The organism is Methanobacterium sp. BAmetb5, from assembly GCF_003491305.1.
Classification (GTDB): domain Archaea; phylum Methanobacteriota; class Methanobacteria; order Methanobacteriales; family Methanobacteriaceae; genus Methanobacterium.
Genome location: NZ_CP022706.1, coordinates 1677501 through 1722500, shown reverse-complemented (window position 1 = coordinate 1722500; position 45000 = coordinate 1677501). Strand labels below are relative to the sequence as shown.

49 protein-coding genes (2 of these 49 running past the window's edge) are annotated in these 45000 nt (G+C 41.8%); 21 read left to right on the top strand and 28 right to left on the bottom strand.

From position 1 onward, the window contains the following. From CIT02_RS08395 to CIT02_RS08355, 9 genes are all read right to left on the bottom strand, one after another. On the bottom strand, positions 1-840 hold the 5' portion of the coding sequence (locus tag CIT02_RS08395) for an FtsX-like permease family protein (RefSeq protein WP_292611505.1). Its footprint begins 213 nt before the window's first position; only the first 840 of its 1053 coding nucleotides appear in the window; the start codon lies at positions 838-840; the stop codon falls past the left edge of the window. A 90-nt stretch (positions 841-930) separates the two neighbouring features. Further along, positions 931-1599, bottom strand: coding sequence for an ABC transporter ATP-binding protein (locus CIT02_RS08390; RefSeq protein WP_292611503.1), 669 nt, complete (start codon positions 1597-1599; stop codon positions 931-933). Then, positions 1592-2713, bottom strand: a complete 1122-nt coding sequence (locus CIT02_RS08385) for an ABC transporter permease (protein WP_363123637.1) — start codon at positions 2711-2713, stop codon at positions 1592-1594. Before CIT02_RS08385 ends, CIT02_RS08390 begins: the two co-directional genes overlap by 8 nt. Positions 2714-3340: 627 nt before the next feature. Continuing rightward, positions 3341-3679, bottom strand: coding sequence for a winged helix-turn-helix domain-containing protein (locus CIT02_RS08380; RefSeq protein WP_292611499.1), 339 nt, complete (start codon positions 3677-3679; stop codon positions 3341-3343). 19 nt (positions 3680-3698) lie between these two features. Continuing rightward, positions 3699-4310: an HAAS signaling domain-containing protein gene (locus CIT02_RS08375; RefSeq protein WP_292611497.1), complete on the bottom strand. Its 612-nt coding sequence runs from the start codon at positions 4308-4310 to the stop codon at positions 3699-3701. Further along, positions 4303-4647, bottom strand: a complete 345-nt coding sequence (locus CIT02_RS08370) for a PadR family transcriptional regulator (RefSeq protein WP_292611495.1) — start codon at positions 4645-4647, stop codon at positions 4303-4305. Before CIT02_RS08370 ends, CIT02_RS08375 begins: the two co-directional genes overlap by 8 nt. A gap of 236 nt (positions 4648-4883) precedes the next feature. After that, positions 4884-5603: a hypothetical protein gene (locus CIT02_RS08365; protein WP_292611493.1), complete on the bottom strand. Its 720-nt coding sequence runs from the start codon at positions 5601-5603 to the stop codon at positions 4884-4886. 75 nt (positions 5604-5678) lie between these two features. Next, positions 5679-6452 (bottom strand): class I SAM-dependent methyltransferase, encoded by a 774-nt coding sequence (locus CIT02_RS08360; RefSeq protein ID WP_292611491.1) that lies wholly within the window; start codon positions 6450-6452, stop codon positions 5679-5681. 385 nt (positions 6453-6837) lie between these two features. Then, positions 6838-7140, bottom strand: coding sequence for a DUF6506 family protein (locus tag CIT02_RS08355; RefSeq protein WP_292611488.1), 303 nt, complete (start codon positions 7138-7140; stop codon positions 6838-6840). A gap of 156 nt (positions 7141-7296) precedes the next feature. On the opposite strand from CIT02_RS08355, the gene CIT02_RS08350 reads away from it, so the two are divergent. From CIT02_RS08350 to CIT02_RS08330, 5 genes are all read left to right on the top strand, one after another. Beyond that, positions 7297-8319 (top strand): prenyltransferase/squalene oxidase repeat-containing protein, encoded by a 1023-nt coding sequence (locus CIT02_RS08350; RefSeq protein WP_292611486.1) that lies wholly within the window; start codon positions 7297-7299, stop codon positions 8317-8319. A gap of 141 nt (positions 8320-8460) precedes the next feature. Next, complete coding sequence (locus CIT02_RS08345; protein WP_292611484.1) at positions 8461-9624, top strand: aldo/keto reductase; 1164 nt, start codon at positions 8461-8463, stop codon at positions 9622-9624. A 371-nt stretch (positions 9625-9995) separates the two neighbouring features. Further along, a complete protein-coding gene (ectA, locus tag CIT02_RS08340) occupies positions 9996-10505 on the top strand; it encodes a diaminobutyrate acetyltransferase (RefSeq protein WP_292611482.1) in 510 nt (169 codons plus the stop codon). A gap of 43 nt (positions 10506-10548) precedes the next feature. Next, on the top strand, positions 10549-11847 hold the full coding sequence (gene ectB, locus CIT02_RS08335) for a diaminobutyrate--2-oxoglutarate transaminase (protein ID WP_292611480.1): 1299 nt from the start codon (positions 10549-10551) through the stop codon (positions 11845-11847). Then, positions 11825-12205 carry an ectoine synthase gene (locus tag CIT02_RS08330; protein ID WP_292611477.1) on the top strand — a complete coding sequence of 127 codons (381 nt, stop codon included), beginning with the start codon at positions 11825-11827 and terminating at the stop codon, positions 12203-12205. The genes ectB and CIT02_RS08330 overlap by 23 nt, the downstream gene beginning before the upstream one ends. Before the next feature lie 86 nt (positions 12206-12291). Here the strand turns inward: CIT02_RS08330 and CIT02_RS08325 are convergent, their stop codons facing one another. The 16 genes from CIT02_RS08325 to CIT02_RS08250 all read right to left on the bottom strand — a co-directional run bounded on the left by CIT02_RS08325 (position 12292) and on the right by CIT02_RS08250 (position 25683). Then, positions 12292-12795 carry a flavodoxin family protein gene (locus tag CIT02_RS08325; protein WP_292611475.1) on the bottom strand — a complete coding sequence of 168 codons (504 nt, stop codon included), beginning with the start codon at positions 12793-12795 and terminating at the stop codon, positions 12292-12294. A gap of 85 nt (positions 12796-12880) precedes the next feature. Then, entirely contained in the window at positions 12881-13774 is an 894-nt protein-coding gene (locus CIT02_RS08320) for a hypothetical protein (protein WP_292611473.1), read from the bottom strand. Positions 13775-14054: 280 nt separating this feature from the next. Next, the gene (locus CIT02_RS08315) at positions 14055-14387 is read right to left on the bottom strand and encodes a hypothetical protein (RefSeq protein ID WP_292611471.1); all 333 of its coding nucleotides are present in this window, start codon (positions 14385-14387) and stop codon (positions 14055-14057) included. 38 nt (positions 14388-14425) lie between these two features. Next, positions 14426-14710, bottom strand: coding sequence for a winged helix-turn-helix domain-containing protein (locus CIT02_RS08310; RefSeq protein ID WP_048072686.1), 285 nt, complete (start codon positions 14708-14710; stop codon positions 14426-14428). A 109-nt stretch (positions 14711-14819) separates the two neighbouring features. After that, the gene (locus tag CIT02_RS08305; RefSeq protein ID WP_292611467.1) at positions 14820-15638 is read right to left on the bottom strand and encodes an EFR1 family ferrodoxin; all 819 of its coding nucleotides are present in this window, start codon (positions 15636-15638) and stop codon (positions 14820-14822) included. Between the two features lie 34 nt (positions 15639-15672). Continuing rightward, positions 15673-16137: a flavodoxin domain-containing protein gene (locus CIT02_RS08300; protein WP_292611464.1), complete on the bottom strand. Its 465-nt coding sequence runs from the start codon at positions 16135-16137 to the stop codon at positions 15673-15675. Positions 16138-16668: 531 nt separating this feature from the next. After that, positions 16669-18432 carry an MFS transporter gene (locus CIT02_RS08295; RefSeq protein WP_292611462.1) on the bottom strand — a complete coding sequence of 588 codons (1764 nt, stop codon included), beginning with the start codon at positions 18430-18432 and terminating at the stop codon, positions 16669-16671. Further along, complete coding sequence (locus CIT02_RS08290) at positions 18425-18910, bottom strand: MarR family winged helix-turn-helix transcriptional regulator (RefSeq protein ID WP_292611460.1); 486 nt, start codon at positions 18908-18910, stop codon at positions 18425-18427. The genes CIT02_RS08295 and CIT02_RS08290 overlap by 8 nt, the downstream gene beginning before the upstream one ends. Positions 18911-19144: 234 nt before the next feature. Further along, positions 19145-19735, bottom strand: a complete 591-nt coding sequence (locus tag CIT02_RS08285; protein WP_292611458.1) for a GNAT family N-acetyltransferase — start codon at positions 19733-19735, stop codon at positions 19145-19147. A gap of 60 nt (positions 19736-19795) precedes the next feature. Further along, the gene (locus tag CIT02_RS08280) at positions 19796-20365 is read right to left on the bottom strand and encodes a class I SAM-dependent methyltransferase (protein WP_292611456.1); all 570 of its coding nucleotides are present in this window, start codon (positions 20363-20365) and stop codon (positions 19796-19798) included. 61 nt (positions 20366-20426) lie between these two features. Next, positions 20427-20876, bottom strand: coding sequence for a 4Fe-4S ferredoxin (locus CIT02_RS08275; RefSeq protein WP_292611454.1), 450 nt, complete (start codon positions 20874-20876; stop codon positions 20427-20429). 148 nt (positions 20877-21024) lie between these two features. Next, positions 21025-22209, bottom strand: coding sequence for an ABC transporter permease (locus CIT02_RS08270; RefSeq protein WP_292611452.1), 1185 nt, complete (start codon positions 22207-22209; stop codon positions 21025-21027). 4 nt (positions 22210-22213) lie between these two features. Next, positions 22214-23230 (bottom strand): ABC transporter ATP-binding protein, encoded by a 1017-nt coding sequence (locus CIT02_RS08265; RefSeq protein WP_292611450.1) that lies wholly within the window; start codon positions 23228-23230, stop codon positions 22214-22216. Between the two features lie 212 nt (positions 23231-23442). Continuing rightward, positions 23443-23964 (bottom strand): helix-turn-helix transcriptional regulator, encoded by a 522-nt coding sequence (locus CIT02_RS08260; protein ID WP_292611448.1) that lies wholly within the window; start codon positions 23962-23964, stop codon positions 23443-23445. Between the two features lie 282 nt (positions 23965-24246). Beyond that, a complete protein-coding gene (locus tag CIT02_RS08255) occupies positions 24247-25050 on the bottom strand; it encodes an alpha/beta fold hydrolase (RefSeq protein WP_292611446.1) in 804 nt (267 codons plus the stop codon). Positions 25051-25080: 30 nt separating this feature from the next. Beyond that, positions 25081-25683, bottom strand: a complete 603-nt coding sequence (locus CIT02_RS08250; RefSeq protein ID WP_292611444.1) for an N-acetyltransferase — start codon at positions 25681-25683, stop codon at positions 25081-25083. 382 nt (positions 25684-26065) lie between these two features. On the opposite strand from CIT02_RS08250, the gene CIT02_RS08245 reads away from it, so the two are divergent. The 9 genes from CIT02_RS08245 (at position 26066) to CIT02_RS08205 (ending at position 34184) form a co-directional block, all read left to right on the top strand. Then, positions 26066-27850, top strand: coding sequence for a DNA-directed DNA polymerase (locus tag CIT02_RS08245; protein WP_292611442.1), 1785 nt, complete (start codon positions 26066-26068; stop codon positions 27848-27850). Positions 27851-27939: 89 nt separating this feature from the next. Continuing rightward, on the top strand, positions 27940-29109 hold the full coding sequence (locus CIT02_RS08240; RefSeq protein WP_292611440.1) for a nicotinate phosphoribosyltransferase: 1170 nt from the start codon (positions 27940-27942) through the stop codon (positions 29107-29109). 73 nt (positions 29110-29182) lie between these two features. After that, on the top strand, positions 29183-29731 hold the full coding sequence (locus CIT02_RS08235) for a cysteine hydrolase family protein (protein ID WP_292611438.1): 549 nt from the start codon (positions 29183-29185) through the stop codon (positions 29729-29731). Positions 29732-29882: 151 nt separating this feature from the next. Continuing rightward, positions 29883-30347: a hypothetical protein gene (locus CIT02_RS08230; protein WP_292611436.1), complete on the top strand. Its 465-nt coding sequence runs from the start codon at positions 29883-29885 to the stop codon at positions 30345-30347. 13 nt (positions 30348-30360) lie between these two features. Continuing rightward, positions 30361-31329: a hypothetical protein gene (locus tag CIT02_RS08225; protein WP_292611434.1), complete on the top strand. Its 969-nt coding sequence runs from the start codon at positions 30361-30363 to the stop codon at positions 31327-31329. Between the two features lie 42 nt (positions 31330-31371). Continuing rightward, on the top strand, positions 31372-32058 hold the full coding sequence (locus CIT02_RS08220) for an epoxyqueuosine reductase (RefSeq protein WP_292611432.1): 687 nt from the start codon (positions 31372-31374) through the stop codon (positions 32056-32058). 72 nt (positions 32059-32130) lie between these two features. Next, the gene (locus CIT02_RS08215) at positions 32131-32607 is read left to right on the top strand and encodes an N-acetyltransferase (protein WP_292611430.1); all 477 of its coding nucleotides are present in this window, start codon (positions 32131-32133) and stop codon (positions 32605-32607) included. Positions 32608-32678: 71 nt separating this feature from the next. Then, a complete protein-coding gene (locus CIT02_RS08210) occupies positions 32679-33368 on the top strand; it encodes a methyltransferase domain-containing protein (protein ID WP_292611428.1) in 690 nt (229 codons plus the stop codon). A gap of 72 nt (positions 33369-33440) precedes the next feature. Next, positions 33441-34184 carry a 4Fe-4S double cluster binding domain-containing protein gene (locus tag CIT02_RS08205; RefSeq protein ID WP_292611426.1) on the top strand — a complete coding sequence of 248 codons (744 nt, stop codon included), beginning with the start codon at positions 33441-33443 and terminating at the stop codon, positions 34182-34184. 111 nt (positions 34185-34295) lie between these two features. Here the strand turns inward: CIT02_RS08205 and CIT02_RS08200 are convergent, their stop codons facing one another. Then, positions 34296-34808: a nitroreductase family protein gene (locus CIT02_RS08200; protein WP_292611424.1), complete on the bottom strand. Its 513-nt coding sequence runs from the start codon at positions 34806-34808 to the stop codon at positions 34296-34298. A 404-nt stretch (positions 34809-35212) separates the two neighbouring features. Here CIT02_RS08200 and CIT02_RS08195 point away from each other — a divergent pair, with 404 nt between their 5' ends. Then, entirely contained in the window at positions 35213-35548 is a 336-nt protein-coding gene (locus CIT02_RS08195) for a helix-turn-helix domain-containing protein (RefSeq protein ID WP_292611422.1), read from the top strand. Between the two features lie 56 nt (positions 35549-35604). Beyond that, positions 35605-36384 (top strand): phosphatase PAP2 family protein, encoded by a 780-nt coding sequence (locus CIT02_RS08190; protein WP_292611420.1) that lies wholly within the window; start codon positions 35605-35607, stop codon positions 36382-36384. Between the two features lie 57 nt (positions 36385-36441). Here the strand turns inward: CIT02_RS08190 and larB are convergent, their stop codons facing one another. Then, positions 36442-37215 (bottom strand): nickel pincer cofactor biosynthesis protein LarB, encoded by a 774-nt coding sequence (gene larB, locus CIT02_RS08185; protein WP_292611418.1) that lies wholly within the window; start codon positions 37213-37215, stop codon positions 36442-36444. Positions 37216-37378: 163 nt separating this feature from the next. Here larB and hypF point away from each other — a divergent pair, with 163 nt between their 5' ends. Then, positions 37379-39688, top strand: a complete 2310-nt coding sequence (hypF, locus tag CIT02_RS08180; RefSeq protein WP_292611416.1) for a carbamoyltransferase HypF — start codon at positions 37379-37381, stop codon at positions 39686-39688. Between the two features lie 145 nt (positions 39689-39833). Here the strand turns inward: hypF and CIT02_RS08175 are convergent, their stop codons facing one another. Next, a complete protein-coding gene (locus tag CIT02_RS08175; protein WP_292611413.1) occupies positions 39834-40334 on the bottom strand; it encodes an ArsR family transcriptional regulator in 501 nt (166 codons plus the stop codon). A 361-nt stretch (positions 40335-40695) separates the two neighbouring features. On the opposite strand from CIT02_RS08175, the gene grpE reads away from it, so the two are divergent. The 4 genes from grpE to CIT02_RS08155 form a co-directional block, all read left to right on the top strand. Beyond that, positions 40696-41229, top strand: coding sequence for a nucleotide exchange factor GrpE (grpE, locus tag CIT02_RS08170; protein WP_292611411.1), 534 nt, complete (start codon positions 40696-40698; stop codon positions 41227-41229). A gap of 22 nt (positions 41230-41251) precedes the next feature. After that, positions 41252-43123 carry a molecular chaperone DnaK gene (gene dnaK, locus CIT02_RS08165; RefSeq protein ID WP_292611409.1) on the top strand — a complete coding sequence of 624 codons (1872 nt, stop codon included), beginning with the start codon at positions 41252-41254 and terminating at the stop codon, positions 43121-43123. A 192-nt stretch (positions 43124-43315) separates the two neighbouring features. Beyond that, the gene (dnaJ, locus tag CIT02_RS08160) at positions 43316-44479 is read left to right on the top strand and encodes a molecular chaperone DnaJ (protein WP_292611407.1); all 1164 of its coding nucleotides are present in this window, start codon (positions 43316-43318) and stop codon (positions 44477-44479) included. Positions 44480-44740: 261 nt separating this feature from the next. Then, on the top strand, positions 44741-45000 hold the 5' portion of the coding sequence (locus CIT02_RS08155; protein ID WP_292611405.1) for a carboxymuconolactone decarboxylase family protein. The gene runs 115 nt beyond the window's last position; only the first 260 of its 375 coding nucleotides appear in the window; it begins with the start codon at positions 44741-44743; its stop codon lies off the right edge, out of view.

Sequence of the window (45000 nt, the reverse complement as noted above, 5' to 3'; positions counted from 1 at the left end):
AAATCCCAGAATACCTGATTCAAATAGGATGCTTCCCTTTATTTCCCAGTTAGTGAATCCTATTGCCTTTAGAACCCCTAGTTCCCTGGTTCGTTCCATAACACTGATGAGCATGGTGTTGATCACACTGATGATTCCCACCAGGAGGGCCATGCTGGCTATGATTCCCATGAATATCAGGGCTTGGTTGGTCATTTCTTGAACTTCTTCCACTTTATCTGATTTGGTTACTGCGGAAACTCCAGTTACCTGTTTTTCCACCTCGTCAGCTACGGTTTTAGGGTCTCCATTGGTCTGGGCGTAGATGGCACCCACCCGGTTACCGGCGATCTGTTTGGCCCGGTCCTGGTTTATGTGAACGTAGAGGGCTGTAACTTCTTTAGATACCCCGGTCACTGTTAATTCTTGATCTTTAACCTTTATTTTACTCCCAATACCATAACCAAATTTATCAGCCACTGCCTGGTTGATTACTACTCCTTCAGTACCGTTTATGATCTTAACATCTTTCCAGTTGTTGGTTCCTTCGAAGAATAATCGAGTGCCATTTATTTCCTCGGATAAGAGGGTTACCTCCCGGAAGTCATACAGTTGGGGCATATTTCGGATCTTGGATATCGTGTCTGTATCCATTAATAAGGTTCCCGTGGTTGATTCAGGAGAAATAGCTATATCATACATATAAGAATTGGTTTCATCCTTAATAGCCGTGGTTGTACCTGCAGTTACTCCCAGAAGCACCATGAGAGTGGCCGCGCCAATGATTATTCCCAGCATGGTCAGGGCACTTCTGAGTTTTCTTCTTCTAATATTGTTAAATGCCAGTTTGTATAGGTCCATTTTCTTTTCACTCCATTTCATCTAATAATAATTTTAAACCAGGGGGAGGAGGATTAAACCCCCCTCGTATTCATCGGGTAAATTTTAAAATCAGGTCTGAATTTCTCCGTCCAGGACCTCAATGGTTCTCTCGGCCATGGAGGCCACCTTCATGTCGTGGGTTACCATGATCAGGGTTACTTTTTCCTTTTCATGGAGTTCTTTAAGGCGTTGAAGGATCATTTCCCCGTTTTTTGAGTCCAGAGAACCGGTTGGCTCATCAGCCAGTATAATGGAAGGTTGGTTAGCCAGGGCACGGGCAATGGCCACTCTTTGCCTTTCTCCCCCGGATAGTTCCGTGGGTTTTCTGGAAACTTTATCCTGTAATTTCACGTATTTTAGAACCTCCATGGCCCGATCAATCATCTGATTGTTCTTGCGTCCCGTTCCGTACATGGGGATGAGTACATTCTCCAGTACAGTGAGGTTGGGGATGAGGTTGTGTAACTGGAAGATGAAGCCCATCTTCTGGGAACGGAAGGCACTTAGATCCTTCATTTTTCTCAGATCATTCCCGGCAACATTTATGGAACCAGCATCGGCGGTGTCCAGTGCACCGATCATGTTGAGCAGAGTGGATTTACCTGAACCTGAGGGGCCAATGATGGATACAAATTCTCCCTTTCCTATTTCCAGGTCAATTCCATTCAAAGCCTTTATCCTACCTTTATCGTAACTTTTTTCCAGATTTTTTATTTCCACAATGTTTCCATTATTCATAGCGCAAGGCCTCCGTTGGTGGTAGTCTACTGGCCCTTATAGCAGGATATAATCCTCCAATTACTCCAACAAATATGGCGATGCCCAGTGCCTTTAAAGCCAGGGCAGGAGTGAATATTAGTTCTAAAGGAGTTGCTGAAAGGTTTATAATGACTTCAATTCCAATAACTCCCAGAATTATTCCTACAATAGCAGCTAGTATGGTCAGTACGATGGATTCTCCCAGTATCATGGAAAGAATTCTCTTGCTCTTCCATCCCACGGCTTTAAGGACTCCTATCTCCCTGGTTCTCTCGAATACAGACATGATCATGGTGTTTATAATACCTATTCCACCAATTACGATAGCCAGGAGGGAAATTGCCATTGATGCGGTTTCTACCATTTGTAAACTGTCATCAGCTTTTTGGAAATCCTCAATTGATGATATGGTGGTTAACTCCCCAGGATATGCTTTTTCCACTGATTGAGAGACTGTTTTTAAATCAGCACCACTGTTGATCTTCACGTAGATCATGTCCACTTTTCCTTCATTTTCATCCAGGGCCTGGAGTTTTTCCAGGGACAATCCACCCACAGAATCCAGATCCTTATTTCCGGTTTCAAATATTCCAGTTATGGTGTATTTATTGCCGTTAAAGGTCAATGTGTCTCCTACTCTCTTGTTTAACTTCTCAGCAGCCAGTTTACCCAGTACTACTTCATTTTTATCATCTGAATACGCAGTTCCCCCTATCATTTTAGCCCCCAACATGTTCAGATCTTGGGATCTGATTCCCGCCAAACCCAGTTGAGTACCATCTATGGTTCTGCTACTAATATAAACGCCTGCTGCCTGTTTAACTCCATTTATTTTACTTATTTCATCTACTCGACTGTTTTTTATGGAGTAAGTTCCTGATGATGATTCTGAAGTGGTGTTTTTCATAACCACGAAGTCGGCCCCACCAGTTTTCAACTGTTCTTCAATACTTACCTTGAGTCCTTCCGTAACCATTCCCAAAGCCACGATAGTTGCTATCCCAATAGCAATCCCTATAACTGCCAGTGCCAGGCGAGCTTTATTCCTGAAGGGATTTTTGGCCATGAGTTTAATAAATGACAAATTAATCACCCGTTCTATACGATAAATTTCATTTTATACAAATAATTAAATCAATTTAGCAAAATAATCCATTTTAATCTTTATTTTTTCATATTAATTGAATTTAAGCCTGCAATCTCTATGTTTATTATTAATAAAATGTCCCTCCAGTTGGAATAGTGAGGCGGCATAATCGGAGTTGATTTTTTTCACTTATTTTTAACCAACTTTCATCAGGACATCTGATCTTTAAACTCACTGTTTAACCATTAACTTTTCAAACTACCTCCTTTTAGATAACTTCATGCTATTTGTAATATAACAGTAGTTTAAACCTTTAAAAATAGTTATTCCAGAATTTAACCTCATTTCCCCCGTTTTTTATTCCACTTCTCCCGGAGTTCCCTAAAAATTACACCCAAATTCACTCCTAATGTAGATAAAAAAAATGCAGAAAAATAGCCTAAATAAAATAGATTACCTAAAATGATCAATCCTAATTTATAATCCGTTTAAAAACACCATTAATAATGATTTAAGTAATCAAATGCAGAAAAACACATAAAAATAAAAAAAAAGAATTAAAAAAAATAAACCAGGCTGAATGGAAAGATATGTGAGTTTAACCCCTCAAACCACCATAAAACATCTCTAATTTCAGTGATGAGCTGCTTCTACCGGGACATTATTCGCCAGGTAATAAACGTTGCTGCTGCTGGATACTCTAAATTCGTCCCAGATCTCCAGGAAAATATCGAAGTTTTTTTCCATCTTGTCCGATAGGAAATACAATGCCCCGTATCCTTTTCCGGTTGAGGTCACTATGCTGTTTTTCTCTAAAACCTCAATGTGGTATTTTATTGTTTTGTAGTTTAGAGACAGTCTTTCTGCCAGCTGATTTGCATTGTAAGGACGGTTTTTTAGTTCATCTATTATTCTGGCACGGTTTAATCCGCCCTTGGTACCGGCCAGTAATTTCCATAGGAATTTTCTCAACTTACAAACCCCCTATATATTAAATATCTTTTTTACGTCCTTCTATAATTCTTAAATTTAATTTCAGGTATCTGATCATTAATTCGTAGAACCATTTAGACACGAACACCATGGCCACCACCAGAAGAATTCCCCCGATGGTTACCGCAAATCCACCCAGCATGGTGAATAGACTATCCATCAATACACTAGTGTTTGGACCAATCGACGGTGCCAAAAGCAATTTTGGGAAAATGAAGCTCAACAACGGTAACAGAACCCAGTAAATTCCTCCAAATATCATTACAAAACCAATCACGAACAGAGTAATTATGATAGCTACAACCACCAGAACGGGCACAGCCACAAATATCAGATTAAAAAGACCTAATCCCATTATTGCCAGTATTGCTTCTATTATGCTACCCACTGAGGGTTTATCCTCCGCCTTTTTGACCATATGATCGGCTTTGATCTGCTTGGCCACGTTTTTGGGATTTCCCAGGGCCTTTGAGATTTCTTCTTCAGTTCTGCCCTTTTCCATACCAATTGTAAAGTGCTCTTCGTAGTCAGAAATTATGTCTTCCCTGTCCTCCTTTGGAAGTTTTCTCAGGAGTTTTCTAAGTTCCTTTAGATATTCATCCTTATTCATCCTTAATGGCCCCCGAATCATTCGTAATTTCAGAGTATAATAAATTATTAACACCTACGGAGAAACTCCGCCATTCTTTAACTAATTCTTCTTTTTTAACCTTACCCAACGTAGTCAACTGGTAATATTTTCGAGGAGGGCCCCCCTGGGATTCTTTCAAATATGAATCCAGGAATCCCTCCTTTTTCAACCTTTTAAGAAGTGGGTAAATGGTTCCTTCAGAAATGGAGATATTTTTGGAGATTTCATCCACCATTTCATAACCATAACAGTCTTTTCTGTCAAGAAGGACCAGAACACAGAGTTCTAGTACCCCCTTTTTAAATTGAGTGTTCATGATCATCACTGCATCTTACAAGGTACTGTATAATGCAAGGTACTATTTATAGTTTAGGACCAGGTGTTGATCACACCACTCCCGATATTAAAAAACCACAACCTATTTGAAAAAACCATATAAATTGATAATGTGATAAAATAAAGAATTTATGGATATTTTATCTTTTAAAAAATGATTTTAATTCATATTTTATAAAAATCACTGCCTAAAAAATATAAAAAAAGAAAATAAGATCAGTGCTTCAAGTAATCTGACGTGGAAGACAGTGATTTTACTGTTACCTCTGAATTTTTCCGGATTACGAATTCACTGAGCCCTACCTTTGACTCCGGGTTTTCCCAGTGATAAGTGTACCCCAATCTTGTCCAGGGTAATCTTTTGGTAAAATAGGAGTAGCGGGTATTGTTCAGGAACCATATTTTGTAGGAGATATCTGTGTTATCCGGGAAGTATAACTGGGCCACTGTATCATTTATCTCATTATCAGCCGAAGGTCGGAATAAATCAACGGGTTTAACCCATAACTCCACAAAATAGGAGTTATTTGTATCCGGGGGTAGGCCTAAAAGCTGGGCAACCTCTAATCTAGGATCCCCACCAGAAGGGGGATGAGCGGTAAAATAATTTTTCACCTCGGGATAGGCCGTCACCCAGGTATCACCCCAAGAGGTTTTGATACTTTGCCCTATCGGATAGCTAGACGGATACTTAGTCCATGCAACCATTAGAACCCTTTTATCCGCACCCTCCACCTGCCAGGATAGATTATTATTGGATTCAACAATGGGAGTGAGATTATTATAAATATCATCCCCATCGGGAAACATGGCATTAAATACCGCCCCTCGATAGAAAAAATCATAACCAGGGCAGTTACTAGTAGTGTATACACCAGCAGTTAATATCAAAACCGATAACAACACCAAGAACAGTGCAGATCTTCTTATTTTCATTAAAAAGCCCCATTATCTTAAATTCATTTTAAATAGATTTACAATCCATTATTTACATTTTTTAAGCCCTAATCATTAATCACTTTCATTTATTAAATACTCAGCTACAACCAGCATTTCATAGTCTTCCGTGGTTAAAGGATCGTTTCTACTGAATTTGCCGAGTTTACATCCGTAAATATCTACAGGGTTGAAGTTCAAAGATTTTAACAACCAGGTTATTTCGGAGGGAACGTAGTATCGTTCATTACAGTTTAAATTAAGGACCTTACCTTCATCATCTTCTATTTCCATCTGGTACTCATCCCGGAAGGTCATTAAATTAAATGAGTTCTCCCTATTGGTTTGAGATTCAGAATTAGAGTTTATGAAATCTTTAACTGAATGGAATAAGGGGAAAAGCCCATTTAAGGTGGTGAATATTAGTTTACCTCCCTTCTTTAATGATCGGCTGGCACTTTCCAGTATCTGGAAGTTCATTTCATCGGTTTCCATGAGGGGGAATCCACCCTCACACAGCATGACCACCAGGTCAAACTCTCCCTGGAAGGGAAGTTTTCGAGCATCGGCCTCTATAAAATCAATTACCACTCCCGATTCTGCTGCCTTTTCTCTGGCCTTTTTGAGCATTTTTGCAGATAAATCAACACCTGTAACCTGGTAACCTCGTTTAGTGAGTTCAATGGCATGTCGACCTGTTCCACAACCCACGTCTAATATTTTACAGCTTTTATTATGGTTTATTTCTGATTCGAGAAAATCGACTTCTCCAACTGTTCCTTGGGTGAATGATTCATCTTCATATTTATCTACGAAATTTTTGAAAAGTTTTTGGTACCATTGTTCCATAATATCATCCTTAAATAAGATTTAACTGTAATATAGAATTTAGATCTCCTTTTGTATTAATTTTAACTTTACCCTGTTTTAAAATGGACATAGTTTACCATACGAATAGAAAAGTTTAAATAATTAAACTTTTACATTTACTATTAACAGTGTAAAGTGAATTGCTAAAATAAGTAAAGTAATAGTGAAAAGACGGAAAACCTTAACATGTATTTTTATTGGAAGATCTACGGCCTAAACAGGTGATCCTCATAAGATACAAACACAACACACACCTTTAATGGCTACTAAACCACACCTTAACTGTAGATCTTCCATTACCCCTATATTTTTAGTTTTTTTATAAAGAAAGGTTAAGAACTAATTTTGTGATTATAATCAACTCTTAAAACAGTTCATCACCACTACGGTGGTCAAAAGCAGGGTGCAGATCAAAACGTACTGCTCCTACCACTGCTTTTCCCTTCACTGCCCGGGCAATAAGAGCAGTTCCTTCACTCCCAAACCCGGCACATAGTTCAATGGCAGTCACACCATCAGCAACCAATTTTTGGGCAGTTTCTTCTGCTTCCTGATAATTTTTAACACCAACCACCGAAAGTTCAATTACTGGTGATTCAATTACTGCACAGTGCTTTTGCGGATCAGCTTCCGGAGCAACAAATATAAATGCGGCTTTAGTTGTCATGTTTTTTATTTAATGCCCTAACCTGTTATTTAATACTATCATACGCTAATAATTAGATCCTGATTACGTTTTAATTAAGGAAAGGGTATCTGCATCAGGAAGAACTAACTAAGCATGATAAATATTGTGTTATCCGCAAGTATTTGAGGTTATTTTATGACCCATCTGATGACTAAATTTAAATACAACCCATTAAAACCACTTTTAGAATCAGATGACCCGGCAGTTGCATATTTTACCCGAAGAGACATTCTGGAAGAATGGGTGGATCCAGTCACTAAATTGTGGAATTTGCCCCCGATCCAGAAACTCCTAATAAAACAGCTTGATGACGGTTCATGGCCAGCCAAAGGCAAAACTAAACATACCGGCGTTAAATATTCATTAATTGAAACCTGGAAAGCTTTGAGATTCTTAATCCAACAGTACCAGATGAACAACACCCATCCTGCCATCAGGAAAGCTTCGGAGTATGTATTTTCCTGTCAAACTGATGAAGGAGACATCCGGGGAATTTTAGCCAACCAGTATGCCCCCTATTACACCGGGGCATTGATGTACCTACTTATCCTGGCAGGCTACGCAGATGACCCCCGTATTGAAAAAGGGTTCAGATGGCTCCTCAAAATGAGGCAGGGTGATGGGGGCTGGGTAATTGGCAGCCCGGGTATCACTGGTATTACCCATCTTAACCGCCAGGAACTTTACGATTTAACTTCCAATGAAAATAGGGAAACTGCCCGGGCCTTGGATAAATCCCAGCCTTTCTCCGCAGCAGGTACAGGGATGGTTCTCCGGGCATTTTCTGTTCATCCTTCTTACAAAAAATCCAAGGCAGCCCGGACTGCTGCCCTGCTTTTAAAGTCAAAATTCTTTAAAAAAGACAACTGGACCTCTTATCAACATCCAGATAACTGGTTAAGATTCCAGTATCCATTCTGGTGGACCAATCTGGTCACGGCCCTGGATTCACTTTCCCTGATGGGTTTTTCCCCCGAAGATTCAGACATTGAAAATGCATTGAACTGGTTAGTTAACCATCAGGAATCGGACGGTTTATGGAAGGTGTCCTATTCCCGAATTCACAAAGAACCGGATAAAAAGAGAACGTTAACATCCCGATTATGGGTTACTCTATCCATCTGTAGAATTTTTAAAAGGTTTTACTCGGATTTTTAATCACTCTTAATTAAAGATGGGAAGGGTAACCACGGAGAAACTGGTTGATTAATATTTCCGAACTTACAAAAAGAAATGTTCAGAATAGATTGAATAACTTGATAAATCGAATATCTTACGTTTACTGGAGGATTATCTCAAATGTTATACAGAAACTTTGGAAAAACTGGCAAGAAAGTTTCCATACTTGGTTTTGGATGCATGCGCCTTCCCATACTGGATGGGAACCCGGAAAGGATAAATGAACCCCTGGCAACAGAGATGCTGCACCACGCCATAGACCAGGGTGTGAATTATGTGGACACTGCTTATCCCTATCATGGCCTCGATGCCACCCAGGGTGGTCAGAGCGAGATCCTACTGGGAAATGCACTGAAAGATGGATACCGTGATGAGGTGTACTTATCCACTAAATTACCCAGCTGGTTGATAAACAAAAAGGAGGATCTGGACTATTATCTTAACGAACAGCTCCGGAGGCTTCAAACTGACCGTATTGACTTTTACCTCCTCCACGGCCTGGGACAGAGAACCTGGGAAACTTTGACCAGTCTGGATGTTTTCCAGTTTCTGGACTCAGCCCGGGAAGATGGTCGGATAGGATACGCTGGTTTTTCATTCCATGATGAACTTAAACTATTCAAAGAGATAGTGGACTCTTATCCCTGGAGCTTTTCCCAGATACAATACAACTACATGGACCAGGACTTCCAGGCCGGGAAAGTCGGCCTGGAATACGCTGCATCCCAAGGTTTGGGAACCGTGGTTATGGAACCACTGCGTGGTGGTTGCCTGGTGAGAAATATTCCCTCTGATATTCAGGCTATATGGGACAGTGCCCCGGTTAAAAGAACACCAGCAGAATGGGCCTTAAGGTTCCTCTGGGACCAAAGTAAAGTGAACATTGTTCTAAGCGGCATGAGTACCCTGGAAGATGTTAAAGAGAATCTAAGGATTGCTAATGATGGACAAACCCACAGTTTGACTGAAAGTGAGAGAGATTTGATAGAAAAAGTTCGGAAGACTTATAAGGCCCGGACACACGTTGGTTGTACTGCCTGTGGTTACTGCATGCCCTGTCCCGAAGGAGTGGACATTCCCCTGAATCTAAACCTGTTAAATGATGTTTATCTATATCAGAACCTGGAAAAACCCTCGGGAAATTACAAGTTCCTAAAAGCTAAGGGAGGCAGTGCATCATTCTGCACCCAATGCGGTGAGTGTGAGGAAAAATGCACCCAGAACATAGCAATAAGCAAATATCTCCAGGAAACTGTGGAAACCTTTGAACAAAATAATGAATAAATTGGCAATGGTTGAATCTAAAGTTTTAAGTTCTTTAACATTGTTAATAATTGAAATCCCTTAAATCAGGGATTTTATTTAAAAACCAGATTCAACTGAGAATTAAAAAAAATAAATTCCCATAAATTAACCACGAAACGTATGTTAATACGAAGATATCCCTCTAAAGTAATAAAAAACTAAAAAAAATAAATAAATTTTTAATTTTCAAACTTTAATTGATTCCGCCATCGCAAACCATGTTAAAAATAGTTGAATTGGACTTACTAAAAAGTTAATCCATTAATTAATCACCGGAATACCGTTTGAAACCGCTTAAAATTAACTTTTTACCGAACATTTTTTAAGGTATGCCCAAGAAAAATTTACCCATGCACCCAGAAAATGATGAAAATCAACCAGTAACAATCCGAACCCCCCAAATAAAAGACGGAAATCAAATTTATCATTTGGTAAAAAAAAGCAGACCATTAGAGATCAACTCTGTATACAGTTACCTCTTGATATGTACTCATTTTGACCATACCAGTGCAGTAGCAGAGTGGAATGATAAAATAATAGGTTTCATATCCGCTTACATTAATCCGCACCAGGAAAACAACCTTTTTATATGGCAGGTGGCGGTGCTCCCCACCATGCGTGGTCAAGGCCTGGCCACCCAGATGATAGAAAATATCCTCCACCGAAAAGAAACCCAATCCATTGAATTTATTGAAACCACAGTGACCCCCACCAATGATGCTTCCATGGCTTTATTTGAGAATATCGCATCTAATCTGGATACAAATTTAGAGAAAACATCTTTTTTTACCCCAGAAATCTTTGGCAATCCACCTCATGAAGAAGAGTTACTTCTCCAAATAGGACCCTTAAATAGGTAGATAATGAAGGAAATTAAATAAAATAGATTGAAATCAGCGTGATATGATGAAAACATTCAAGGAACACGAATCACAAGTACGTAGTTATATAAGAAGTTTCCCTGCCATATTCCAGAAAGCCAGAGGTGCCACATTGATTGATGAACAGGGAAAAGAATATATTGATTTTTTTGCAGGTGCCGGGACATTGAACTATGGACATAATAATCCACTGGTTTCAGAAGCCCTGATTAACTATTTAAAAGAGGACTACATTATCCACGGCCTGGATCAGGCCACCACCGCCAAAAAAGTATTCTTAGAAAAATTCTACGACACCATCCTGCAACCAAGACACATGGAGTATAAAATACAGTTTACAGGGCCAACTGGTACCAATGCCGTTGAATCAGCATTGAAATTAGTTAGAATGGTTAAAGGAAGATCCAATATCATTGCCTTTACCAATGCCTTTCACGGTCTGACCATGGGTTCCATGGCAGTAACTGCCAATGAATTCTATAGGGACGAAGCATTCATCAACCGGGCCAATGTGAGTTTCATGCCCTTTGATGGATACCTAGGAGAAGATGTTAACACCGCACACTACCTCCGGAAGTTTCTGGAAGATCAAAGTAGTGGTGTGGACCTGCCGGCAGCGGTACTACTGGAGACCATCCAGGCAGAGGGTGGTATAAATGTAGCCAGTGATGAATGGCTGAGAGAAATCGAGCAGATATGTAAAGATTTTGATATACTGCTAATTGTGGATGATATCCAGGTAGGAAACGGTCGAACCGGGACTTTCTTCAGTTTTGAAAATGCCGGGATCAACCCGGACATTATCACCCTTTCCAAATCAATTGGAGGGGGCTTACCCTTATCCATGGTGCTGATGAAAGGAGAACTAGACCAGTGGAAACCCGGAGAACACACCGGAACATTCCGGGGAAACAACCTTGCTTTTGTGGCAGCCACAGAGCTTTTAAGCTACTGGGAAAATGATAATCTCTCTAATGCTGTTTATAACAAGGAAAAAATTATTAAGGAAAAATTAACGGGAATAAAAAACCAATACCCTGAAATACAGGCAGAGGTGCGTGGTCGTGGCATGATATACGGACTTAAGGTTCCTTTAATGGGTTTCTGTAGCAATGTGTCTGAAGAAGCATTTTCACAATATCTGCTCATTGAACTGGCTGGTGCCAACGATGATGTGCTTAAACTCCTACCACCCCTAACCATTGAAAATGATCTTCTCCAGGAAGGACTGCAGATAATAGAAGATTCTGTACAGGCAGTTATGGAAAGAAGGGAAGCTATACTTGAGGGTTTAAACCATGATAGTCAGAACCATGGATGAAGTTGAAGGCACTCCCCGGGAAGTTTTCGCTGAAAACGGGAACTGGGTTAGCAAACGTTTCCTGCGGGAAGAAGACAATATGGGCTTTTCCCTCAATGAAACCATAATCTACGCCAACACTGAAACTTTGATATGGTACAAAAACCATTTAGAGGCGGTTTACTGTGTGGATGGTGAGGGAGAGATAGAAACCACCGAAGATGGCACGGTATATCCCATCAAACCCGGCACAATGTACGCCCTTGATAAAAACGACCGGCACTACCTCCGGGCTTACAACAAGGATCTGCGGCTTTTATGTGTTTTTAACCCCCCACTGGTGGGGGATGAAGTCCATGACGAGGATGGTTCTTACTGATGCCCCAAAAAATGCCCCCCTAGTGATTTTATCTTACTTACCCGATGATAAACCACATTTTTTAAACAACCCTTAAAGAATGATAACTATAATTCTGGTGTTCTTTTCAAATTCCCCGCAAAGTCCTCGGCGTCTTTAAGATCCCTGGCATTGGGTCGGCCCTTATTCATTCCCCCAAACAGTTTCAAAAAACTATTGGTGTTAAAACCCTTACACTGGAATTCATCAACGATCACGTACCCCTTTGATTCTAGTTTTTCCCGGAGTGCAGCGTGATCCTGGTATGCCTTGGATTTCCCAGTTATTCCACTAGTTGAAAAGAGAAATGCTTTCTCATCCATCACCAGATGTAGTTTATCCGCCAGTTCTAGCAGATATTCATGGTGTTTGGCACTGTAAATCCCGGAGCCGAAACCTACCAAGTCATACTCCAGAAGCGTATCTGGATCAATTTCATTTGGTTCTTTTATCGGTGCATTAAGAACTTTAGAAAAAACTTTAGCTATTTTCAGTGTATTTTGATGATGATATGAATATAAAACCAGTAAATTTTTCTGTGGCAACTGATCCATCTTTCCTTCTTTTTCCATTCTTTTCCACCCCTTACTTCATTCCCCTTTTAAGGTCTTATCCACATCCCCGGAAATTATACAAAAAAATAAAAAAAATCTGGATTTATTCCAGATTTAATTTGATTGAACCAATTTTAGGTGCCAGGTAGTTGTATAGAATGGCAATTAACGCGGTTTCTATGAAGTAGGTGATGAAATTGGTTATAAATTCACCATAGTTTCCAGACAATATGCCTGATATGAGACCTAACAATGTGAAAACAAGGGCTACTGCTAGGGCTGTTGGTAGTACGGGTATGTGTCTAAGTTCATGTAGGCTTCCAGTAATTTGACCGAAGTCCAACTGGATTTTAGCTACTCTGGTGACTATGTAGTTGTAGAACAGTGCGAATAAAGCGTTCCAGATGAATCCAAATACAAACATCAGTATGGGCAGGCCGATTATTAAAACCAGGGCCACGATTATCCCCGCAGCTCCAACTTCTGCCCCACCAGGTAACGCTGCACCCGAAACATTGGTTATGTTGGCGGTTATGTTAGCTGCTGCCGGCATGGTGCTGACTGCACTGATAAAGGATAAAAGAGGTGAAATCACCGCTGCTAATACCAATCCAACTATAAAGGCCCATATAGCCCCAATGGCAGACTGGATCAGGGAAAATGAGATCACTGGAATTTTTTCCACTTCATTACCCTCTAATTCCAACTTAACTCCACCTAATTTAGGCACTAACAGGTTGTAAAGCAGCACTGAGAAAAAGCTTACCACTATAGTACTGAAAAATGCCCCGATGGGTAGGAGAACAATTAAAGGTATCCCCAGTCCAGTCACTAGATTAAACTGCCCTATTTGAGGGATTAATCCTGTGGCCTGTACAATAATCAGGGCAATTAACATCACCACTGCACCAATAAAACCCAAAATTCCGTATATTGAAGCTGACATCCGGGTAAAGGGTGTCAGTTTAATAGATTTAATTTCTTTTACATCTACCATTTCTTAATCTCCTTTTTTTATTTTTAACTCAAAGGTGGTTCAAACCATACCTCCCCTACGGGGAATCCTTTGAATTTTTTTGAGTTCTTACCGTTACTTAATTTTAGTTTAAACACTTAAAAGAACTTTTTCCAAAATTTACTCAGCATTTATTCTTCTTTCCCTCCAAATTCGATCCGAATTAAGGCATCCCTGGATTTTCCAATGATAAAAAATCAGGACACAGACTTCCAGAAAAAATAGGTTTTAATAGTTGGATATCTGAAATAACAAAAAAATATTATTCCCTGGTAATCATTAAAAGTAGTGCCAGGGCCGTGAATTCCAGTCCTAAAAATATTAAAGGTAACAGAGCATTGATGATGGTTGCCGGAGGATTGAATACGAAATAGACTGAGAATAAGATGTTTTGAACCAGGAAGAGTGAGGCAAATAACACCAGGGTAGTGGTGAATTTGGACTTCACCTTAAGGTATCGCTCCACATAGACGTAGAGCATTCCAATTAAAAGGATAATATTGGCAATACTGGTTATCAAAGCAGATGCTTTAACCAAAGCAAGCAGAGTGGGTATTAAATTTAAAATACCATACAAATTAATTTCCATTAACATCTTTTACACCTTATCCTTTTAATTTCGTTTATTGTGGCTTATTCTTCCTTAAATTCTTCCCAAATCGACAGGAATAAGTTATAATTTTTTTCCATCTCATCTGAAAGGAAATACAAGGCACCATACTTTTCTCCAGTGGATTCAACTAAGTTGTTTTCCTCTAAAATATCTATATGGTGTCTGATGGTTTTATAATCCAGGGAAAGTTTTTCAGCGAGTTTATTAGCATTGTAGGGCCTTTTATTCAGTTCAACTATTATTCTACCACGGTTCTCCCCGCCTTTATTTCCCGCAATTAACCACCATAAAAACACTTTCTTCATAAAGGACTCCTGCAAATGGATCAAAGTTATTAATGCGCATTATTATATGAATCCGTGAATAGATTTTTTATCACAATATAGATATAAATAATATTATGAATGTTTTAAATCATTTTTGTCTAGCAATATCCTCCACTGTGGCATAAGGATGGGAATACCTCCCATTAACTTCAGTATAAGTTTTTAAAAATCGTGGGGATTTAATCTGGATGGCTTGCTGTGGGCAATAATTGATACATGCATAACAGGAAAAGCATGGAATCTCTTTCTGCCATAACGGTTCTTCGTTAATTAATTTTATTTTTTCTGAGAGGCAAACCTTTTCACAAGTCCCACAACTCACACACTTTGAATCAGAATAAAATTGTACACTGTAAAATCTATTAAGAAAGGGAAGAAAAACGGATATAATCGAGAATGCAGGCATGTCACTAGTAAATGTTGTATCTTTTTTGCGGCTTTGTTCTTTATTTAAAATAATTTTCTGGATTAAATCCAGACTATTTTGGACTTCAACATCGAGATCAGCTATTTCTTCTTCTGTGGCTTCATGCCAATCATCGAATTTAGGGTCATTACTGGCCATATTGACTGAAAAAAATGAATCCAAAAGTTTACCCTTTTTCTTCAATCGATTCTCTACATCAATAAATGCTCTATGAGGGGTGCCAAACCTAGTTGCTATGGCAAAAATATATTCTGCGGATTTTAAGTCCAATTTATCTATAAATTTTCTTACTGGTCCGGGGGACATTGCCATGTGGATGGGAAAAACAAAACCAACTGTATCAGCACTGATTTCAATCGTTTCTTTATCTAGAAGCCTGATTAAAGGAATTAATTCTGTATCTGGAATTCGTTTTTTCAACTCTCGGGCTACATGAAGCGAATTCCCTGTGCCTGAAAAATAATAGATCTCAACGCCCATGATAACCCCCGTTTAATTGAAAAATTTAAAAAAATTAGAATAATACACTGAATCTTCGAATTAACTCCTCAATCTTTTCATCAACATTGTCTCTCCATATTATGATGTCTGTTCCCACCACAGTCCCTCCTTTGGACTGACAGATTTTTTTCATTTTACTGATGGCCTTATTTCCCCCAGTCCAGTTAAAAGGCAGCCCTTTTGTGACAAAACAGGCAATTTTTTTATCCTGCAGAGATTGAATCTGCTCCAGATAGGCTGCCATAGCCGGTGCAAGGTTAAATGCGTGCACTGGAGAACCGAATACCAGTGCATCATAACTCTGTACATCGGGTTGATTCTGGAAGGTGACGTTCTTGGACCCTGGATTCACATCACCCCCTGTGGTTACCCGTTCAATATCTACCAAATGTCCATTGGCCTGTAATTTTTCCTGTAGTTTTTCCGCCACAGAATAGGTGTGCCCAGTTTCAGAATAGACTACAATTCCTATTTTCATACAAAAACCCCCTTTTTAACGATTTTTTTATTAAAGTTCCTTAAATTCCAACACTATTTCCCCTAATCAGTGCCCTGACCAGCTTTGAAAAGAGATTTATCTAAAAGTGTCTTGTTCGTCTGTATATGTATTACTTAATAATAAAATTTTCAATGGTTTAATCATCTTTTAAAATCAATCCCCGACATTATTTTGCAGCTCTAATTTTTTAATTATAAAATAAACTATTTTATATAAGAGTCTGAACTAGCCCTTCACTGAATTTTAATTGGACGAAATTTGTTTTGATGTAGTCTACAGTAACTTATCAAACGAAAAATCAGAGTTCTACCGTTGAAAAATGATGGAATACTCATTCTACAGTTGAAGTTTAAGAATTTGAAATAGTCTACAGTTAAAGATCCAGTGTCAAAAATAGGTCTTTTGTCAAATAAAGAGAAGCGTTTCTATTTATTTTAACGTTTAGTTAAAGTAAAAAAAGTTAAAATTAAAAAAAAGTTTAAAAATGGAGAATTATCTCCATTCTGTAGGTTATTCCTTGGTTTTATCCTCATCTGGATTGATTTTGATTACTTCCAGCTCATGGATGTACCTTTCACCACGAAGAGCAGATAGTATAGCTGACAGACCACAGAAGAAAGCCCCAATATAGAATGAAACTCTCAATGAGGGCATGAAAGCTTCAGCCAGTGTGGATGGGAACCAGGTAGTTCCAGTTAGGGTAGTTAAGGTTGCCGGAGGTATGTGGCTAACCACTGCTGAGGGTACACTGCTTAAGATGGTTTCAACCGGGTTGTAACCCAGGAATGCCGAGAACAGCGCTCCAGTTGGTGGTATGTTACTGAGGACTGGGGCCAGTTGTACTGCCCCAATATTTACCAGGGAGGAGGCAATGGCATCCGGGAAGCGCTGGGTTATTCCCACAATGACTATGGTGAAGAAAATAGCCATACTGGCAGTGAAAGCCGTGTTCATTATGGTGGTCAGCATGCCGGAAGCTACACCCCTTTCCTGGGGAGGTACGGAGTTCATTATGGATGCGCTGTTTGGTGAACCGAACATCCCACTGCCCAGTCCCATGAAGAACAGGGTTAAACCTAATTCCCAGTAATTAAAGTTATAAGGAAGTGCGGCTAAGGCCAAAAATCCGATGGTGTTCATTACCATCCCTATGGTGGCGATCCAGCGGGGGCCGTATTTATCGGAGAGTATTCCAGAGATGGGCCCCATTATTATCACTCCCAGGGTGAGGGGTAACATGTAAACTCCAGCCCAGAATGGGGTGGATTCATAGCTGTATCCATGTAGAGGTAACCATATCCCCTGGAGAAGAAGTATGAGCATGAACATCATACCTCCCCTGCTCAGTGAACTAAGGAAACCAGCAACGTTGGCGTAACTGAACATTTTTATCTTGAAAAGGTCCAGTCGGAACATGGGGTTTTCCACTTTACTTTCCACCACTGGGAAGAGTGCCAGGAGGATGAATCCCCCTATCATTGAGACCATGACCCAGGGGTTGTTCCAACCCATGGCGTCACTGCCGTAGGGCATTAATCCGTAGGTTACTCCCAGTAGGAGTATGGTTATACCTGAGACGAAAGTGAGATTTCCCCAGATGTCCAGTTTGGTTTTGGGGGCACGGAGTGAGACTTCTTTAAGTTTGAAGGTGGACCAGACTGTCCCTAAGATTCCAAAGGGTACACTTACCAGGAATACGTATCTCCAGTCGAAGACCGCCAGTATTCCTCCCAGGAGGAGTCCCACAAATTGGCCAGACATAAGGGCCACCATGTTTATACCAAGGGCCTTTCCTCTCTCACTCACCGGGAAAGCATCGGTTAGTATGGCCGAACTGTTGGCCATGGTCAGGGCACTGCCCACAGCCTGAACTATCCTGAAGAGGATGATTTCTATGGCTCCGGCATCACCAGTGGACGGGGTAAGGTAAAGCAGTATTGAGCCTACGGTAAATATCAAAAATCCCAGTTTAAAAAGCTTCACCCGACCGTACATATCTGACAGCCGCCCGAAACTCAAAAGCAGGGTGGCGGTTACCAGTCCGTATCCCATCAGTATCCATAAAAGATACTGGAAAGAGGTTAAAGGGTCAATGTGAATGCCGTTGAAGATAGCGGGAAGAGATATCAGGGTTATGCTACCGTTGATGGTTCCCATCATGGAGGCAATTATAACGTTGAATAGTGCTATCCATTTATAATCCAGTCCTTTTTTTCCTTTATCTTCTGATGAGCTGAGAGGCGAATTGCCCCCTTTAGAAACGTTATTATTCATCCAGGTTTTCCTCCGTGCCATGCAGCTTGGTCAAAGCTTTAATGGTTAATTTTTTTAATAATTCACTTATTCTATTCTTTTCAGTGTCAGTTAATCCTTCACTCATTGAATCTTCCCAATCCTGAATTATGCCGAGTATATTGGGCATCAATGCTTTGCCCTCGGGTGTGAGGTAAAGAAGGTATCTTCTACGGTTTTCTGGATCAATCCTGCGGCAGATGAATCCCTTGTCTTCCAGTTTTTTCACTCCCCGGGCCACAGTCCCCTTATCTATAAAGAAGTGGGTGGCCAGATCTTCCTGTGTCTGACCTTCCTTCTTGTAAAGTCCAATTAAATAGAGAAATTGGCTGGCAGTAACATTCAAACTTTTCAGTTCATTGTTCAGATACATCATTCGAGTTCTGTGGATTATGGAGACGAAAATACCCAATGGAACATCGTTAAGATCATTTTCGCATATTTTTTTAATCTTATTCACAATTAACACCAGAAAAAGTGATTTTAGAAAAAATTGATACAATATTTGATGTAATTACAGAGTTAGATCTGATACTATATAAATATGTTGCTTATGCAACAATTGTATAGACAACAAGAATCAGAGTGTGTTTTCATAATGTGAAATAACCCCGGAAGTTAGTAATTAGAAAAAAAGTGCCATATGGCATCAATAAATGTTAAAAAAACCATAAATATTTAGTATTTGAGTAATTTACAGTTCTTTAACCATAACTGTCCTATTTTCATTGTTGTAAAACCCATTTTTAAGATAAAAAGTCTCAGCAGGTATTCCTTTATTGGTTAAAAGTATAACGCGAGTGTATCCTGCTTCACGCAGGACCTTAAACAGGAGATTTACTGTTTCACCACCAATACCATTCCCTTGCCTCTCATTTTCAACAAATAATTCATCCACAAAGAACTCCTTCCCCCTCCACCAGGATCTTTGATGCCCCAGACAGACCGCCACGATTTTAGAATTCTCACCCATTACAAATCCTTCAAAAACCGGGTTTTCCACCAGTTCCTTTAAATATTTTCGGGATTGTTCCCAGGACCCCCATTCATCGTACCAGGGATCAGCAAAAAACACCTTTTTAAAAAGGAGGGCACATTCATCCAGGTCTTGCCGGGTGAATTTCCTGAAATTCAGTTCATTGTGGAATTTAAACTCTTGGGAAATTTCATTTCCTGATTCATCCTGGAAAAAGTAATCCCAGTGACTTTTTAGGGAACTACCTTCAAAATGATCCTTTAAAGGATTGCTGGTAAAATGTTCTTTAACTGAAGATTTTATTGACATTCCATCCACCAATTCACTCAAAATCTATATTGTTAGAATATGAATACTTCACCAGATAGTTCATGGTCCCTTTTCAAAGATCATAAACAACTGGTCCGGTAAAAAATCATGTTTTTCCAGAAGGGAAAATCCAGCCTGTTTCATGACATCTAAAAGAACAATTTCTGAAGTGTAATGTCCAAAAATGCCGGTGAAACTGAGTTTCTTCCTATTGTAATCAATGAATGCTATTTTTCCGTTATCTTTCAGGGAACCCTTGAGGTTCTGGAAATATTCAATCTGGTTAGAGATGTGGTGGAACACGTTACGCAAGAAAAAGAGGTCCACTCTTTTTTCAGGTAACTTTATCCAGTCCGGATTAGCCAGAATAGTTTGTACGTTTTGAATGCCTTCCTTTTGAATATCATCCCCTATATACTCGAGAGATTTTTGATGAGTGTCAATGGCGTAGACCTGTCCCTTACTTCCCACTTCCCGGGAAAATTCACGGGTAAAAAATCCTCCACCACACCCAATATCCCCTACTACATCTCCGTTGTGAATATTAAGGTGTTCTATGATTTCAACAGGCTTATTTTTTGCTGAAGATGCTTCTCTGTTTAACATTTTCAATCGAAACTTAGTTAACATCTTGATCCCTCCCAGTTAACTCCCTGATACTGATTTAATGAGTCTCCCTGATTTTGAAAGATTAAAGAGGAGCATTGGTGAGTATAGTTCCCCAGTTAACCCTTGATCCTACCTCGGGAGTTACCAGCAAGTTTTTCTCTATTTTACCCATATCCGCCAGATAGGCCACTGCCTCGTGGAAGGAAACCCGGGGTCCATCATTTATTTCCCGGGCCTTGGGCATGGACAGTGCCTGGTATCCTTTTTCCTCAATCAACTTGCTTAAATGTGAGGTTATGGATTTTAACTGGCAATTTGTCACATCATAAGGATGTTTTTTACTTCGGGATAGTTCTTCCGGAGTCAAGTAGGGTAAAGTCACTCCAATTGAAATAGCTCGCGGATATTCCTCAATTAAGGAGCCGTATTTCTCAACCAGGGTGTTTTCAACCAGGGAAAGGTCTACCATGCCCAGGTAGTAATCCTCACACTCAGTTTCTATGACATTTCTGATCATGTTTTCACATTTCATGGTTCTATTCACCTCGATTCTATTTTTCTCTGATTAAAAGCCATTATTGGGTTTAATAATGGCAGTTCAGCAGAAGAATCCACTAAACTGCCCGTAACTGTTTAATTTAATTTTTCTCATCATCATCCATACTCTACCACCCGGTTTATTAGCGGGTCATTGACTTCCGGAAGAGTGGCACGGCAATGGCCATGGTAACCACTCCAAATCCAATCAAAATAACCATCTGATAGAGTACATCCCCAATTCCAGCGTTGAGGAGGATTATTTTACGCATGGCATCTGCGGCGTAGGTCAGGGGGATGAACTGAGATATGGTTTGCATGAACCCGGGCATCTGCTGGATGGGGTAAAACACACCTCCCAGGAAGATCATGGGAAACATCAACAGGTTCACGATCATGGTTCCCGATGCCTGGTCTCCCGACATGGAAATGGCCAGGATCCCTAATCCTATGAAGCTAAATATTCCCAGTAGGAGCATGAAGAACGCCAGTAAAAGGCTTCCCTGTACTGTAACTCCAAAGAGGAGCATGGCCAGGCCCAGAATTATGACACACTGCAGGAATCCCCTGATACACAGAGCAGCAGTTTTACCGATTATGACCGAAATTTGACTGATTGGTGCAGATAACATCCCATCAAAGGTTCCTAATTCTTTTTCCTTGGAGATGGCCTCGGGAATACCGGTCATGACCCCCATCATCACGATCATGATCATGAGACCCGGTGCCAGGAAGTTGAAGTAGTTGGTCTCCCCGGGTATGGTGGTTGAAACTTGAGGTACGTAGGGGAATATGATTGCCTGAGGGTTTATCTGCTGGTTGGTTTCTTTGGAAAGTTCTAAAACAGTAGCCTGGGCTTTCATATCGTTAAGACCATTTACGGTGCTGGATAAAACCTGTTGTATCTGGGTAGCACTCTGGGGGTTGCTGTTGTCAATGTATACCGTGAAATCTCCAGATTTGCCCGTGGTTAAGTTCTCAGTGAACCCCGGAGGTATGATAAATGCTCCGTATATTTTTCCCTGGTTGATCTGGGTTTTAGCCTCATCCACACTGGAATAGTTGGTAAAATCCATGAAACTGGTATTTTGATTCATTAAATCTAGCTGTGCTATGAATTCCTGGCTGGCCTGTCCTTGGTCCAGGTTGACTATTCCCATGGGCATGTGCTGCTGGGTGTTGCCGCTGGGGAAGATGAAACCGAACATTACCAAGAAGATCAGGGGCATCATGACCAGGGCTGCCAGTTGCATCTTGTTCCGCCGGAATTCCAGTAGGTCCTTGGCCATCACATGGTAACTGTCCTTCAGTATTTTAACTGCATCCATGATTTCACCTCACCCTCGCTTTGGGTGCCCTTCCATGCCCGTGTTGGACAGGAACTGCTTTTTCATTGGCCTGGTCACGCATCTCTTTACCGGTCACCACCAGGAACACGTCTTCCAGTGTGGATTCATTGCTGTTAGTCACCGAGGCAATGTTTCCTCCGGCACCGCGGATGGTGTCGATGATCTGGTTCAGGGCATCTTCTCCCTGGGCACTGATCTTCAAATTGTAATCATCCTGCTGGGACACCGCCGTGACCATTTCCAGGGAACGGACCTTTCCAATGAGTTCCTTGGTCAGGTTGTCGATTTTAACACCAAAAACCGTGGTGTCCCCGTGGGATATCATATTTTTAAGGTTCTGCGGAGTGTCCAGTGCAGCGATTTTACCGTGGTCAATGATAGCCACCCGGTCACTGAGTGCCTCTGCCTCGGTCATGGCATGGGTGGTTAAAATAACGGTCATCCCGCTTTGATTAATTTCCCGGGTGATGTCCCTTATGGAAAAGGTGGTCTGGGGGTCCAGACCCAGGGTGGGTTCATCCATGAATAGTATCTCTGGTTCCGGTAGAAGGGCCCTTATCACATTGATTCTCTGCTTCATACCCGTGGAAAACTTACTGATCTGGGTGTTTTTCCATTCTTGCATGTCTACCAGTTCCAGTAATTCATCGATCCTTTCTTCCAGTTTCTGTTTAGGCATGGCGTAGAGTTTTCCGAAGAATCTTAGGTTTTCAGCTGCGGTAAGGCGGTCGTACATGATCATCTTCTCCGCCACCAGGCCTATTTTCTGGCGAACCTGGTCTGATTCTTTGATCAGATCGTAGCCGGCAACTGTGGCTGATCCCGATGTGGGCTGGGCCAGGGTGCACAGCATTCTTATGGTGGTGCTTTTACCTGCACCGTTAGGGCCTAAAAACCCGAATATTTCACCTTCTTCTACATTCAGTGACAGGTCATCCACTGCGGTGAAATCACCAAATTTTTTGCTGAGGTGGTTGAGTTCAATGGCGTGTTCAGTCATATTCGCCTCCTTTCCTAACATTTGAGTAATTGAATTCTAATTTTTGAGTTGCAATTAAATTCGTTTTTTCTGTTTTAATCATGAAATTACATAGCTCACGCTAATTAGACGGTTAATTTACATTAAATAATAATGAAACACTGACAAATGCAGTGTTTTTTATTTTGAGTTTATAATTTGTGGTTATTCTAAGTTAAAGTGATAAATTTCCCCTATTCCTTCTGAATGGAATTTTTAATGGCTTCCAATCTCTGACTTAATTCCCCAATTAACTCCCCATGAGGGGCCAGTTTTTCTTCTTTGATATCTTCCAGGTAAGAAACATATCCTTCAATTTCCGTCAAGGCCCTGGTTATGGAGTATTCTCCACGATCCATCTTTTCATGGGGTTTAAAACGTCCGTAGAGTTTTGCCAGAATTTTTTTCCCCTTTTCAGTTAGTTCGTATTTGCCATCTTCGCGTTTTATTAAGAGTTCCTCGTTGACCATCTTCTTCAGCATAGGATATACTGAGCCCGGTGATGGTCGGTAATGCTTGCGACTGGGGCCATGTCCAGGATAGTGCATGGTACATGATTCCTGGTGTGCCTGGATGGCATCCATGATCTCTACCCCATTTCCCGGACCATTTTCGTCCAGAACATGGAGTATTAATACTCTTAACCCTCCTAAACGTTGCATCTGTTCCATTTTTTCATGGAATTCACTGTGCAGATTTCGAAAAGCATCCCACATATTGAATCATTACCTCCTTTAGATCACCATATTTTGTTTATCGTAATATCGATATTAAATCGTTAATTTGATATTATGGAATAGCCTATTTATGATTTAAATGGATTTAATGGCCTTTTTCCAACATGAATATCAAGTTACCGATATCGACTAATCGATATTAAGATGGACCTTATATAAATAGTTTGTGGTTTGAAGATAGTGATCACTATAATCAAGCCCGGAATTTAGAAAGGATGTGAAAAAAATATCCGGCCTCAAGTTAATCCCGACCTAGAAACACTACATCTTTAGATGAGAATTTAACGGTTTAATTTCATCATAAATAGGTTTTCCAGTTAAAAAATTCCTCAAAGTCTGGTTGAAGAGTTTAGGGGATTCCATATTCCACATATGGCCCTTTTTAGGTACAATATAAGCCTGTGAACTGGGTAGAAACCTATCCAAATCTCCAGCAGACTCTTTGATGACTTTGTAATCTTTTTCTCCCACCATAACCAGAACCGGCACATCAATCTTCCCCAATCCCGGCAGGGACCTGAAAAACAGGTTCTCGTGAAGAATTCTACGCAGGGCATCGCCACTGATCTGCAGGGTGGAATTCTGGAACTGGTCAAAATAGTCTTTGGAAATATTATAAGTCCGCATGTAGGCCTTTATAAAGAAGCGAGTATCCTTTACTGGTTCATAAGATCTAAACGTGTAATCCACTAGGTTCAGAAGTGTTTCGTTGTGGGAACTGGTGCGGAGCAGGGTTCCAGTAAGGAGTGCATGGTCCACTACCTCGGGGCGGGTGGCCAGAATCTGGACTGCAACCTGCGCACCCAAAGACAGCCCCACCAGATGGGCTTTTCCATTATGGGCCCTGTTTTGGATGAGATCCACCACCATTTCCGCGGCCCCGGCAATGGTGAAGGGTTTTACCCCGGAACTCTGCCCGTGTTCTGGAAGATCCAGAACCAGACAGTGATAATCAGGGAAGGCTTTCACCTGCTCATTCCATATCCAGCCAGCCAGTCCTTCTGCGTGGAGGAAGATTATGGTTTCAGGGTTTCCCTGACCAGTTTCTACGACATGTAAATCCATAAAAATCCCCATAATCTAATTCCCTCGAGATTAAAGAACATACTCCATGTTATATGCTCCTTTCTTCCAACCAAAGAGAGATATAATTCTTTCCTTGAATTTTTTAAAGCCGGAACGTTCATAAAGCCGGAGAGCGCCCTCATTTTCAATATCCACATCCAAGACTGCCCTTCGGCATCCCTTTTCCCGGGCCATTTTTATTCCCTCTTCCAGGATAAAGGAACCTATTCCCCGGCCCCGTGCACTTTCATCCACGGCTACTATGGCATAGTAGAAGTCCTCCTCCTCCAGATCAGATAGAAAGATGCTGTCTATTATTTCAATCATGGCCAATTTGAAGGCGTCAATTAGGTTAAAATTACCTGCAAAGAACTTAAATTCAGAGATGGTTCCCATTCTTTTCCCAGCAGAACAAACCAGGACCCCCATGATCTCCTGGTCATCATTGGTTACCACATAGGTATGTTCATTTCCAAGGTTGTTTTCCCCGATTTTGACCAGTTTTCCCAGTTTCCGTGAAGCACTTTTCTTGTTACCAAAGAAAAAGTCAAAGGTTTCAGCATCAGCTTCATAGATAAGTTCCCCTATCTTATAGGGGTTGTGATGGTTTAAATCCATTTTTCGAAGGTGCATTTATCATTGAACTCCTTTAAATGTTAATTTTAGTAAAGTAGAAATGCGAATCTTTTTTACGCAAATAAGGCCGGGGAGCACCCCAATTAAGTTGTTGTTCTTTACTAACAATATTTACACTTGAAATATACGGCTGAATTGATCAAATAGTATTATGATTAAATTATGATCATGATCACTATATCTCAGATTTAGGTAAACATGTTTACACTGGCAATGTATGGCTCAACTTGAAGTTTAGTATGACGTGTGGACCAATCATCCACATCCCGGATCCCCGGTTATTATACTCCCAATCTGCGTTTAAGGGTAAATTCTGGAGAATGGGAGAGTTTTAGATTTAACAAATTATATACCCTGATACATATAAATTAGAAGGTGTATGGAAACCAAAAGAATGGTACTCCTGGACATTGATTATGTCACCCGGGACGATAAAGCAGTGATAAGATTATTTGGAAGGGAAAAAACCAGTGCAGAGGGTAAATCCATCATAGTACAGGACAATGGATTCAAACCCTACATCTACGTGGACCCCCTCAACCGGGATCAGTGCCGTGAACAGTTAAAAGATCTGGATGTGGTACTGGTGGAAGAGGTTAAAATGAAGGATCTGGGTCGTGAAAAAGAATTCTTGAAGGTTACCTTCAACCATCCCCAGGATGTTCCCAAGTTAAGAGATAAAATACTGGATTTGAGCCAGGTCAAGGATATTCGGGAGCATGATATACCATTTTACCGCAGATATCTCATAGACAAAGGACTATTTCCCATGGCAGAGGTGGAAATAGAGGTTGAAGAGGCCTCTCCCCAAACCTGTACTATTCCCCTGGATATTGACACTCAGGTCATGGATTTAACAGGAGAAATCCGACCCATAAGCTCTGATTTTCCGGATCTTAAGATTTTAAGTCTGGATATTGAAGTCTACAATCCCGATGGTATGCCCAACTCCGAAAAGGATCCCATTATAATGATCAGCCTTTCCAGTAACCGAGGTCTGAGGAAAGTGCTGGCCACTGCCGAGTCACCCCTGGACTTTGTGGAGACACTGCAAGACGAGGCAGAGATGTTAAGGAGATTCACGGCCATTGTGGAAGAGGAAGACCCCGATATTCTCATTGGTTACAACTCCGACAACTTTGACTTCCCCTACATCCGGGACCGGGCCAGCATCCTGGAGGTTCCCCTAACCCTGGGTACCGATGGTTCGGGGATTAAATTTATGAAGAGAGGTTTCACCAACGCGGCCCTGGTAAAAGGCAGGGTCCATGTTGATCTCTATCTCATAATGCGCCGTTACCTCCAGCTGGACCGTTACACCCTGGAAAGGGTTTACCTGGAGCTTTTCGGTGAAGAGAAATACGACATCCCCGGGGATGAGATCCACCAGTACTGGGACGACTGCGGCCCCAAACTGGAAAAATTATGCCATTATTCCCTGGATGATGCTGTGGCTGTTACTGAAATTGGGGAAAAGATGATACCTCTGACCCTGGAACTCACCCGTATTGTGGGGCAGCCCTTCTTTGACATGGCCCGCATGGCCACTGGCCAGCAGGTAGAATGGTACCTGATTCGCAAAGCAAATCAGCAGAAAGAAGTGGTGCCCAACAAACCATCAGCATCCCAGTACTCCAACCGGAGGAGTAAACGGGCCAGTGGAGGCTACGTGAAGGATCCAGTTAAGGGATTACACGAAAAAATTGTTTACTTTGACTTCCGGAGCCTGTACCCCAGTATCATCATCTCCAAAAACGTTTCCCCCGATACCCTGGTGGATGAATGCAACCCGGAGGAGTGCCATATTTCCCCAGAAAGAGGATACATGTTCCTCAAGGAACCCCCGGGATTTGTTCCTTCCATCATCGGAAACATTCTCACCGAGAGGGTGCGTCTTAAAACCCTCATGAAGGAATCAGAAGATGAGGAGGAGAAAAAAATCCTTAACGTGCAGCAGGAGGCATTGAAAAGATTGGCCAACTCCATGTACGGAGTTTACGGTTACTCTCGGTTTAGATGGTACCGTCTGGAATGTGCCGATGCCATCACTGCCTGGGGGCGGGATTACATCAAAAAAACCATGGCAAAGGCTGAAAATTTCGGTTTCAAACCGGTTTATGCTGATACTGATGGTTTTTACGCAGTTTATCAGGAAGAAGATTAATAAAATTTAGTTTGAGGGTTACCCTTCACCATCCTCATAATCCTGCAAACTCATGGAAACTAATAATTACTACGGAAGTTGGTGGACTCATGTTCCATATAGCTGAAGATAAGGAAATTAAAGAGGGCAAAATCACTGATGTGTACTTTCAGCGAACCCTGCAGATACTGAAAAAGAAAGACATTAACCCCTGGGTTCGGGCCGAGTTCGTGGCCAAATCCCTTCCTGATGAATGGTCCTGGGCTGTGCTGGCTGGTTTAGAGGAGATAATTGATCTTGTAAAGGATTTACCAGTTAAAGTGAGGGGCATGAGGGAGGGTACTGTTTTTTATCCCAATCAACCCGTCCTGGAGATCGAGGGTTATTATCAAGATTTTTGTATCTACGAAACAGCTATCCTTGGCCTGATGTGCCAGGCCACGGGTATTGCCACCAAAGCCGCCCGTTACAAGAAGTTGGCCGGGGAGCGCCTGGTGATGAGCTTTGGTACCCGGAGGATGCACCCGGCTATTGCCCCCACCATCGAAAGAAGTGCCTTTATAGGTGGGTGCGACGGTGTTTCCGTGGTTAAGGGTGGGGAGATCATAGGGGAAGATCCACTGGGTACCATTCCCCACACCCTGGTGCTCTGCACTGGCTCCACTGTAGACTCAGTACAGGCTTTTGATGAGGTTATAGACCCAGATGTTAACCGGGTGGCACTCATTGACACCTTCAACGATGAAAAGTTCGAATGCCTGAAGGTGGCTGAGGCCCTGGGTGAAAAACTGTACGCGGTCCGTTTTGACACTCCTTCCTCCCGTCGTGGGGATTTTCTTCACATCCTCCGGGAAAGTAGATGGGAACTTGACTTGAGAGGATTTGAACAGGTTAAATTCTTTGTTAGTGGCGGTATCACTGAAGAGGAAGTTCCCCATCTGAATCCACTGGTGGATGCCTATGGTATTGGAACTTCCATCAGCAACGCTCCAGTGGTGGATTTCTCCATGGACCTGGTTGAAATAGATGGAAATCCACTGGCCAAGAGAGGCAAGTGTTCCGGGGCCAAAACTGTGTTACGATGTCCCCAATGCCACGAAGATCTCCTTTTACCCCTGGGAAAGGAAGTTAAAAAATGCCAGTGCGGTGGAAGTTATGAACAACTCCTGAAACCACTACTGGATGGTGAAATTCTCTATGACCTTCCAGAGCCAGGTAAAATCAGGACATACACCTTAAAACAGGTCAAAGATTTGCCGGATCTGAACCCTGGCCATTAATACATGTTTACAATTTGATTAGGCAATTGACGTTGTATTTAAACTATGAATTAACATTTACTGGAGAAACGAGATGAAAAGAGCACTGCTGGTGATAGATGTGCAGGAGGAATACTTTTCCGGGAAGTTACCGGTGACCTATCCTCCTGAGAGTTTGGAGAATATTTTAAAGGTCATGGACACTGCCCAGGACCAGAAAATCCCCATTACCATCGTGCAACACACTGCTACTGCAGAAAATGCCGAAACATTTGTTAAGGGAACCCCTGGTTGGGAACTTATCCAAGAGGTTTCAAAGCGTCCGTACGACCATCTGGTGGAGAAAACACTCCCGGGAAGTTTCACCAGCACTGATCTGGAGATCTGGCTCCGGGAAAGGAATATTAACACTGTGACCATTTCCGGTTATATGAGCCAGATGTGCTGTGACACCACTGCCCGGCAGGCTTTCCACCGGGGCTTTAAGGTGGAATTTCTCTCGGATGCCACCGGCACCCTTAACGTGGCCAATTATGCCGGTAAGGTGACTGGGAAAGAATTGCACCGTGCCATTCTAGTTACCCAGGCCATGCGTTTCAGTGAAGTATTAAACACCACAGATTGGATGGCAAGATTAGAATAAACCTTGATAACACCTTAAACATATTATTTCATGGGAGAAGGAAGAATCTGAATAGGAGTATGAATTAAATTATAAAAATTAAATTATTAAAATAGAATTGATCGGGGGGTTGAAAACGGATAATCAATGTTATGAAAGCTATCCGGGGTGGATGGTTGTTCTATCTAATGCCCTAACCATCTCCATCTACATCATTGGTGCTTTCATACTTTACGGTTTGGGAATCATTTTTACGGCATTATATTTACTATTCTGCCTGTTTATGGAAATCAGACTGTTAAAGAAAGGTTGTGTAAACTGTTATTACTACGGGAAAATCTGTGCATTTGGTAAGGGCCGATTATCATCCTATATTTTTAAAAAGGGTGATCCAGAGCTGTTTAGCCAGAAAGATGTTTCCTGGTACACAGTGCTTCCCGATTTCCTGGTGTCTTTAATCCCCATAGCCGGGGGAATATTAATTCTTATCCATGAATTCAACTGGTTGATCCTGATACTCATGGTAATCATTTTTATCCTGTCATTTGCTGGCAACGCCCTGATCAGATCCTTAACTTGCAAATATTGCCGGCAGAGAGAGCTGGGCTGTCCTGCTGCTGAACTATTTAATAAATGAATTAAGTGGTTATATGGCGTTTGATAAGATTAAATTAAAAATCGATCCCACTACTGTTTTACTATCCTGTGGAAATCCTGCAATCGAATATTATGCTCGAAAAGATCTTTTAGATGAAGAAATGGGGACTATAGAAGATTTATGGCAGCTTCCACCTGTTTTACGGATCCTCAGAAAACAGGAGGAGGATGGATACTGGAAATATCCGGGTAAGATACGGGAAGAAATACGTTCCCGAGAGGATTATAATCAGGTGGAGACCTACCGGGTTTTAGGAGAACTTATCTGTAAATATGGATTGAACAAAAGGCATCCGCAAATACAGAAAGCCGCTGAATATTTTTTCAACTGTCAGACCAGTGAAGGGGATTTTAGAGGTATTTACGGTAATCAGTATGCCACCACCTATTCACCGGCAATTATGGAGCTACTAATAAAAGCAGGCTACGAGGATGATCCTCGGATCAAAAAGGGTTTCCATTGGTTGCTTTCTCTGAGGCAGGAAGATGGAGGTTGGGTTATTCCCTTCCGAACTTCTGGTATGAACATTAAAGAAGCATTACTGGCCAGCGAACCGGAAATGCCCGATCAAAGTCGGCCATTTTCTCATTTAGTAACCGGTATGGTTCTTCGTGCATTGGCAGCACATCCAGAATATCGTAAATCCGAGGAAACTAAAAAAGTTGCCCACCTTCTGGCCAGTAGATTATTCCAGGCAGATAAATATCCTGATCGGAAAGGTAGAGAATACTGGGAACGGGTTTCCTATCCATTCTGGTTCACAGATATTGTTAGCACCATGGATTCATTATCACTCATTGGAATAAAAGATAATCCAAATATACAGGAAGGATTAAAATTTCTAATCGAAAAACAAAACGATGAAGGTCTTTTTGATTTAAAAATTGTGAGGGGAAGTGATAAAGACCTTAAATACTGGATTTGTGTTGTTGTCTGTAGATTGTTAAAAAGATATGGTTAAATACAGAATAATAATTGGTCAATAAATAATTTAGATGATTTCATGAACTCGAAAACAATAAAGAATATGGCGGGTGAACTGGGAGCGGATCTCTGTGGCGTTGCCAGTGCAGACAGATTTAATGACGCTCCATCAGGATTCAATCCCCGTGATATCTATTCTGAATGTGAATCAGTGATAGTTTTTGCCAAACGTGTCCCGGCAGGATCTTTACAGGCAGAAAACTGTATCCCTTATACTCATATAAGTGAGGTTATTACTGGAGAAGTGGACCGGTTAGGAGCTGAACTCTGCCGGGAATTAGAAGAATTAGGAATAATTGCCGTGCCCATACCTTCTGATGACCCTTCCGAGTACTGGGAATCTGAAAATAAACATGCCAGGGGTATTTTATCTTTAAGACACGCCGGGTATCTGGCAGGACTGGGTGTTATGGGGAGAAACACTCTACTCACCAACCAGAATTATGGAAACATGATCCAGATCGGTGCGGTTCTGGTCAATATTGAACTTGAAAATGATCCTTTAGCCAGCTACAGTATCTGTGCAGAGAAATGTAATTTATGCCTTGATTCCTGCCCTCAAAATGCATTGGACGGCGTTACCGTTAACCAAAAACGTTGCCGCACCCTTTCCGCCTTCACAACCGAGAGAGGATATATCCTCAAAAAGTGTCATACCTGCCGTAGTATCTGCCCCCATACTCTGGGATTAGCTGGGAAAAAATAAACCCGTTCCGGAGTAGTTTTAATCATCTACCAGTTGAATTTAAAATTTAATATATTATTTAGAGGATTACCCATGGAAAATATGATAATTGTTGAAACTGACGCCCGTGATCTGAATTTAGTCCAGCCATTATGGGAAAAACTGAATCAACACCATCTAAATCAGGAATCAAATTTCAAGGAGCATTATGCTCATTTTACCTTCCAAACACGGGCTGAAGTTCTGTTGAAAAAGTCCCGGGAAGGCGATATGCACATTGGACTGGTAAAGAATAAAAAATCAGGAATTACAGTGGCCTATTGCATCACCACCATCAACCAGGATAAAGAAGGAGAAATTGATTCCATCTACGTTGAAGAGAATTGCCGGGGCCAGGGTTGGGGAGATGAGTTAATGAGACGTTCCCTGAAATGGATGAAGGGAAAAAGTGTGACTAAAAAGAGTGTGCGGGTGTCGTTTGGTAATCAGGAAGCTGTGCCCTTCTATGAACGTTACGGATTCCACCGGCGATCGGTAACCCTGGAGCAAATCCCGGATGAAGAACGGTAATTTAATTAATACTAAAATGATATTTTTATTAAAATACAGCCACTGATATTATAAGCGAAGGAGGATTCTTTTTGGAGGAAAAAAATCTGGGTAAGATATTAAAAGAAAAATTCAACCAGGGAGCTTCTTCCTATGACCGGCAGCGAAAACATGTAATCCCCTGTCTGGAAGATCTCTACGGAGTGACTTCTGATCTGGCCACTTCCCCTAATCCTAAACCAAAAATTCTGGATTTAGGTGCTGGAACCGGGCTTCTTACAAGTTATCTGCACCAGAGGTACCCTGAGGGCTGTTTCACTCTCCTGGATCTGTCAGAGGAGATGCTGCAAGTAGCTGAATCCCGGTTTAATAAAGACCCTAATTTTAGTTACATCGTTGGAGATTACCTTAAACATGATTTTGGAGATGAATTCGATATAATAGTTTCATCACTCTCCATCCATCACCTGAAACACTCCGATAAGAATTTCTTATACGGGAAAATTTACCAGCATCTTGGGCCTGGGGGTGTGTTTATCAACGCCGACCAGGTCCTGGGACCCCATCCTGCCAGTGAAGAGGAGTATCAGCGGAACTGGATGGAAAAGATACACCTGGGTTCCCTCTCTGAATCTGAAAAAAAGATAATACTGGACCGGATGAAACTGGATAACCCAGCCCGCCTACAAGATAACCTGAAATGGCTTGAAGAAATTGGTTATAGGGATGTAGATGTTTATTACAAATATTACAACTTCGTTGTGCTTTATGGCAAGAAATAAGGTTCAAATTAGATTTAAAGATATGAATACCAGGAAAAACTCAAGATCAGGATAATATTGGAGGCGATGGATTTGATTGAAACAAATAGTAACCTGCCGTTGGATAATAAAATCAGAGAAAAATCCCTTGACGAGGGGGCTGATTTCTATGGAGTGGCTGATCTGACTGCGGCCAGGGACTTCATTCAGGAGCAGGGAGGGGAAGAAGTGGCATCTTATCCGCGGGCTATCTCCATAGGAATAAGGATAATGGACAGTATTGTAGACCAGCTTCCCCATCGCCATGAAAAGGGAGTGGCAGTTAACTACCACCACCATGGTTATGACATAATCAACCGGCGGCTGGATCTGTTAGCTTCCAGTTTAAGCAGTCTGATCCAGAGTGAGGGTTTCCGCGCCCTGCCCTTACCTGCATCGGAACGTTACGATGATGAACGGATATGTGCCATGCTGTCCCATAAATTAGCCGCCCACCTGGCGGGACACGGTTGGATTGGTAAAAGTTGCCTTCTGATTACTCCGCGGGCTGGTCCACGGGTACGCTGGATAACCATACTCACTGATGCCCCACTGGAGATAACTGGTAGTCCCCTGGATGAGCACTGTGGTGAGTGCACAGATTGTGTAGACATTTGCCCGGTTTCTGCTTTCACGGGTGTGCCCTTTTCTGAGGAAGATCCGCGTGAAGTGCGATATGACGCCGCTAAATGTGAACAGTACCTCAACTCTGGGGAAGAATGGTCAGTCTGCGGTATGTGTGTTTATATCTGTCCCCATGGATTAAATAAAAAGAGTAAAAAAAATATCTCGGATTAATAGAATAGATGAGTAATTTGTAGATAAGATTAGATAAGTAATATCAGATAAGATTAGATAGATTAGATAAGATTAGTTCCATCCGTACAAACTATCTATTCATATTTTTATCTATTCATATTTTTCATGGCATAATATGTCTTTCATGGCTTTACGAGGCCTGGTTGCCGGATTTTCATCAGCATATCCCATGGTGAACATGGCCGGAACTCTAATATCTGAAGGAATATCCAGAATCTCCTTAATCGCCTCCTCATCAAAGGCACCTAACCAGCAGGTTCCCAGGCCAAGTTCTGTGGCTTCCAGCATCATGAAGGACACAGCAATGGACAGGTCAACGGTGTAGGCGTGCTGACCACAGGGCATGATCCTTTCAGATTCTGTTGAACAGGCCACAATGGTAACTGGTGCTTGTCCCACAAATTTTTGGTCATGGGCCGCACTTACCAACCTACTGCGGGTATTCTCATCCTTCACCACGATAAATTTCCATTCCTGACGATTGGAAGCTGATGGGGATATTCTAGCCGATTCCAATACTTTTATGAGTTTTTCCTTCTCGATTTCCTTATCTTTATATTTTCTAATGCTTTTCCTCTGGGTAATTGCTTCGAAAACATCCATAGAAACACATCTACCTACATTATTACATCTAAAATAAAACTCTCTGATTAAAAATTAAAAAAAATGAGAAAAAAATAGTTTTTTAAACTTGTTATCCCTCTTACTCTGCATCCAGCATTTCGCCGTATTCTATTTCTATCTGACAGCCTTTAGGACCACAGCAAAAGTGTTGTAAATCGAATTGTACTAGCATGTTTTTCACCTCGATAAGTACTTAACAATAATAAGAGTAACTAATTCTATTTAAAGTATGTACTGACAGAGAGAATATATACTTACATATTGTATACTTAGTATCATCTATGATAGTGTGGATTATAAGGGTATCTCGTATTTTACAAAAATTAAATACAAAGTAAAATTAAAAATGAATTCATGACAAGCATGTGAATTGAAGTGGTAATATGGCTGTTAACGGAGATAAAGGGGATTATATCTGTTCTGTGGAAGCTGCCGTTAATGAAATCGGTGGCAAATGGAAATCATTAGTATTATGTTCCCTAAAAGATGGTAAATTAAGATTTGGTGAAATTAACAATAAATTACCAGAAATAAGTCAGCGCATGCTCACCAAAACCCTGCGTGAATTGGAAAAAGACCGTATAATCAACAGAAAAGTGTATCCTGAAGTTCCTCCCCGGGTTGAATACTCATTAACTGCCAAAGGAGAGTCCGTACTACCTATTTTAGATGCTTTATGTGATTGGGGAAAGAAATACTGTGAATACAATGAAAACTAGGGAAATTAGTATATAATATTAATTAATTCAGCTCCCCTCAAATTAAACGTGGCAAAATGAAAATAGATACCCCTACCCCATCAAACTCTGGATTAAATCTATTTGATCTGGGAACCAGGAAAAAATTATTTTTAATTTTATGCACAGCTATTTTGTGGGTAGTAGCCCTAATTGCCTATTTCATTCCGGACTTCAATTACTGGTTAGTGGCCAGTTTTAACACACTGCGTACTGATCCCTTATTTGCAGGGTTCTGGTATTACTACACCAAATACCTGCTATACGTTATTGGATTACCCATTTCCATCCTTTATTTAGCTTCATTCAAACTTAATAATCTAAAACCTTACAGAATAGTATTTTTACTGGCCATAATGACCAGTGCCATTGGTACTCCCTTGGTGGACCCCGTCATGAAAGATTTATTCGCCGTTCCCCGCCCATGGGTACTTTATCCCGATATAAATAGTTTATATTATGTAAACGGTTTTTCTTTTCCCTCAGGACACTCATTCCAGGCATTTGCAGGTACATTACCCCTTATAATATGTTTTCTGACCAGTGATGATACTTTTAAAAGAAATGGGAAAACAGTGACTTTGGCTATTATCTTACTGATTTTTGCCATTACCCTGGCTTTTAGCCGCTTATTTGCAGGTGTGCATTTCCTTTCAGATGTATTATTCGGAATTGGCTTTGCAGTTATTTTAACCGTTATTTTAGCCAGTATATTGCAATGGTTACTGGATACCGGTAGATTAAACCTTAAAAATGAAAAATGGTACGCCTTAATATTTATTATAATGGTGTTCCTTAACCTGGTGCTCATCACCTAATTTAACAGCCAAATGCCTAAATGCCATAGTTCAAGAGTAAAAATTGGCGTAATACAGTTACTGCTCCTTCTGGTTTATTTGCTTAACAATAGTGGAGGCAAACACCGCCGCTCCAAAACCGTTGTCTATGTTTACCACAGCTATCCCCGGAGCACAGGACTGTAACATGGCGTTTAATGCTGTAAATCCTCCAGCCCCAACACCATAACCTACTGATGTGGGTACACCGATTACCGGGACATCCACTAATCCCGCAACCACTGAGGGTAACGCGCCTTCCATTCCAGCCACCACAATAAGGGCCTTTACATCTTCTTCTATCATCCGTCGGATTTGATGGAATAAACGGTGAATTCCAGCCACACCCACATCATAGGATGTTAGAACTTCACAACCTGCTTCTTCAGCCACTACCCGAGCCTCTTCAGCCACTGGTACGTCAGAAGTACCGGCAGTAATGATCCCGATCTTACCCTGCTTTTCAATCTCCCCATCTTTAATGAGTAAAATCCGGGCTTTTCGGTTGTATTCCACCTCATAACCACTATTTTGAATATTATCAAGTTTTAATTTGATATTATTGTATTTAGTTTCTTCCAATCTGGTTATGAGTACTCTACCCCTTTTTGCACATTCTTCAATGATCTTAATTAGCTCCGGTTCATCTTTACCTTCGGCAAAGATCGCTTCCGGGAATCCAGTGCGAAGATCACGGCCAGTATCTAATTTAGCAAAATCCTCCAATTCAACAATTTGCATGGTTTTAAGCATTTTTTCAGCTTCTTCCACTGATATATCGCCGTTGATTAGCTTTTGGAGTATTTTTTTCATACTATCGTTGCCTCATCAAATTTATATATAAAGCTGAAACATTAAAAACAATTCTATAAACTAAATCAGATCTTTACTTTGAATTTTTCTAATATTAATAAAGGGTTATCATATCCAATTGTCCTAAAACCGGTCCTGAAAATTTACCAGAAGAGGCATCAAATTGAAAAAAGCACGAATACTTGTTCAGGGAATAGTGCAGGGAGTGGGATTCCGCCCCAATGTTTATAGGATAGCTAAAGCACTGGGAATGAATGGATACGTGCGGAACCTAGGTAACGTGGTTGAAATAGTGGTGCAGGGAAATAAAGAAGATATTGAAACCTTCACCCATGATCTTAAACTAAAAAAACCACCCATAGCCAAAATTGATTCACTGGAGATGGAGTGGATGGAAAATGACCAGCCAGAGCTGCAAGGTTTCCAGATACTGGAAAGTTCCACCAATTTTTCCGGTTCATCGGTGATTCCCCCGGATGTGGCCACCTGTGACCGCTGCCTGGAGGAAGTTATGAGAGCTGGTGACCGTCGTCACCAGTACCCCTTCACGGCCTGCACTGATTGTGGGCCTCGTTTTACAGTTATCAGTTCCATTCCCTACGATCGCCAGCGAACCTCCATGGAAAAATTCCCTCTGTGCTCGGATTGCCTAGAGGAATATCAGGACCCTGAAGACCGACGTTACCATGCTGAGGCCACTTGCTGCCCGGTATGTGGGCCAGAAGTTTTTCTCTACCATGAAGGTAGAGTTGAATCAGATAATCCCCTTAAGGAAGCAGCCCGACTTCTGGATGAAGGCCATGTTCTGGCCATGAAAGGTATTGGAGGCACCCACCTGGTGGCCAGTACCCTGGAAGATGAAGCCGTCCTGAACTTGCGCAGGAGACTGGGTCGGATGAACCAGCCCTTTGCCTGCATGTCCCCGGATGTGGCCACCATTCAAAGCTTTGCTGAGGTGGCAGACTATGAGGAAGAGGCCCTTTTATCCCGAAACAGACCCATTGTTATCCTTAAAAAGAATCAGGATTACTATTTATCCCCCACTGTTGCCCCGGATCTCCATAACCTGGGGGTTATGCTCCCCTACTCTGCCCTGCACCATCTTCTTTTCACCTACACCGATACACCGGCTTACATCATGACCTCGGCCAACATGCCCGGGGAACCCATGCTCACCCATAACCAGGAAATAACCAGTAAACTGGAGGGAGTGGCTGACTATTTCCTCCTTCACAATCGTGAAATCATTAATAGGTGCGATGATAGTGTGGTACGCTTCCGTGGTGGCGATATGGCATTTATACGTCGTTCCCGGGGTTACGTTCCCGAACCATATGATCTTTCCCGTGTAAGCACTGATCTGAATGTCCTGGCCCTGGGTCCAGAGATTGATGTGACTTTTTCCCTGCTTAAAGAGGGCAGATGTTACGTTTCCCAGCATATAGGGGATACCACCAAGTACGAGACTTTCCTCTATCTCCAGAGAGCCATTGAGTACATGATGGGAATCACGCAGACTGATGATATTGATGTAGTGGCCTGTGATCTTCATCCCCAGTTTTTTACCACCAGACTAGCCCATGATCTGGGTGAAAGGTTTAACTGTCCGGTGCTGCCGGTTCAACACCACCATGCCCATGCTGCAGCATTATCCCTGGATTGGGGAGTGGATGAGTTTATATGCATTGCTGCTGACGGTGTGGGCTACGGTGCAGATGGCGGTGCCTGGGGAGGAGAAATAATCCATTACCACGGAGCAGAATACGAGAGGCTGGCCAGTTTAATTCCTCAAAAGATGCCGGGAGGAGATCTAACCACCCGCTATCCTGCCCGAATGATGATGGCCATGCTCCAACCCCATTACAACCAGGAAGAACTCCAGGATCTCATGAAAACCCACTACCTCGATTACTTCCCCCACGGAGCAAAGGAGGTGGATGTGGTGGCCAGCCAACTGGAGAAAAACTTCAACCTCACTGAAAGCACCAGCACCGGCCGGGTTCTTGACGCACTATCGGCCTGTCTCCAGATATGTGGGGAAAGGACCTATGAAGGGGAATGCGCCATGAAACTGGAATCAACTGCCTATCAGGGGGATGATACCTTCGAAATACCCCTTAAAATTTCACATTACAATGGAAGAGAGGTTCTCGACACTTCCCAACTACTTTTATCTGTTTTGGAAAGGAAACTGGAGGGAGAACCAGTTGCCGATGTGGCCTGTTCCGCCCAAAAAGCAGTTTCCCGGGGTTTGGCTGATCTGGCCATCCGAACCGCACGTAAAAATGACCTAGATACCATAGGGGGTTCGGGAGGAGTTTTCTACAACGAAGCGATTAGTATGACCATTAAAGAAGTTGTGGAAGATGCCGGTTATACTTTTATTCAACATAAAAATAGTTGTGCTGGTGATGGTTCGGTTTCCCTGGGACAGGCTGCAGTGGCTGCTTTAAAATACGGGAAAAAGATTTAAATGAATGAAACTATTTTTAATCAAGAATATATTAAAAATTAGTTATTAAAAACTAGTTTTAACCTGGACAAAAAAGTTTGAGGATTTAAATTTAAAAAAATGAGAAAAAAATAACCTTTTAATATTGATGTTAAAAAACTAAAAATTAAGGTTTCTCATCCGATGACTCATCCTCAAACATGACGGGCAGGTTAAGGGAACGTACCTTCAACGCCCTTTTCCTGGCATCAACCTGTTTTAACAGGAGTTCTGCATGTTTTTTGGCTTCGTCATAGTTTTTGATGAGGTTTTCCAGTTCAGATGAAACGTCTTCACCCATTCTGGCCCTTTCTTCCAGCATCTGCAGTTCCTGGAATTCATGCCCTGGTACTTTCACCCTTATGGTGCCCTGGCTGATGAATATTTGGAACTCCACATCATGGGAAATGTCGTAATATTTCCGAGGTCTTCCCCGCTCTATTTTCTGAAAATTTGAGCTTAAAAGGCCTGCTTCTTCCATGGCCCGCAAGTGTTCAATTATGGCCTTCTGACCAATTTCCAGTTCCCGGGATATCTGGCTGACAAAACGTGGCTCATCCCTTAGAAGGTCCAGTATGTCCCGGCGGGTTTTGCAGCCCATGACATCCAGTAATAGCTCTAAATCCATTTTTCATCCACTTTTTCTCTGTATATTAATTAATGTTGTTGATTTGATTTATCTATTTATCTAAATCAATCTCAGTTTCAATTAGCTCAAGTGATCTTCTATTCATTTATTATCTGTGTTTTAAAACCTCTCGGGGATGCCATTCAAATGAATGTTACCCCAAAAAGTATTATGAATTTTTTTTATAACCCTTGGTTATTATAATACAATTTTTTAGAAAGGTTTATATAACCTTTGGTAACTATAATTTTATATAACTTTTGGTAACTATAACCAGGGTGCAGAGAAAGGTTTATATAACCAATGGTAACTATAATGTTAAGTTGCTCAAATCTTCCCATCCCCGAATAAAGGTGAATAAATGACTGATAAAAAAGACATTGACCAGATGAAGGATGATCTGAATGAGTTAGAGTCAGAGATCCAGAAAAAAAATGATGAAATCAAGGAGAAGGAAGAGGAAATAAAGACCAAGGATGAAAAAATAGAACAATACCATGAACAGCTTTTAAGGCTTCAGGCCGATTTTGATAACTTCAAAAAACGAACCGAGAAAGAACTAAGTGAACAAATCCATTATGCCAATGAAAAACTCATTGTCAAGATACTGGACTCCTACGAGGATTTGGAGAGGGCCCTTAAATCCGGTAAATCCAATGATCTCCACGAAGGGGTGCAGATGATCCACCAGAACCTGAAAAAGATCCTGGAAGGAGAAGGCCTGGAAGAGATCCCTGCTCAGGGAGAGAAATTTGACCCCTACCAGCATGAAGCACTCATGGCCGAGGCTCATGATGACTTTGAGAATGGAGAAGTTATTGAAGAGCTTTGTAAAGGTTATAAATTGAATTCTAAGGTTATAAAGTATTCTAAAGTTAAAGTTTGCAAGAAATAACAAAAATTAGAGGTGAATTTGTATGGCTAAAACCGAAAAAATTATAGGAATTGACCTGGGAACCAGTAACTCTGCTGCAGCAGTGCTGGTGGGTGGTAAGCCAACCATCATACCCAGTGCAGAGGGAGCTACCCAGTACGGTAAATCGTTCCCCAGTTACGTGGCATTCACTGATGATGGTCAGCGTCTGGTGGGAGAACCCGCCAGAAGACAGGCAGTAACCAACCCTGAAAAAACCATCACCGCCATTAAAAGGCAGATGGGAACCAATTACAAGGTTGATATATCTGGTAAACAGTACACCCCACAGGAAATCTCAGCATTCATCCTGCAAAAGATAAAAAAGGATGCTGAAGCATTCCTGGGCGAAGAAGTGAAAAAGGCAGTTATTACCGTGCCTGCTTACTTCGACGACAACCAGAGAACCGCCACCAAAGATGCAGGAACCATTGCTGGACTGGATGTAGTGCGACTGGTTAACGAACCCACCGCTGCTAGCCTGGCCTACGGTATTGATAAGGCAAACGAAGATGAACTGGAAATAATGGTCTTCGACTTCGGGGGAGGTACCCTGGACGTGACCATCATGGAATTCGGAGGAGGAGTGTTTGAAGTTAGATCCACCAGTGGGGACACCAAACTGGGAGGAACTGACATGGACGCTTCCATCATGAATTACCTGGCTGCAGAGTTCAAAAAAGAAACCGGTGTGGACCTTTTAAATGATGACCAGGCCGTTCAGAGATTAAGGGAAGCTGCTGAAAAAGCCAAAATCGAATTATCTACCACCCTGAAAACTGAAATTAACCTGCCATTTATAACCGCCACCCAGGATGGGCCAAAACACCTGACCCACACCCTGACCCGGGCCAAACTGGAAGAACTGGTGGATTCCATCATCAAACGCTGTTCCGCACCTATGGAACAGGCACTGAAAGATGCCAAGATGTCCAAAGGTGATGTAGATAAGATCATTCTGGTGGGAGGACCTACCCGAATGCCCATTGTCCAGAAATTTGTGGAAGACTACATTGGAAAACCTGTAGAACGGGGAATCGATCCCATGGAATGTGTGGCTGTGGGAGCTGCCATTCAGGGAGGAGTACTCGCCGGTGAAATCAAGGACCTGGTCCTTCTGGATGTTACCCCCTTATCCCTGGGTATTGAAACCCTGGGAGGAGTGTTCACCAAGTTAATCGAAAGAAACACCACCATACCCACCAAGAAAAGCCAGGTATTCAGTACCGCTGCGGACAACCAGACTTCAGTGGACATACACGTCCTGCAGGGTGAAAGATCAGTGGCCAGTGGAAACACCACCCTGGGCAGATTCCAGCTGGTCGGAATACCACCAGCACCACGTGGAATGCCACAGATCGAAGTGACCTTTGACATAGACGCCAACGGTATCCTGAATGTATCTGCCAAGGATATGGGAACCGGTAAGGAACAGGCCATTACCATTACCGCCCCCAACAAGTTATCCGAGGATGAAATCGACCAGAAGATCCACGAAGCTGAACAGCACGCTGAAGAGGATAAAAAACGTCAGGAAGAAGTGGAAATCCGGAACAATGCCGACTCCATGATCTACACTGCAGAGAAGACCCTGGACGAACTGGCAGACAAAGTTCAACCGGATCAGAAAACCAAGATCGAAGGACTGGTCAAGGAACTCCGGGAAGTGGTTGGCGGAGATGACCTGGAATCCATCAAGAACAAAACTGAAGAATTAACCAAAGCAGTACAGGAAGTTGGAGCTGCCATCTACCAGCAGGCCCAGCAAGAACAGGCCCAACAGCAACAACAACAGCAGGGACAGGATGCAGACCAGGCTGGTCAGGATCCTCAAGATGATGACACCATCGATGCTGACTACGAGGTTAAAAAGTAAATCCACCCAACCAGAATTTTAGGGTGAGGATTTATTCCTCCCCTACCCCACACTTTTATTATATTTATTTTACTAAAATTGAAATACACAATGATTTAATATACTAATGGAAAATTTCATATAAGAAATAGAAATTTGATTCTAATTCCATTATCAATCAACATATTTGAGAGTATTTGAGGAAGATTAACCATGGCAGATAAGCGCGATTACTACGAAGTCCTGGGAGTGGAGAAGGGAGCCACCAAGAAAGATATTAAGAAGGCCTACCGTAAACTGGCCATGGAATATCACCCTGATGTGAGCGAAGACCCGGAAGCAGGCGAAAAATTCAAAGAAATCAGCGAAGCTTACGCCGTGCTTTCTGATGAAGAGAAAAGAAACACTTACGACCAGTACGGCCACGCAGGAATGAATGGATTCAGTCAGGAAGACATCTTCAACAATATAAACTTCGAAGACATCTTCAGAGGATTCGGATTCGGAGGAAGTAGTGGTGGAGGTGGAGGTGGCTTTGAAAGCATATTCGACCTCTTTGGATTTGGAGGAGGCCGCCGCAACGGACCCCAACAGGGTGATGATGTACTATACGAAATGAAGATCACCCTGGAAGAGGCTGCCCAGGGTCTGGAAGAGGACATTGAAGTCCCCCACAAAAAAACCTGCCCTCGATGTAATGGATCAAAAGCAGAACCCGGTACTGAAAGCCGGACCTGTGATGTCTGCGGCGGAAGTGGTCAGGTGAGACAGGTGCAGAACACTCCTCTGGGCCAGTTTGCCACTATACGCCCCTGCAGTGCCTGTCGCGGGGAAGGGAAAATAATAGACACTCCCTGCCATGAATGCCATGGTAAAGGTATTGTAAGACAAAAAAGCACCATCAACGTTAAAATACCCGCAGGAGTGGAAGATGGCAGCCGCTTACGTGTTCCCGGTGAAGGTGATGTGGGTAAACGTGGCGGACCACCAGGGGATCTCTATGTCCTTATCCGGGTGAAACCCCACCAGTACTTCCAGAGGGAAGGAGCCAACCTCCACTACGAAAAACCAATCAGCTTTGTACAGGCCACCCTGGGAGATAAAGTGGATGTGCCCACCATCGATGGAGAGGTGGAGCTTAAAATACCCGCTGGAACCCAAACTGGAACATCTTTCCGTATAAAAGGTCATGGAATGCCCCATCTAAGATGGAATGGTAAGGGAAACCTTTACGTGAAAGTCAAGGTAATCACTCCCCGAAAACTCAGTCCACGTCAAAAAGAACTCTTAGAAGAGTTTGCAGATATTAGTGGAGATGAAATCTATAATGAGGACAAAGGATTTTTTGATAAGGTAAAAGATGCCATAAGTCACTGAATACCTTCAATATCCCTTAAAGAATAGTTCCCTCAGGGGATCACCCCCTGAATTATTAATTTTTATTTTCATTCCATTACTCAGAAATATCTAATTTAAGGGTTTCGGAATAAGACTAATTTTAACCTCACCCCAGACCTACCTTATTTTCATAATTCCCCACCACCAAATAAAAGAGGGTGAGGATAACTATTTACTTTAGAGAAGCCAATTTTCATTTAATCAGACTTGCTGGAAAAAAAGTTCTAAAGAAGTGATTACGTGAATACCACTGATGAAAATTGCGAGATAAATGTAGAAGAAATACTGGATAAAATAAACAGTTACTTTGGTTTTGTGCCCAAAATATTCCAGGTTTTATCTGAAAATCCGCCTGTTTTAAAGGCTTACTTTGATAAAATGGAAGTTATGATGGTGGATGATGTTCTGCCACCATTAACCAAGGAATTTGTGTCTATTGGGGCAGCGGCCGCCCTGGGATCACCTCACTGTCTTAACACCCATCTGGAAGTGGCCCGGGA

Excerpts from the sequence above, each read along its gene's own strand:
- CIT02_RS08390 (WP_292611503.1), bottom strand. The coding sequence starts at position 1,599 with ATGAATAATGGAAACATTGTGGAAATAAAAAATCTGGAAAAAAGTTAC.
- CIT02_RS08375 (WP_292611497.1), bottom strand. The coding sequence starts at position 4,310 with ATGAATAAGGATGAATATCTAAAGGAACTTAGAAAACTCCTGAGAAAA.
- CIT02_RS08370 (WP_292611495.1), bottom strand. The coding sequence starts at position 4,647 with ATGAACACTCAATTTAAAAAGGGGGTACTAGAACTCTGTGTTCTGGTC.
- CIT02_RS08365 (WP_292611493.1), bottom strand. The coding sequence starts at position 5,603 with ATGAAAATAAGAAGATCTGCACTGTTCTTGGTGTTGTTATCGGTTTTG.
- CIT02_RS08360 (WP_292611491.1), bottom strand. The coding sequence starts at position 6,452 with ATGGAACAATGGTACCAAAAACTTTTCAAAAATTTCGTAGATAAATAT.
- CIT02_RS08355 (WP_292611488.1), bottom strand. The coding sequence starts at position 7,140 with ATGACAACTAAAGCCGCATTTATATTTGTTGCTCCGGAAGCTGATCCG.
- CIT02_RS08350 (WP_292611486.1), top strand. The coding sequence starts at position 7,297 with ATGACCCATCTGATGACTAAATTTAAATACAACCCATTAAAACCACTT.
- CIT02_RS08345 (WP_292611484.1), top strand. The coding sequence starts at position 8,461 with ATGTTATACAGAAACTTTGGAAAAACTGGCAAGAAAGTTTCCATACTT.
- ectA (WP_292611482.1), top strand. The coding sequence starts at position 9,996 with ATGCACCCAGAAAATGATGAAAATCAACCAGTAACAATCCGAACCCCC.
- ectB (WP_292611480.1), top strand. The coding sequence starts at position 10,549 with ATGATGAAAACATTCAAGGAACACGAATCACAAGTACGTAGTTATATA.
- CIT02_RS08330 (WP_292611477.1), top strand. The coding sequence starts at position 11,825 with ATGATAGTCAGAACCATGGATGAAGTTGAAGGCACTCCCCGGGAAGTT.
- CIT02_RS08325 (WP_292611475.1), bottom strand. The coding sequence starts at position 12,795 with ATGGAAAAAGAAGGAAAGATGGATCAGTTGCCACAGAAAAATTTACTG.
- CIT02_RS08320 (WP_292611473.1), bottom strand. The coding sequence starts at position 13,774 with ATGGTAGATGTAAAAGAAATTAAATCTATTAAACTGACACCCTTTACC.
- CIT02_RS08315 (WP_292611471.1), bottom strand. The coding sequence starts at position 14,387 with ATGTTAATGGAAATTAATTTGTATGGTATTTTAAATTTAATACCCACT.
- CIT02_RS08310 (WP_048072686.1), bottom strand. The coding sequence starts at position 14,710 with ATGAAGAAAGTGTTTTTATGGTGGTTAATTGCGGGAAATAAAGGCGGG.
- CIT02_RS08305 (WP_292611467.1), bottom strand. The coding sequence starts at position 15,638 with ATGGGCGTTGAGATCTATTATTTTTCAGGCACAGGGAATTCGCTTCAT.
- CIT02_RS08300 (WP_292611464.1), bottom strand. The coding sequence starts at position 16,137 with ATGAAAATAGGAATTGTAGTCTATTCTGAAACTGGGCACACCTATTCT.
- CIT02_RS08295 (WP_292611462.1), bottom strand. The coding sequence starts at position 18,432 with ATGAATAATAACGTTTCTAAAGGGGGCAATTCGCCTCTCAGCTCATCA.
- CIT02_RS08285 (WP_292611458.1), bottom strand. The coding sequence starts at position 19,735 with ATGTCAATAAAATCTTCAGTTAAAGAACATTTTACCAGCAATCCTTTA.
- CIT02_RS08280 (WP_292611456.1), bottom strand. The coding sequence starts at position 20,365 with ATGTTAACTAAGTTTCGATTGAAAATGTTAAACAGAGAAGCATCTTCA.
- CIT02_RS08275 (WP_292611454.1), bottom strand. The coding sequence starts at position 20,876 with ATGAAATGTGAAAACATGATCAGAAATGTCATAGAAACTGAGTGTGAG.
- CIT02_RS08270 (WP_292611452.1), bottom strand. The coding sequence starts at position 22,209 with ATGGATGCAGTTAAAATACTGAAGGACAGTTACCATGTGATGGCCAAG.
- CIT02_RS08265 (WP_292611450.1), bottom strand. The coding sequence starts at position 23,230 with ATGACTGAACACGCCATTGAACTCAACCACCTCAGCAAAAAATTTGGT.
- CIT02_RS08260 (WP_292611448.1), bottom strand. The coding sequence starts at position 23,964 with ATGTGGGATGCTTTTCGAAATCTGCACAGTGAATTCCATGAAAAAATG.
- CIT02_RS08255 (WP_292611446.1), bottom strand. The coding sequence starts at position 25,050 with ATGGATTTACATGTCGTAGAAACTGGTCAGGGAAACCCTGAAACCATA.
- CIT02_RS08250 (WP_292611444.1), bottom strand. The coding sequence starts at position 25,683 with ATGCACCTTCGAAAAATGGATTTAAACCATCACAACCCCTATAAGATA.
- CIT02_RS08245 (WP_292611442.1), top strand. The coding sequence starts at position 26,066 with ATGGAAACCAAAAGAATGGTACTCCTGGACATTGATTATGTCACCCGG.
- CIT02_RS08240 (WP_292611440.1), top strand. The coding sequence starts at position 27,940 with ATGTTCCATATAGCTGAAGATAAGGAAATTAAAGAGGGCAAAATCACT.
- CIT02_RS08235 (WP_292611438.1), top strand. The coding sequence starts at position 29,183 with ATGAAAAGAGCACTGCTGGTGATAGATGTGCAGGAGGAATACTTTTCC.
- CIT02_RS08230 (WP_292611436.1), top strand. The coding sequence starts at position 29,883 with ATGGTTGTTCTATCTAATGCCCTAACCATCTCCATCTACATCATTGGT.
- CIT02_RS08225 (WP_292611434.1), top strand. The coding sequence starts at position 30,361 with ATGGCGTTTGATAAGATTAAATTAAAAATCGATCCCACTACTGTTTTA.
- CIT02_RS08220 (WP_292611432.1), top strand. The coding sequence starts at position 31,372 with ATGAACTCGAAAACAATAAAGAATATGGCGGGTGAACTGGGAGCGGAT.
- CIT02_RS08215 (WP_292611430.1), top strand. The coding sequence starts at position 32,131 with ATGGAAAATATGATAATTGTTGAAACTGACGCCCGTGATCTGAATTTA.
- CIT02_RS08200 (WP_292611424.1), bottom strand. The coding sequence starts at position 34,808 with ATGGATGTTTTCGAAGCAATTACCCAGAGGAAAAGCATTAGAAAATAT.
- CIT02_RS08195 (WP_292611422.1), top strand. The coding sequence starts at position 35,213 with ATGGCTGTTAACGGAGATAAAGGGGATTATATCTGTTCTGTGGAAGCT.
- CIT02_RS08190 (WP_292611420.1), top strand. The coding sequence starts at position 35,605 with ATGAAAATAGATACCCCTACCCCATCAAACTCTGGATTAAATCTATTT.
- larB (WP_292611418.1), bottom strand. The coding sequence starts at position 37,215 with ATGAAAAAAATACTCCAAAAGCTAATCAACGGCGATATATCAGTGGAA.
- CIT02_RS08175 (WP_292611413.1), bottom strand. The coding sequence starts at position 40,334 with ATGGATTTAGAGCTATTACTGGATGTCATGGGCTGCAAAACCCGCCGG.
- grpE (WP_292611411.1), top strand. The coding sequence starts at position 40,696 with ATGACTGATAAAAAAGACATTGACCAGATGAAGGATGATCTGAATGAG.
- dnaK (WP_292611409.1), top strand. The coding sequence starts at position 41,252 with ATGGCTAAAACCGAAAAAATTATAGGAATTGACCTGGGAACCAGTAAC.
- dnaJ (WP_292611407.1), top strand. The coding sequence starts at position 43,316 with ATGGCAGATAAGCGCGATTACTACGAAGTCCTGGGAGTGGAGAAGGGA.